Source organism: Thermophilibacter sp. ZX-H3 (assembly GCF_052599055.1).
The window spans coordinates 1,288-58,958 of record NZ_JBQXES010000017.1; the positions used below are offsets into that span (position 1 = coordinate 1,288).

At 59.9% G+C, this 57,671-nt stretch carries 50 protein-coding genes and 1 pseudogene (1 of these 51 running past the window's edge); 12 read left to right on the plus strand and 39 right to left on the minus strand.

The features are described 5' to 3' along the window. Nucleotides 1-90: 90 nt before the first annotated feature. Nucleotides 91-3,177 carry a glycoside hydrolase family 3 N-terminal domain-containing protein gene (locus ACULPM_RS08015; protein ID WP_445331896.1) on the minus strand — a complete coding sequence of 1,029 codons (3,087 nt, stop codon included), beginning with the start codon at nt 3,175-3,177 and terminating at the stop codon, nt 91-93. A 136-nt stretch (nt 3,178-3,313) separates the two neighbouring features. On the opposite strand from ACULPM_RS08015, the gene ACULPM_RS08020 reads away from it, so the two are divergent. Together ACULPM_RS08020 and ACULPM_RS08025 are read left to right on the plus strand one after the other, a co-directional pair. Then, nucleotides 3,314-4,024 (plus strand): LytR/AlgR family response regulator transcription factor, encoded by a 711-nt coding sequence (locus ACULPM_RS08020; protein ID WP_167930520.1) that lies wholly within the window; start codon nt 3,314-3,316, stop codon nt 4,022-4,024. Then, on the plus strand, nt 4,024-5,367 hold the full coding sequence (locus ACULPM_RS08025; RefSeq protein WP_445331895.1) for a GHKL domain-containing protein: 1,344 nt from the start codon (nt 4,024-4,026) through the stop codon (nt 5,365-5,367). The genes ACULPM_RS08020 and ACULPM_RS08025 overlap by 1 nt, the downstream gene beginning before the upstream one ends. 115 nt (nt 5,368-5,482) lie before the next feature. Here ACULPM_RS08025 and ACULPM_RS08030 read toward each other — a convergent pair whose 3' ends face one another. From ACULPM_RS08030 to ACULPM_RS08040, 3 genes are all read right to left on the minus strand, one after another. After that, nucleotides 5,483-7,126 carry a PH domain-containing protein gene (locus ACULPM_RS08030; protein WP_445331894.1) on the minus strand — a complete coding sequence of 548 codons (1,644 nt, stop codon included), beginning with the start codon at nt 7,124-7,126 and terminating at the stop codon, nt 5,483-5,485. Then, complete coding sequence (locus tag ACULPM_RS08035) at nt 7,123-7,602, minus strand: PH domain-containing protein (RefSeq protein ID WP_445331893.1); 480 nt, start codon at nt 7,600-7,602, stop codon at nt 7,123-7,125. Before ACULPM_RS08035 ends, ACULPM_RS08030 begins: the two co-directional genes overlap by 4 nt. 187 nt (nt 7,603-7,789) lie before the next feature. After that, on the minus strand, nt 7,790-10,822 hold the full coding sequence (locus ACULPM_RS08040) for a glycoside hydrolase family 3 protein (protein ID WP_445331892.1): 3,033 nt from the start codon (nt 10,820-10,822) through the stop codon (nt 7,790-7,792). 191 nt (nt 10,823-11,013) lie between these two features. Between ACULPM_RS08040 and ACULPM_RS08045 the strand changes: the two genes are divergently transcribed. From ACULPM_RS08045 to ACULPM_RS08055, 3 genes are all read left to right on the plus strand, one after another. After that, nucleotides 11,014-12,870, plus strand: a complete 1,857-nt coding sequence (locus ACULPM_RS08045) for a magnesium transporter (protein ID WP_445331891.1) — start codon at nt 11,014-11,016, stop codon at nt 12,868-12,870. Beyond that, the gene (locus tag ACULPM_RS08050) at nt 12,867-14,114 is read left to right on the plus strand and encodes an Nramp family divalent metal transporter (RefSeq protein WP_445331890.1); all 1,248 of its coding nucleotides are present in this window, start codon (nt 12,867-12,869) and stop codon (nt 14,112-14,114) included. Before ACULPM_RS08045 ends, ACULPM_RS08050 begins: the two co-directional genes overlap by 4 nt. Nucleotides 14,115-14,462: 348 nt before the next feature. Further along, a complete protein-coding gene (locus ACULPM_RS08055) occupies nt 14,463-16,487 on the plus strand; it encodes an FUSC family protein (protein WP_445331889.1) in 2,025 nt (674 codons plus the stop codon). A gap of 147 nt (nt 16,488-16,634) precedes the next feature. Here ACULPM_RS08055 and ACULPM_RS08060 read toward each other — a convergent pair whose 3' ends face one another. The 7 genes from ACULPM_RS08060 to ACULPM_RS08090 form a co-directional block, all read right to left on the minus strand. Then, nucleotides 16,635-17,318 carry an aldo/keto reductase gene (locus ACULPM_RS08060; RefSeq protein ID WP_445332059.1) on the minus strand — a complete coding sequence of 228 codons (684 nt, stop codon included), beginning with the start codon at nt 17,316-17,318 and terminating at the stop codon, nt 16,635-16,637. A gap of 2 nt (nt 17,319-17,320) precedes the next feature. After that, nucleotides 17,321-18,178 carry a protein phosphatase 2C domain-containing protein gene (locus ACULPM_RS08065; RefSeq protein ID WP_445332058.1) on the minus strand — a complete coding sequence of 286 codons (858 nt, stop codon included), beginning with the start codon at nt 18,176-18,178 and terminating at the stop codon, nt 17,321-17,323. 29 nt (nt 18,179-18,207) lie between these two features. After that, nucleotides 18,208-18,975 (minus strand): DUF3307 domain-containing protein, encoded by a 768-nt coding sequence (locus ACULPM_RS08070; protein WP_445332057.1) that lies wholly within the window; start codon nt 18,973-18,975, stop codon nt 18,208-18,210. Then, nucleotides 18,976-19,836, minus strand: coding sequence for a SatD family protein (locus ACULPM_RS08075; protein ID WP_445332056.1), 861 nt, complete (start codon nt 19,834-19,836; stop codon nt 18,976-18,978). A gap of 154 nt (nt 19,837-19,990) precedes the next feature. Continuing rightward, entirely contained in the window at nt 19,991-20,854 is an 864-nt protein-coding gene (locus tag ACULPM_RS08080) for a YjjW family glycine radical enzyme activase (protein WP_445332055.1), read from the minus strand. After that, complete coding sequence (locus ACULPM_RS08085) at nt 20,854-22,350, minus strand: YjjI family glycine radical enzyme (RefSeq protein ID WP_445332054.1); 1,497 nt, start codon at nt 22,348-22,350, stop codon at nt 20,854-20,856. The genes ACULPM_RS08080 and ACULPM_RS08085 overlap by 1 nt, the downstream gene beginning before the upstream one ends. Next, the gene (locus tag ACULPM_RS08090; RefSeq protein ID WP_445332053.1) at nt 22,347-23,087 is read right to left on the minus strand and encodes a Crp/Fnr family transcriptional regulator; all 741 of its coding nucleotides are present in this window, start codon (nt 23,085-23,087) and stop codon (nt 22,347-22,349) included. The genes ACULPM_RS08085 and ACULPM_RS08090 overlap by 4 nt, the downstream gene beginning before the upstream one ends. A gap of 173 nt (nt 23,088-23,260) precedes the next feature. Here ACULPM_RS08090 and ACULPM_RS08095 point away from each other — a divergent pair, with 173 nt between their 5' ends. After that, nucleotides 23,261-24,430, plus strand: a complete 1,170-nt coding sequence (locus ACULPM_RS08095; protein ID WP_445332052.1) for a phosphopentomutase — start codon at nt 23,261-23,263, stop codon at nt 24,428-24,430. Nucleotides 24,431-24,523: 93 nt separating this feature from the next. Here ACULPM_RS08095 and ACULPM_RS08100 read toward each other — a convergent pair whose 3' ends face one another. From ACULPM_RS08100 to ACULPM_RS08125, 6 genes are all read right to left on the minus strand, one after another. Next, the gene (locus ACULPM_RS08100) at nt 24,524-25,303 is read right to left on the minus strand and encodes a nucleoside phosphorylase (protein ID WP_445332051.1); all 780 of its coding nucleotides are present in this window, start codon (nt 25,301-25,303) and stop codon (nt 24,524-24,526) included. An 11-nt stretch (nt 25,304-25,314) separates the two neighbouring features. Beyond that, nucleotides 25,315-26,139 (minus strand): energy-coupling factor ABC transporter ATP-binding protein, encoded by an 825-nt coding sequence (locus ACULPM_RS08105; RefSeq protein ID WP_445332050.1) that lies wholly within the window; start codon nt 26,137-26,139, stop codon nt 25,315-25,317. A gap of 2 nt (nt 26,140-26,141) precedes the next feature. After that, a complete protein-coding gene (locus ACULPM_RS08110) occupies nt 26,142-27,005 on the minus strand; it encodes an energy-coupling factor ABC transporter ATP-binding protein (RefSeq protein ID WP_445332049.1) in 864 nt (287 codons plus the stop codon). Beyond that, nucleotides 26,993-27,745 carry an energy-coupling factor transporter transmembrane component T gene (locus ACULPM_RS08115; protein ID WP_445332048.1) on the minus strand — a complete coding sequence of 251 codons (753 nt, stop codon included), beginning with the start codon at nt 27,743-27,745 and terminating at the stop codon, nt 26,993-26,995. The genes ACULPM_RS08110 and ACULPM_RS08115 overlap by 13 nt, the downstream gene beginning before the upstream one ends. 114 nt (nt 27,746-27,859) lie before the next feature. Further along, complete coding sequence (locus tag ACULPM_RS08120; RefSeq protein ID WP_445332047.1) at nt 27,860-28,480, minus strand: ECF transporter S component; 621 nt, start codon at nt 28,478-28,480, stop codon at nt 27,860-27,862. A gap of 111 nt (nt 28,481-28,591) precedes the next feature. Next, nucleotides 28,592-29,605 carry a LacI family DNA-binding transcriptional regulator gene (locus tag ACULPM_RS08125; protein WP_445332046.1) on the minus strand — a complete coding sequence of 338 codons (1,014 nt, stop codon included), beginning with the start codon at nt 29,603-29,605 and terminating at the stop codon, nt 28,592-28,594. Between the two features lie 202 nt (nt 29,606-29,807). Here ACULPM_RS08125 and ACULPM_RS08130 point away from each other — a divergent pair, with 202 nt between their 5' ends. Further along, a complete protein-coding gene (locus ACULPM_RS08130; RefSeq protein ID WP_445332332.1) occupies nt 29,808-30,473 on the plus strand; it encodes a YczE/YyaS/YitT family protein in 666 nt (221 codons plus the stop codon). A gap of 282 nt (nt 30,474-30,755) precedes the next feature. Here ACULPM_RS08130 and ACULPM_RS08135 read toward each other — a convergent pair. The 3 genes and pseudogenes from ACULPM_RS08135 to ACULPM_RS08145 form a co-directional block, all read right to left on the minus strand. Then, nucleotides 30,756-31,262: pseudogene (locus tag ACULPM_RS08135) on the minus strand (plasmid pRiA4b ORF-3 family protein); the annotation flags it as partial. Between the two features lie 30 nt (nt 31,263-31,292). Continuing rightward, nucleotides 31,293-31,568, minus strand: coding sequence for a DUF6429 family protein (locus tag ACULPM_RS08140; RefSeq protein WP_445332044.1), 276 nt, complete (start codon nt 31,566-31,568; stop codon nt 31,293-31,295). A 115-nt stretch (nt 31,569-31,683) separates the two neighbouring features. Beyond that, a complete protein-coding gene (locus tag ACULPM_RS08145; RefSeq protein WP_445332043.1) occupies nt 31,684-31,923 on the minus strand; it encodes a hypothetical protein in 240 nt (79 codons plus the stop codon). On the opposite strand from ACULPM_RS08145, the gene ACULPM_RS08150 reads away from it, so the two are divergent. Beyond that, a complete protein-coding gene (locus tag ACULPM_RS08150; RefSeq protein WP_445332334.1) occupies nt 31,825-33,069 on the plus strand; it encodes an ATP-binding protein in 1,245 nt (414 codons plus the stop codon). The two genes, ACULPM_RS08145 and ACULPM_RS08150, sit on opposite strands and share 99 nt — an antisense overlap. 18 nt (nt 33,070-33,087) lie before the next feature. On the opposite strand, the gene ACULPM_RS08155 is transcribed toward ACULPM_RS08150, so the two are convergent. After that, a complete protein-coding gene (locus ACULPM_RS08155; RefSeq protein ID WP_167931236.1) occupies nt 33,088-34,248 on the minus strand; it encodes an IS256 family transposase in 1,161 nt (386 codons plus the stop codon). A gap of 236 nt (nt 34,249-34,484) precedes the next feature. Here ACULPM_RS08155 and ACULPM_RS08160 point away from each other — a divergent pair, with 236 nt between their 5' ends. The 4 genes from ACULPM_RS08160 (at nt 34,485) to ACULPM_RS08175 (ending at nt 36,656) form a co-directional block, all read left to right on the plus strand. Further along, on the plus strand, nt 34,485-34,751 hold the full coding sequence (locus tag ACULPM_RS08160) for a hypothetical protein (protein ID WP_445332042.1): 267 nt from the start codon (nt 34,485-34,487) through the stop codon (nt 34,749-34,751). Between the two features lie 429 nt (nt 34,752-35,180). Then, nucleotides 35,181-35,939 carry a type IV toxin-antitoxin system AbiEi family antitoxin domain-containing protein gene (locus ACULPM_RS08165; protein ID WP_445332041.1) on the plus strand — a complete coding sequence of 253 codons (759 nt, stop codon included), beginning with the start codon at nt 35,181-35,183 and terminating at the stop codon, nt 35,937-35,939. Next, the gene (locus tag ACULPM_RS08170) at nt 35,927-36,136 is read left to right on the plus strand and encodes a nucleotidyl transferase AbiEii/AbiGii toxin family protein (protein WP_445332040.1); all 210 of its coding nucleotides are present in this window, start codon (nt 35,927-35,929) and stop codon (nt 36,134-36,136) included. The genes ACULPM_RS08165 and ACULPM_RS08170 overlap by 13 nt, the downstream gene beginning before the upstream one ends. Nucleotides 36,137-36,281: 145 nt before the next feature. Beyond that, the gene (locus tag ACULPM_RS08175) at nt 36,282-36,656 is read left to right on the plus strand and encodes a nucleotidyl transferase AbiEii/AbiGii toxin family protein (protein WP_445332039.1); all 375 of its coding nucleotides are present in this window, start codon (nt 36,282-36,284) and stop codon (nt 36,654-36,656) included. On the opposite strand, the gene ACULPM_RS08180 is transcribed toward ACULPM_RS08175, so the two are convergent. The 18 genes from ACULPM_RS08180 to ACULPM_RS08265 form a co-directional block, all read right to left on the minus strand. After that, nucleotides 36,634-37,767, minus strand: a complete 1,134-nt coding sequence (locus ACULPM_RS08180; RefSeq protein ID WP_445332038.1) for an AbiH family protein — start codon at nt 37,765-37,767, stop codon at nt 36,634-36,636. The genes ACULPM_RS08175 and ACULPM_RS08180 overlap by 23 nt on opposite strands. Nucleotides 37,768-37,827: 60 nt before the next feature. After that, a complete protein-coding gene (locus ACULPM_RS08185; RefSeq protein WP_445332037.1) occupies nt 37,828-38,466 on the minus strand; it encodes an RloB family protein in 639 nt (212 codons plus the stop codon). Then, on the minus strand, nt 38,456-39,748 hold the full coding sequence (locus ACULPM_RS08190; protein WP_445332036.1) for an AAA family ATPase: 1,293 nt from the start codon (nt 39,746-39,748) through the stop codon (nt 38,456-38,458). Before ACULPM_RS08190 ends, ACULPM_RS08185 begins: the two co-directional genes overlap by 11 nt. A gap of 429 nt (nt 39,749-40,177) precedes the next feature. Then, nucleotides 40,178-41,194 (minus strand): toll/interleukin-1 receptor domain-containing protein, encoded by a 1,017-nt coding sequence (locus ACULPM_RS08195; RefSeq protein ID WP_445332035.1) that lies wholly within the window; start codon nt 41,192-41,194, stop codon nt 40,178-40,180. Between the two features lie 67 nt (nt 41,195-41,261). Then, the gene (locus ACULPM_RS08200) at nt 41,262-41,999 is read right to left on the minus strand and encodes a hypothetical protein (protein ID WP_445332034.1); all 738 of its coding nucleotides are present in this window, start codon (nt 41,997-41,999) and stop codon (nt 41,262-41,264) included. Nucleotides 42,000-42,547: 548 nt separating this feature from the next. Beyond that, entirely contained in the window at nt 42,548-43,480 is a 933-nt protein-coding gene (locus ACULPM_RS08205) for a hypothetical protein (protein ID WP_445332033.1), read from the minus strand. A 133-nt stretch (nt 43,481-43,613) separates the two neighbouring features. Then, complete coding sequence (gene rfbA / locus ACULPM_RS08210) at nt 43,614-44,516, minus strand: glucose-1-phosphate thymidylyltransferase RfbA (protein WP_445332032.1); 903 nt, start codon at nt 44,514-44,516, stop codon at nt 43,614-43,616. Nucleotides 44,517-44,518: 2 nt separating this feature from the next. Continuing rightward, nucleotides 44,519-45,778 carry a nucleotide sugar dehydrogenase gene (locus tag ACULPM_RS08215; RefSeq protein WP_445332031.1) on the minus strand — a complete coding sequence of 420 codons (1,260 nt, stop codon included), beginning with the start codon at nt 45,776-45,778 and terminating at the stop codon, nt 44,519-44,521. Nucleotides 45,779-45,843: 65 nt separating this feature from the next. After that, the gene (locus ACULPM_RS08220; protein ID WP_445332030.1) at nt 45,844-46,863 is read right to left on the minus strand and encodes an NAD-dependent epimerase/dehydratase family protein; all 1,020 of its coding nucleotides are present in this window, start codon (nt 46,861-46,863) and stop codon (nt 45,844-45,846) included. Nucleotides 46,864-47,231: 368 nt separating this feature from the next. Further along, nucleotides 47,232-48,032, minus strand: a complete 801-nt coding sequence (locus tag ACULPM_RS08225) for an NAD-dependent epimerase/dehydratase family protein (RefSeq protein WP_445332029.1) — start codon at nt 48,030-48,032, stop codon at nt 47,232-47,234. Nucleotides 48,033-48,313: 281 nt separating this feature from the next. After that, on the minus strand, nt 48,314-49,834 hold the full coding sequence (locus ACULPM_RS08230; RefSeq protein WP_445332028.1) for a lipopolysaccharide biosynthesis protein: 1,521 nt from the start codon (nt 49,832-49,834) through the stop codon (nt 48,314-48,316). Next, nucleotides 49,743-50,690: a hypothetical protein gene (locus ACULPM_RS08235; RefSeq protein ID WP_445332027.1), complete on the minus strand. Its 948-nt coding sequence runs from the start codon at nt 50,688-50,690 to the stop codon at nt 49,743-49,745. Before ACULPM_RS08235 ends, ACULPM_RS08230 begins: the two co-directional genes overlap by 92 nt. Continuing rightward, nucleotides 50,675-52,000 carry a hypothetical protein gene (locus ACULPM_RS08240; RefSeq protein ID WP_445332026.1) on the minus strand — a complete coding sequence of 442 codons (1,326 nt, stop codon included), beginning with the start codon at nt 51,998-52,000 and terminating at the stop codon, nt 50,675-50,677. Before ACULPM_RS08240 ends, ACULPM_RS08235 begins: the two co-directional genes overlap by 16 nt. A gap of 55 nt (nt 52,001-52,055) precedes the next feature. Continuing rightward, on the minus strand, nt 52,056-53,156 hold the full coding sequence (locus ACULPM_RS08245; protein ID WP_445332025.1) for a glycosyltransferase: 1,101 nt from the start codon (nt 53,154-53,156) through the stop codon (nt 52,056-52,058). A gap of 80 nt (nt 53,157-53,236) precedes the next feature. After that, nucleotides 53,237-54,292, minus strand: a complete 1,056-nt coding sequence (locus tag ACULPM_RS08250) for a Coenzyme F420 hydrogenase/dehydrogenase, beta subunit C-terminal domain (RefSeq protein WP_445332024.1) — start codon at nt 54,290-54,292, stop codon at nt 53,237-53,239. 35 nt (nt 54,293-54,327) lie between these two features. Then, nucleotides 54,328-55,440, minus strand: a complete 1,113-nt coding sequence (locus ACULPM_RS08255; protein WP_445332023.1) for a polysaccharide pyruvyl transferase family protein — start codon at nt 55,438-55,440, stop codon at nt 54,328-54,330. 1 nt (nt 55,441) lies between these two features. Further along, complete coding sequence (locus ACULPM_RS08260) at nt 55,442-56,587, minus strand: radical SAM protein (RefSeq protein ID WP_445332022.1); 1,146 nt, start codon at nt 56,585-56,587, stop codon at nt 55,442-55,444. A 3-nt stretch (nt 56,588-56,590) separates the two neighbouring features. Beyond that, a protein-coding gene (locus ACULPM_RS08265; protein WP_445332021.1) for a glycosyltransferase family 4 protein crosses the window boundary here: on the minus strand, nt 56,591-57,671 show its 3' portion. Its footprint extends 194 nt past the window's final position; only the last 1,081 of its 1,275 coding nucleotides appear in the window; the start codon falls outside the window, past its right edge — the gene reads right to left on this strand; the stop codon is at nt 56,591-56,593.

The following is a 57,671-nucleotide window of genomic DNA, read 5'->3' on the forward strand; positions in this document are numbered from 1 at the left end:
CCCTCGACCCCTTTACCATGGTGGCACGGTGGCACGGAGCCGTCCCGCGGATCGCGGGCCGGCGCCTGAGAGGGGGACTGTAGCCGCGCGCTACTGCTCGGCGCGCTCGGCCTTGCGCTTGACGTGGTTGCGCCAGGCGGTGAAGCCGATGAGGCCGAGGCCCACGACGCTCACGACGTTGATGCCGAGCATGATCTTCTCGACCGTCTGCATGCCGGGCTTGTAGACGCTGCCGGGCATGGCGCCGTCCATGGCGTTGGAGTTGGCCACGGTGTAGAGCAGGTGATGGATCGCCTCTCGACCGTAGTGGTACTGGGCCGCATTGTCCTTGTCGTAGGTCCACCAGCTGGTCTGGTCCTGATAGGTGAGCTTGGAGTCTCCGCCCGCCTCGATCATCTGGTAGGCATCCATGAACACACCGGTGTTGGCGTTGTCCGTGATGACGAAGCCGTCAAAGCCCCACTCGTCGCGCACGAGCTCGGTGAGCAGCGCGTAGGAGCCGCCGGTCCAGGTGGCGCCGATGCGGTTGAAGGCGGTCATGACGCCCTGGCAGGCGCGAACCCGCTTCGTGGCGTTGGAGTAGGTTCCGTCGCCGTTGTCCTCGAGGTAGTTGAGGTCGACGTCGCCCACCTTCATGCACGTCTCGAAGGGCTCGAGGTAGATCTCGCGGATGGACTGCTCGTTGGCCCAGGTGGCGATGGAGTACTGGCCCTCGCGGTCGCCGCGGTGGTTCTCCTGGTCGTTGAGCGCAAAGTGCTTGATCATGGCGTAGACGCCCTTGGAGGCGGCGCCCTTGACCTCGAGCGAGCCGATCACGCCGGAGAGGAACCCGTCCTCGGAGTAGTACTCGCCGTTGCGGCCGGTGAAGGGCGTGCGGTGGATGTTCATAGAGGGGGCGTACCAGCCGTTGGTCGTGCCCATCGCGGCGTCGTTGCCGATCATCTCGCCGTAGTCGAGGTAGATGTCCTGGTTCCAGGTCTGCGTCACGGTGACGGGCGTGCAGAAGGAGAGGCCGTTGCCACCGTAGATGAGACCGGAGGCGGTGTCGGCGTCAATCGCGAAGGGCTTGCCCACGCTCTCCAGCGCCTCGGTGCCGTAGCCGCCGCGAGCGATGGTGAGGTCGTAGTCCTCGGGCGTTAGCTGGTCGAGCAGGTCATCCCACATGGGGTCGTCGTAGTCCTTGCCACGCAGGTCAATCAGCGTGAGCCCGTTGTCCGCACCGTAGACCGGCTCGTCGGTGATGCTCGCCGGGTCGATGGGGCTGCCCGACTCGGTGGAGTCGAGCTGCGCGACCAGCTCGTCGGAGGCCTCCTTCACGTAGAGGAGCGAGGCCGGCTGGCCGTCGAGCTCGCCGTTGATCTCGTTGCCCCAGGTGGAGACGGTACCCTCGAGCGGGGTGCCGTCGTGCGCGGGCCAGGTGCCCGTCCAGTCGGAGCGCGTGAGGTACGTGGCGTCGCCGGCGGCCTCCTCGAAGAGGTTCTCGATCTTCTCGCCCGTGTAGGAGTCGGCAGCGTAGGTCGTGGCGTCCACGCCCGCGTTGTCGGGCACGTAGGTGGCCGTCATCGCGACGTTGCCCTCGGCGTCCATGCCGTCGGCCGTGGTGTAGCCCTTGGCGGCGAGCACGTTGTTTACCGCGTCGTGCGCGTTCTTGCCGGCGGTCACGTAATAGGTACCCGCGTCGAGGATGTAAGTGCCGGCGCCGTTGGCGTCATAGGCCTTGAGCTGCTCCTCGCTGAAGGTGATCTCCACGGTCTGGCTCTCGCCCGGCTCGAGGAGCTTGGTCTTGCCCAGGCCCACCAGCTCCACGGAGGCCTTCTCCACGCCGTTGGCTTGGTCGTAGTCCGTGTACGGGGACTGGGCGTAGAGCTCCACGACGTCCTTGCCCGCCACGTCACCGGTGTTGGTCACGGTTACGCGCGCGGTGCACTCGTCGCCAGACCACGCGGTCGAGAAGTCCGACCACTCGAAGGTGGTGTAGGAGAGGCCAAAGCCAAACGGGTGCGTGACCTCGTCCGCGTAGGAGAAGCCCCCGGCGTTGCCGGTGCCCATGACCACGTCCTCGTAGCGCGTCTCGTAGTACTTGTAGCCCACGTAGATGCCCTCGGCGTACGTGACGTAGTTGTACTTGGTGAGCTCGCCGCTCTCGTCAACGTACTGGTAGTCGCCGAAGTTCTGCGCGGCCGGGCTCTTGAGCGGCTCGCCGGAGAAGGTGTCCGCCGTGCGGGCGGACGGGTTGATGTCACCCGCCATGATGCCCGCGAGCGAGTCGAGGCCGTAGGTGCCCGTGCTCGGCACGAAGAGGACCGACTTGATGTTGGGCATGTCCTCCAGGAAGTCCAGGTCAAGCGCCGAGGCCGTGTTGACGATGAGCACGGTGTTGTCGAAGTTGTCGTTCAGGTACTGCAGGATCTCCAGCTCCGTGCTATCCGGCTCCAGGTAGGTGCGCGCCTGGTCCTCGGGGTTATCCGCGTGGTTGTACATGGAGCGCGGCATGTCGCGGCCCTCGCCGGCCACGCGGCGCAGCACAAAGACGGGCGTGGTGCCCTCGGCGCTGGCCAGCACGCCGGAATCCTCCATCACGGAGAGCGGGCACTCGTTGATGGAGAAGTCCTCGTCGTCGCCAAAGTTGATGGAGCCTGCGCCCATCGTGTACGCGGCACCGGCGCCCGTGGTGTAGAAGTCGAGCAGCTCCTCGTTCACCGTGAGGCCGTGGGCCGCAAAGGTGTTGAGGAAGGTGGAGTTGTCCACCTTGCCGCCGCCCGTGTACTGGCTGATCATGCTCTGGCTGCTCGTGAGGTTCTTGACCGACTCGCTGAAGAAGCTGAGCGTGGTGCCCTCCGGCAGCGGCAGGCTCTCGCCCTCGTTCTGGAGGAGCACGTAGCCCTCCGCGGCAATCTGCTTGTCCAGCTCCTCCGCGGCCGCCTTGAGCTCGTCGACGCTGGCGTAGTCGGCCTTGTTGTAGTCGAGGTCCAGCCCATCGGCATTGACGCCCGAGTTGTCCCAGGACTGCTGGTAGCCGAGCATCGAGTCGACCATGCGGCTGAATCCGCTGTAGAGCCCCGGCAACACGAAGTTGTTCACGGCCAGCAGCGCCACGAGCACGATGGCCACGATCACCTTGACGATCGACTTCACCACCCTTCCCACCTTGCGAGCGGTGCTAATCTGTTTTGCCACGTCCTTCTCCCTTCCTCCCGCGGGCAGCCGGCATGCCGCCCGCATCCTATCCTGACGCTCAGCTTACGTTCAGCCCCGCCCCGTGTGCGAGGTGTGACAGAATCGGTCGCAGGGCGTGACACTTTCGGGAGGACACATGTACAGGATGCTCATCGTCGAGGACACTCCGGCGGAGGCCGACCTCCTGCACGGCCACCTGCAGAGGTACGCCAGCGAGAAGAACCTGTCCTTCTCGATCGAGACCCTGTCGTCGGCCCTCGAGTTCATCAACTCCCGGCACGTGGCCGACCTAGTCTTCATGGACATCGACATGCCCGGCATCAACGGCATGGAGGCCGCGGAGATCCTGCGCAGCTACGACACCGAGACCCCGCTCGTCTTTGTGACCAACCTCGCGCAGTACGCCGTGCGCGGATACTCCGTCGACGCGGTTGACTTCGTGGTCAAGCCTGTCGAGTACGGGGACTTTGCCATGCGCATGGACCGCGCGATGCGCGCGGTGGCGAGAAACGCCGCGCGCACCCTGGCACTGCCCACCGCGGACGGCATGCGCGTGATCGCGCAGAGGGATGTCACCTACGTCGACCTCGTCAAGCACGATGTGCGCTATCACCTTGTCGACGGCACCGAGCTCCGCGAGCGCGGAAGCCTCCGCGCAGCAGAGCAGCGGCTCGACCCGCAGTCCTTCCTGCGCATCTCCTCGGGCTGCCTCGTCAACATGGCGCGCGTGGAGCGCATCGGCCGCGAGTCCGTGACCGTGACGGGCGGGGCCGAGCTCTTCTACAGCCGCTCGCAGCGCAGGCGCGCCCTCGAGACGCTTGCCAACTACGTGGGGAGGAGCTTCTGATGGCCACGGCCGTCGCATACGCGCTCTCGTTTCTCGTGACCTTCGGCAGCGCCGTCGCAGGCGTGGGGATGTTTGCGTGGCAGCTCGAGCGGCGTGCGGGGTTTGCCCGGCGCGTGGCCGCGATTGCGGTCGTTGGCGCGGCGGTCTGCACGGTTCTTCTCGCCATGCCGGCGCCTGCGGCCCCGCCAGACCCGTCCGACGCCCTTCCCTATCCGGTACAGCTCCTGATGTTCTCTGCCCTGCTGGCCATCATGGTGGGCGTCACGCTCTGGCTCTTTGACGCCTCGGTCTGGACGGCGCTCTTCTGCTGCACCGCGGGGTACGCCGTCCAGAACTTTGCCTCGGGGCTCACCGAGCTCGTCTGGGTGGCCGCCGGCGTGCCGGAGTCCGGGGACCCCACCCTGCGCGGGCACCTCGTGCGGTTTGCCCTCAACGTCATCTGCATCCTTGCGGTCTACGTGCCGTTCTACCGCGTCTTTGCGCGCCACATCAGCCGCGAGGGACTCGAGGAGGTGTCCGACCGGGCGCTCATCGTCATCATGGTGGTGGTCATGCTCGGTGTCATCGGGTTCGACCTCATCATCAAGGACATGGCGGACCGGGGGCTGCCCCTCATGTACGAGGCGGCGCTGCGCGGATTTCACGGGCTCACCTGTGGGCTCACGTACGCGCTCGAATACGAGCTTCTCGTGAGCCGCCGCCTCCAGGTGGAGCGCGCGACGACCGAGCGCGTGCTCGCCGAGCGGGAGCGCCAGTACGAGCGCAGCCGAGAGAACATCGAGGCCATCAACGTGAAGTGCCACGACATCCGTCACCAGATCCGCAGCCTTGCCGACGGCGGGACCGTGGTTGACCGGGGCGCGCTCGACGACATCGCGCGCGAGGTGGACGTCTACGACTCCACGGTTCGCACTGGCAACGAGGCGCTCGACACCATCCTCACCGAGAAGAGCCTCGCGTGCCGGCGGGCGGGCATCACCCTCTCCTGCATCGCCGACGGCCCCGCGCTCGACTTCATGTCCGCGGCCGACATCTACGCGCTCTTCGGCAACGCGCTCGACAACGCGATTGCGGGGGCGCGCGCAATCCCCGACCCCGAGCGGCGCAGCATCTCGCTCGTGGTGCGCCAGGTGGCGGGCGTGGTGTCCATCCACGTGGAGAACCCCTTTGCTGGCGAGATCACGCTGCGAGACGGGCTGCCCGTGACCACGCAGCGCCCCGAGGAGGGCCACGGCTATGGCGTGCGGTCGATGCGCCTCACCGCGGAGCGCTACGGCGGCACGCTCACCGTCCTCGCCGAGGGCGGCCGCTTCCACGTGAACGCGATCTTCCCCGCAGCCTGACGGAGGTGGGGCCTGACAAAGGTGTCAGGTTATGCGCGGCGGCGCGTGCCACTGGCGTCAGGTTTATTTGGCACGCGGTCCGAGCGTGCCAAATAAACCTGACGCCAGTGGCACGCTACCCGCGCGGGCGATACCAGGCCAGGAGCTCGTCGGCTGCCTCTTCGGGGAGGTCGCGCAGCTCGAGGCCGTCGGCGTCTCCTGCCGCCGTGCGCGCGGAGAGCGTGGCCACGCCCGCCCGGCGTTGGAACGGGCTGGCACGCATCTCCATGCGCTGCAGGCGGGTGCGCGGCGCGATCACGGTGAGCCGCGTGAGCCCACCGGTAACGAGCACCAACTCGCGGGCGGTATGGCCATAGCGAGCGGCGCCCCAAGCGCGCAGTGCGTCCACGACGAGCCCCACGAGCAGCACTACGCTCAGCACGGCCGCGGCAATGAGCAGCGGCTCCAGCAGCCATCCCGCGCTCTCAAGCAGGCCGGAAAGGCCGAAAAGCCACTGAGCGCCAAGGAAGATCGCGGTCGCAAACGGCCACCAGATCACCGCGCGCACCACGGCGCGCCGACGCGCGACGGGCCCCAGCTTCCCCAGCTCAACATGGCCCAGAACGCCCGAGCAGTCCGGCAACACCTCGGCGAGAAACGCGTCGACCTCGCCCAAGCGGATAAACGGATGCAGCAGCACGCTGCCCGAGGGCTCGCCGTCCTTCTCGCCCGGCGCGGCAACCACTTGCGCCGTGACCTCGGCGTACCCGATGAGCTGTCGAAGGATGCCCTGCCGCACCGCAACGTACTGCACGCGCCCCGCGGCGAGCGCGCGCGACGACCGGGAGAGCAGGCCGTGCTCCACGACCACGCGGTCGGCATAGCGCTCCACACGATAGCCCGCATAGCGCACGAGGTTGACCACAAATGAGACCGCCGCGCCCAAGAGGAGCGTAATAGCGAGAAACGCCAGGACCACGGGCACGATCATCGGGGAGAGCCCGACCATGAGCTCGTCTCCTCTGCCCACGACGTCAAGCAGCCCCCACTCGATCAGCTGGTTGGCCCCGTTGACGAGAAGGACCACGAGCGCGATGGCCTGGCTGCCGGCGCTCATCTGGGAGGCCGCGGCGAGGGCGAGCTCACGGCCCTCGAGCGAGAAGATTGCGAGCGGGTGCTCCGCAGTGGGCGCCACGTCCTTCTCGTCCTTCTCGACCTGGCCGGCAGCAGCGCGCTTGCGACGGAAGAGCTCCGCGCGCAGCGCCTCCGCCTCGCCCGCTCGCAGGCCGGAGATCTTGGAGGCGTCGCCCTCCGAGGCCGCGGCGCCCGTGTCCAGGTCGAGCGCGACCAAGCCAAGGAGGCGCTCCATCAGGGCGGAGTTCATCGAGACCGTGTGGATGTGCTCGTAGGGAACCGTGAGGCTTCGCCTGCTGAACGGACCCCAGCCGAGGCCCCAGCACAGGCGGACGCCCTCGGCCGTGAGCTCCCAGGTCCGCGCACGCCAGACGGCAAAGCTCAGAAGCAGGCAGACCGTGAAGATGCCAACGGCGGCGAGGGCCAGCTTGGCCAGCGCGAGGATGTCCCCGGCAAAGAAGTCCCGCGCCAGGCCAAACGCCACGAGGACGACCGGGCCAGACGCCATCTTGAGCGCCTCGGCGAGCACGGAGAGAGGGTTGGCGCGGTGCGTGCCGCGCAACGCCTCTGGGGTTGTGTCGGCGCCCTCGAAGAGCGAGCGACTGGGGACGGCCAGCCGCTCGAGGTCCTTCTCGCCGGCGCTCACACGTCCTCCTTTGCGAGGCGCGCGAGCTCGGCGACGCGGTCGCGCAGCTCGTTGGCGTCGTCCTCCGCGAGACCGGGAATCTCGAAGCTCTCGCCCGCCGTGGAGATGGTCACAGTTGCCAGGCCGTGCGCACGCAGGATGGGGCCTTGCTTGGTCTGCACGTGCTGGACGCGCACGAGCGGCACGAGCACGCGCTTCTTGGTGAAGACGCCGTGGTAGAGGTCCACATCGGTGGGCGTGACGTCATAGCGCCAGGTGGCGTACTCGACGCGCGGCGAGACGAGAAGATCGACGACGCAGATGGCCTCGATGACACCCGCGACGAGGTAGACCCAGAAGACGTCGCCGCCCAAATGGCGCACGATGAGCCAGGCCGCGACGGCCAGCGCGGCAACCACCACGATGCCGATGATGTCGGAGACGTACCACACCCGCAGCATGCGCGGGTCGAGCCGGTGCGAGGGCAAATCTGACATGCCAGTCCTTTCCATGGAAGACGCCACATCATTCTCTCATGACCGCCGTGCCACTGGCGTCAGGTTTATTTGGCACAGGGACCGTGCAAAGGGGACAGGCACTTTCGCACGGTTCGCCCGTGCGAAAGTGCCTGTCCCCTTTGCACGGTCCCTGTGCCAAATAAACCTGACGCCAGTGGCACGCCCATCAGGACCGCAACCGGCGGCGAGCGAGAACGCGGTGCACCCACGCGATCACGCCCACGCCCGCCACGGCGTCGGCGATCGCAAGGGCGGTCCCCACGTAGTTGAAGCCCTGCGTCTTGATCGGCCGCTCGATGCCCGGCTCGCCCACGCTCGCCGCGGCCTCGTTGTAGGCGAGGTTGGTGGCGCGCGCGTTGAGCCACGCATAGAGCACGTTCTTGGCGGCGCGCCTCAGGTTGGTGAGGTAGCTCACGGCGCGTGGCTCCTCGGGAGTGCCCTCCGCGGCCAGGAGCTCGTCCTGCGTGAACCCGTACGTGAAGGCCCCGTTGCGGAAGACGCCGTCCATGTAGAGGTCCCCGCCGGCACGCAGCATCTCGTCCGCGTTCATGTATGTCTGATGGTCGGCGTAGTCCGTGATGACGGCGCCCTCGAAGCCCCACTCGCCGCGCAGCACGCTCGTGAGCAGCGCGCGGCTGCCGCCCGCCCACGTGGCGCCGATGCGGTTGTACGAGGTCATGAGGCCCGTCGTCCCGCGCTCGACGGCGCGCTGGAACGGCGCGAGATAGATCTCGCGCAGCGTCTGCTCCGTGAGCCACGTGTAGAGAGAGTCCCGGTAGGAGTCCTGGTTGTTGACGGCAAAGTGCTTGAGGAAGGCGTAGGTGCCCGCATCGCGCGCGCCGGCGACCACCTCGGCGGCCATGGTGCCGCACAGCAGCGGGTCCTCGGCATAGTACTCGTAGTTGCGGCCGCCCACGGGCGTGCGGTGGACGTTGGCGCACGGCGCGTACCAGCCGTCCACGCCGATCATCGCGCACTCAAGGCCCACCTGCGCACCGTACTCGCGCGCGAGGTCGACGTTCCACGTCTGCGCGAGCACCGTCGGGCCGGGATAGCCCACGCCATAGCTCAGCTGGTTGAACGACCCTACCTGCGCGGGGCCGTCCACCTCCTTGGTGCGCGGCTTGCCGATCCCGTCGATGTCCCCCGTGGCCAGATAGCCGTGGAGAACGAGCCGCTCCATGTCCGCCAACGAGACGTAGTCGAGCAGGAGCTCCCAGCGCGGGTCGTCGTAGTCAAGGCCCAGCTCCCTGCCCATCTGCGTGAGCTCGCCGTCCTCGGTGAGCTGCCAGTAGTCGCCCGCGGACGAGACGAGTGGCTGGTTGAGCGGCGTGGCGAGCTCGCTCTCGTAGCGGCGCGCATCGGCCTCGACGCGGTCCTCGCCGTAGAGGTTGAGGGCCATGACGTTGTCCGTCATGGCGCGGGCCGCACTCCCCTGGCGCGGGAACGTCCCCGCGAAGTCCGCGCGCGTGAGGTACGTGATGCCGGCGGCGGAGTCCGAGCCGTCGATGGAGACGCCGTCCTCCGCGGACTCGCCGGTGAAGCGATTGGTCACGGTGGCGCCCGTCTGGAGGTCCTTCTCGCAGAGCACGTCAGAGGGCAGGTAATAGGTCGTCCGCGCGTAGTCGCAGTCCGCGAGCTCGTGCGCGTTTCGCTTGAGCTCGACGACATACTCGCCGCGCTCGAGCTCGTAGCCCGCAAAGTCGTTGCCGTTGGCGTCATAGCAGTCGTAGGAAGCAACGTCGTCGAGCGCGAAGGAGAGCGTCACGTCCTGGCTCTCCCCCGGCTGCAGAAGGCGCGTCTTGGCAAAGGCTACGAGCACCGTCGAGGCCTTCTCGATGCCGCCGGGCTCGTAGGGCGGCGTGCAGTAGAGCTGCACCACGTCGCGGCCGGCCACCTCCCCGGTGTTGGTGACGCGCACGGTGATGGAGACGTTCGTCTCGCGGTCCACGCGCATGCCCTGGCCGGGCGCGCGCGCCGTGACCTGCCACGAGAAGGACGTGTAGCTGAGGCCGTAGCCAAACGGGTACTGGACCACGGCATCGTAGCCCGTGCCATGCTCGTTCTCCACGTCGTCCCAGAAGCCCTCGGCGTCGGCCGTCTCGTACCAGCGGTATCCCACGTAGATGCCCTCGGCGTAGTCCACGAAGCGCACCCCGTCGTAGGTCTCGGCCACGCCGACGTTGGCGTTGAGCGTGCCGTCTGCCGGGTAGAGGCCCGCGCCGTTGGTGTAGAGCCCCTCGCCCATGGCGCCCGAGTTGGCCCAGCTCGCAGCCGTCTCGAAGGCGTAGGCGTAGGTGTCCGCCGTGCGGCCAGAGGGGTTGACGTCGCCCCAGAGCGCGCCGACGACGGCCCGGGCGCCCACCTCGCCGGTGGTGCCCACGATGAGCGCGGCGTCTATCCCCGGTATGGTCTCGAGCTCGCCGAGCTCCATCGTGTTGGTGGAGTTGACCAGCACCACCACGCGCTCGTAGGTCGCGCCCACGTAGCGCAGCAGGTCCTCCTCCTCGCGCGAGAGCTCGAGGTAGCCTCGCGTGACGTCGACGTCCACCTCGCCGTCGCGGCCGCTCACCTTGTGCTGCGCGCTCGGGCAGTCGATGGACTCGCCGGAGACGCGCCCGATGACCACGATCGCCGTGTCCGAGTACGCCTCCGCCGCGGCGAGAAGGTCCTCGGAGTAGCACGTCCTGTCGCGGACGCTCGGCTCGTAGAGGCGGCAGAACTCGGTGTCGTGGCTGTTGAGGGCGCCCGCGGAGCGGTAGGCGCGCTCGCCGTGAAAGCCGCGGTACATGTCCGTGAGCTGCGTGTTGTACGCGATGCCCCGCTCCTCGAGCGCGGCGAGAAGCCCCATCGTCTCGCCGGTCACCTGGCCGGAGCCAGACCCGCTCGCCACCCACTGCGTAGACGCCCAGCCAAAGACGTTGACCTGCGTCACGTCGGAGGGGAGGGGCAGCGCCTCATCCTCGTTGCGCAGCAGGACGATGCCCTCGGCCTCCACGCGCTCCGCGAGTTCGCGCCCCTTCTCCATCGTGGCGTCGCGCTCCTCGGGCTCGACGTTCACCACGTCGGTGCCCAGGAAGGAGTCGACCGTGTCGCCGAGAAGCGCCATGGCCACGTTGGCCGCCACGAGCGCGCCCACCGCCACCACGGCACCCGCGCACGCGACCACCCTCACGACCCTGCGACCCCTCTTGCCCACGCACCCTCCTCAGATCGACGCCGCCTCGCGGTTCCCGTCCTATTCTAACGACCCGCCGCGACACGGCATGGGCTACAATGTCGGTTGGAAAATCCCCGAAGAGAAGGGTCCGCATGAAACCTCGACCTCACAGTCGATGACCTGCGGCGCGCTCCCGTGGCGCGTCGAGTGACGCAAGCGAAGGAGCGCAGATGATCTACCTGTCCCAGCTACTGGGCAACCCCGTTCTGGATGCCGATGGCGAGAAGATCGGCACGGTTTCCGATCTCGGCATCGCCACCGGCGAGGTCTTCCCCCGAGTCACGAGCCTGGCCTTCATGGGCCCCGGGCGCACGCCGATCATGATCTCCTGGCGCAAGTACGTCGAGCGCTATGACGAGAACGAGGTCAACCTCAAGGTCATAGCCACCGACCTGCGCTTCTCGTATCTCCAGCCGGACGAGGTCCTTCTCGCCCGCGACATCCTGAACAAGCAGATCGTGGACACGCACGGCATGCGCGTCGTCCGCGTGAACGACCTCAAGCTCTCGGACACGAGCTCCACCCAGCTGCGCCTGCTCGGCGCCGAGGTGGGAGCGCGCGGCCTGCTGCGCAGCCTCCACCCCGCGCTCGAGAGCGTGGCGCTCAGGCTGGCGCGGACCTTCGGCCATCCCATGCCCGAGAAGATCATCGCGTGGAACTACATGGACCTCGTGGAGCGCGACCTCTCCAACGTCAAGCTCTCCGTGAGCCACAAGACGCTCGACGACATGCACCCCGCCGACATCGCCGACATCATCGAGCGGCTGGACCCGCGCCTGCGCGGCCAGGTCTTCGCGCAGCTCGACGACGAGCAGCGCGCCGACGCCATGGCGGAGTTCGACGACGACGCCATGGCCGCCGAGCTCATGGGCTCTCTCAACGAGACCGACGCCTCGCGCATGCTGGCCGAGATGGACCCGGACGACGCTGCCGAGCTCGTCTCCGAGCTCGACTACGACAAGGCGGAGAAACTCCTGCGCCTCATGGGCGTGCAGGAGCAGCGCGCCATCCGCCAGCTGCTGGGATACCGCGAGAACACGGCCGGCCGCATCATGACCTCCGAGGTCGCCACGGTGCCCGACGACGCCACCGTGGCCGACGCCGTGGAGATGCTGCGCGGGCTGGACGAGGACTTCGAGTCCGTGCGCTACGTCTACCTCACCGACGAGGACGGCAAGCTCGCCGGCGTGGTGACGCTTCCCGGCCTCATCGTGGCCGACCCCGAGACGCGGCTCTCCGAGCTTGCGACCGAGGACCTCATCACGGCGAGCCCCGAGGACGACCAGGAGGACGTGGCCGAGGACATCGCCAAGTACAACCTGCTGGCCATGCCCGTCGTAAACGACGAGGGGCGCCTCTTGGGCATCGTCACCGTCGATGACGCGCTCGACGTCCTGGAGGAGGAGCACGCCGAGGACCTGCGCGTCGCCGGCGGCTCCGCAGACGGCGAGGACTCCGGGCACGCGAGCACGCTCATCTGGCTCGTGCGCCGCAACGTGTGGGTGGTCCTGTGGGCCGTCGGCGTGGTGGCGCTCGCCCTCGTCGCGGGGACGCGGCTCGGCCTCGGCGAGACGCTCGCCGCCACCATCCCGCTTGCGGTCGCGCTCGTGCTCGCGGATGACTCCGTGAGCTACGTCACCAACTTCTTCCTCGAGAACGACCCCGACGACGAGGACGCGCCCTCCGCGCTCGGCTTCGCCTTCAAGGGGCTCGGCCTCGGCGTCGCGCTCGGCGCGCTCGTGGCGCTCATCGTCCTCGGGCTCGAGAGCGTCATCGCCTCCCCCGCCGTCCCCTCCTCGATCGAGCGGCTCGGCCCCGCGCTCTCTGCGGGAGGCGTGGCAGCGGCCGTCTCCACGTTCGTCTCGTTTGCGACCACGCCCATCTACCTGGCCGTCCTTCGCCGGCGCGACGAGACCAACAAGGAGACCTCCGGCTTCACGCTCTCCCTCGTCTCAATGCTGGTGGCCGTGGTGGTGTTCCTTGCTGCCGTGCTGGCGCTCGCCGGACCCCTGGGGCTGGTGGGATGATGAAGGACGACGCGCCCTCTTCGTCGCTCGAGCCGCGACGCATCCTCGCGGCGATGGGCCCCGGCATGGTGGCCGCCCTTGCCGGCGCGGACGCGGGCGGCGTGGCCACCTACTCCAACGCCGGCGCGCTCTTCGGCTTCGACCAGCTCTGGACCGTGCCGGTGATGTGCTTCCTGCTGATCGTGGCCCAGGAGACTGCCGCGCGCATGGGCTGCGTCACGGGCAAGGGGTTCGCCTCGCTCATCCGCGAGCAGTTCGGCGTGCGCCTCTCCGTCGTGGCCATGCTCGCGCTGCTCATCTCAAACACCACCGTCACGCTCTCCGAGTTCGCCGGCATCGCCTCGGCACTCGCCCTCTTCGGCGTGCCCCCGATCGTGTCCGTGCCGGTGGCGGCGCTCGCCATTTGGCTGCTCACGATGAGCGGCTCATACCGACGCATCGAGAAGGTCCTTCTCGCCATCGCATGCGTCTTCGTGACCTACGTCATCGCCGGCGTGATGGTAGGGCCCGACTGGGGCGACGCCCTGATCCACACCGTGATCCCGCACGTCACGGCCTCGCCGCAGTACCTCTCGCTGCTGGTCGCGAACGTCGGCACCACCATCGCTCCCTGGATGCTCTTCCTCGCCCAGAGCAACGTGGTCGAGAAGAACGCACGGGCGGCCGACCTCCCCTACCAGCGCATCGACACCGTGACGGGGGCCGTGGTGGCAAGTGCCATCTCGTGGTTCATCATCCTCACGACGGGGGCTGTGCTGAACCCGGCCGGGGTCGTCGTGAACGGCGCGGAGGACGCGGCGTCGGCGCTCGCACCGCTCGTCGGCAGCTACGCGGAGGCGCTCTTCGGCGCGGGGCTCGCCGGGGCCTCGCTCCTCGCGGCCTGCGTCCTGCCCGGCATCACCTCAAGCGCCATCTGCGAGGCCTTCGGCTGGGAGCGCGGCGCGGACCGCAGCTGGTCGGAGGCGCCCGCCTACCGGGGAATCATCACGGCGGTCATCGGCATCTCCGCCGTCGTGGTGGTGCTGCCCAACGTCAACCTCTTCGGCATCATGATGGTGGCGCAGGTCATCAACGGAGTCCTGCTGCCCGTCCTCCTCGTCTTCATGGTGCTCATCGCGAGCGACCGCCACGTGATGGGGCACTTTGCGAACGGTCGCATCTGGAACGCGCTCACGTGGTTCACCATCGTCGCCGTGGCCATCCTCACCGTCGTGATGTTCGTGATGCAGGCCATGGGGATGTGACGCGAGGCGCACCGCCCATCCTCTCCTGCAATCAGGGGGATAGTGCGAAAGATCCGGCCGTCCAGCTGCAATCGGGGGGATAGTGTGAAGCACTTTTCGTGCTCCAGGCGTCCTTTGCCCCGTATCAGTCTGACGCCAACTGGGGTTTTGTCGGGCCTCCACCCGGGGGCCCTCCGAAAACCCTTCACACTATCCCCCTGATTGCAGGCCGCCGTCCGATTTTTACACACTATCCCCCTGATTGCAGGCGCCCATGCCGTCGGGCATGCCCTCCGCCCCCGCTGGGCGCCTTGCGCGACCCGGCGTCGTCTTTGCGGTATGGTCGAAGGGAGCTGAGGGGGCGAGGGGATGCATTCAGAGAGCGTGCGCGCATGGGCCGAGGACTGGCGGGGCCGCTTTGCCGACACGCTGCCCACCATCCTCTTCTTCATCGCGCTCTTCTGGATCGTGCACCTTGCCTTTGGGTCCAACTACCTCCTCGCGGTCTCCCCGTACACCTCGCTCTTCCAGGCGCGGCTGCGAAAGTACAACCCACCGGGCCAGTACGCCCGATTCGTGCTGGTGAGCGCGCTCGCGCTCGTTGCGGCGCGCGTTGCCGTCATCGGCGTGGTGCCGTGCGTCATCGTGAACCTCCTCATGCCGTTCCTGCTCGTCTTCATGCGCTCGTCGCAGCTCAACCCACGTCGCTACTTCCCCTACACGATGCTCTTCTGCTTCCTTGAGCTCCGGCCCGAGGCCATCGTGGACACGTTCGCGACGCAGGCCCTCGTGCTCGCCACCTGCTGCGCCACCCTCATCGTCACGCTCGTCGTGGCAGGACGCCTCCAGCACCACGCGCAGCGCGCCCGCACCCGCCTGCACGAACTCGTCGGCCGCCTCGCCGATGACCTGACGCGGGCCTCGAAGGGCGGCGTCGGCCCCAACCTCAGCTCCGAGCTCCTCCAGCTCAGACGCGACTTCGCCCGCATGGCGTATACCGCTCGGGAGGACTCCTCGGCGCCCGTCCGCGTACAGAACCTCCTCGACATGTTTGCGACACTCGCGCAGCGGACCGCCTACCTCGCCGGCAACTTCGACTGGGACGCGAGCCACCAGGAGGAGCACGCGCGCGCCCTCGGCGAGCTCGGCCAGCTCACGCGCGACCTCAACGCCGCGCTCGAGGGCGACGTCTCCGTGCGCTGCCACCGGCTCATCCCCCGCGCCCAGGAGCTGCTCGAGGGAACGAGCATCGCCGAGGACCGCTTCCGCATCTTCTATCAGAGCTACCTCAACCTGGCGCTGCTCATCCTCCGCACCGCGCCCGACCCGCACCAGCGCCCCTGGCGCCTCTCCGCCTCCGACCTCGCCCGCGTGACGAGCTTCCGCAAGCGCCTCAGCCTCGAGTCGTTTGAGATGCGCTTCTCCATCCGCTGCGGAGCCGTCCTCGCCGTGAGCTGCGCCTCGAACCTGCTGTTCCCCGTCGACCACCTCTACTGGTTCGCCCTCCACGCCTTCCTGCTGCTGCAGCCCTTCCCGCACGAGTCGCTCCACCGCATGCGCACCCGCATGGTGGGGACCGTCATCGGGTGCCTCTTCGTGCACGGCCTGGCGCTGCTCGACCTCGGCTGGGTCGAGGTCACCATCCTCGGGATGTTCCTCGTGGGGCCGATGTATGCCACCAAGCCCGGCTCCGTTCCGTCGGCGTTCTTCGCGACCGCCTACGCCGTCTCCATGGCGTCGGTCTCCATCGACGACCGCTACGCCACCACCATGCGCATCGCGAGCCTCCTGCTCGCCATCGCCACCGTCGCGATCGTCAACCACCTCGTGTGCCCCACCTCGGAGCGACGGCTCTTCGTTGCCAACTTCCACCAGATGATCGGCATGGTCGGGCGCTACTGGCGCCTCATCCGCCTCACCCTCACGCACCGCGTGGACACCGTCGTCTCGTCCGAGACCCTGCTTCACTTCCAGATGCTCCACACCCAGGCGGCGGAGTTCGTCGAGTCGCTCGGCGAGGCGGGCGAGAAGGACCGAGAAATCGCCGAGCTGGCGCGCTATCGCGACGCGGCGGAGCGTGCGCTCTTCTGCCTCTGGGAGATCATGTGCGAGCTCGAGCAGCTCGAGCTGCTGGTGCGTCTGCACGAGGTGGGGGATGACGAGCGGCCGCTCTTCGAGCGGATCATCGACCTCGCCGAGGCAAACTGCGACCCGCAGCGCTTTGGCACGGGCGTGGACGCGGCCGAGGAGATGCTCTTCGAGCTTGAGGAGCCGGACCTGCGCTACGTTCTCGAGCAGTACGTCGACCGCGCGGGAGAGCTGCGCCTCGCCATCGACGACGCCCGGGGCGCCCTCGTGCAGCGCCCCACCTACGTCGAGGAAATCCGCCCGTAGCTTCCCGGCGTGCAAAGGGGACGGGCCGTGCCACTGGCGTCAGGTTTATTTGGCACGCGCGGTTTGCGTGCCAAATAAACCTGACGCCAGTGGCACGGCCCGTCCCCTTTGCACGCCTGCCCCCTTTGCACGCCGGGACGCCGACCCTCAGAGCATGCCGCGAGCGAGCATGTCGGCCGGGTCCTGGCGGTTGACGTTCGTCGCCGTGTCGCCAAAGAGGCGGGCATCCGGGCTGTTGAGCGTCGAGATGGCGGCAAGGTCCCCGCCGTGGCCGAGCGGCGCATACGCCTCGACCACGATGCCGCGCTCGCGACAGTAGGCCTCGAGCTCCGGACGCCAGAAGCTCGGGTGGCTCTCCACCTGGTCGATGGCGGGAAGCACCCCGACCTCGTCGGCCAGCCGCGCGATGTGCTCGGGCAGGAAATTAGAGACGCCAATTGCCCTGACCACGCCCTCCTCGAGCAGCCGGGCCATCGCTCGCCACGAGTCAACGTAGGTCCCCAGCGCGGGGGCGGGCCAATGGATGAGGTAGAGGTCGACCACGTCGACGCCCAGGGCGGCGCGCGACGCCTCAAAGGCGCGCAGCGTGGGGTCGTACCCCTGCTCGAAGGTCCGCAGCTTGGTCGTCACAAAGACCTCGCCCGCCAGGCCCGTCGCCGCGAGCGCCGCGCCGACCCCCGCCTCGTTCATGTACGCCGCCGCGGTATCCACGTGGCGGTAGCCCAAGGCCAGCGCCCCCTCCACGGCGGCCTGCGTCTCGTCGGGGCGTATCTGGAGCGTGCCGAAACCGATCTGTGGGATCTCCACGCCACCCGTCAGCATGACCCCCATGGTCACCCCTCCCTTCCAAGCCAGAACACGCTTGCGTCGTCCGATTTCTTGAGGCGAGGATATCGCACGTAGTCCGGATCCGCCTCCTCAAGCTCCCGGAGCTCCGCCGCGAGCCCCTCGACTCGCGCGGCGGACAGCTCCGGCAGCTCGCCTGCGGCATTGGCCAGCCCAAAGGACCCGAACGCCCGCCACATCCCGTCGCTCATGCCGGCAACCGCGACCACCTCGGGACGCGGAAGCGCCGCGCGACGCAGGTGGGCAAGCCCCGCGCCGGAGGGGTCCAGGCACCAGTAGCCGCCCTCGGTGTTCCGCAGCCGTCGGTGGTCCAGGATGACGTCATCCACCAGCGCCCGCTTCTCGGGGCCCGAGAGAGCGCGCCCGAAGGCAGCGGCACGCTCGCGGCTCACGCGGAGCGCCTCGGCATCCAGCCCCTCGAGCACCTCGTCCGTCGAGAAGAACGTCGAGCCATCGCGCATGACGGCAACGAGCGGGGAGTCCCCCAGCCCGTAGAGCTCCACGGCGTCGGCGGACACAACGGCGAGCGCGAGCGTCGCCGAGGGAATGGCGTCGGGGTCGGCCTGCGCAAGCGGGCAGCCCAGCGCCTCCTCAAGCTCCGAGCGCGCCGAGGCGACGGCGGACCGGAGCGCCTCCTCGGCCGAGGCCCCTGCCTCCAGCGCCTCGCACGCGCCGGCGCCCACCGTGTGGGAGAACCACTGCGCATTGCTCCCGAAGCGCCCCGCAAAGAGCGGCGCGCCCGCAAGCCCCGTGGCCCCGTCAATCACGATGCCATAGCTCGACGTCGCCCGGACGAAGTCCTCGTTCACGGCGTTCCCGCGGTCGGTGAAGTGGAAATGGCGCATCGGATACCTCCGCCACGTCAGGGGCCAAGTCAATGTGTGAGCGTCGGAACACCTGTAATAAGAGTTGAAAATAGGACGGATCCGATTAGGGCAATCCCCAAGCTCGCCAGGGTTCCAACAAGATACTGCTCCGCAAAATCACCGCTTTCCTCAATCTTCTTGAATCGCGCAATACTCTTGGCAGTCATCACAAATGCAATCGCAGAGTACTGGCCAAGAAGCGCTAGCGCCACAACAATGGTTCGCTCAACGACGCCGATGATTCGGCCCGAGCGCTGCGCCGCGAGGACAATCTTCTCTTTCGAGCGTGACGCAGCGTCGAATTCTCTCAGCGACCCCAGGAGCTCCCTCACGGTCACCTCACCCGGCTTGCCCGCGAAAAGGACAGATGCGAAAACGGCAAGGAGCGTCGCTAAGCGGGCGTCCGCATCCAGCAATGATCGCCCATCTACGGAGAAAAGCTCGGCAAGAACGCCCATGCCCGCGCACACGGTGATATGAAGTGACTGATCAAGGCAGTATCCCTTCCAGTCTCCGAGGCGGTGTCTGACCTTAGGGCGGACCACCCCGTCAAGCGCGGCGTGGGTGATTCCCGTCGCAACCGCGACAAGCGCAATCCAAGGTAAGCCCACGCCAATGAGGACCCCGGCCGCAAGGGCAGACAGCGCAGCGCACAATACGGCGTGACTCGCAAGCATGACCGCCGAGCTTTCCTTTGCCCTAGCCATGCCGTCGGTCTGCAGGTAGAAATCCCCCAGCAAGTGCGCGAGCAGCATGCTGCCAATCGCTGCGCCCACCTATCTCTCCCCTCCTTGGCACCAACGGACCATGAGGGCGGCCGCGTTGCGTTCCTCCAAAACGCAGCCGGAGCCAATTAGCCTGTCGATGCTGCTCCTCGACATGAACCCCTCTACACTGGCAAGCCGGTAGGATAGTCCCCGGAGACTCTCCGTCGGCCAGGAATCACCACCACGACATCCGACGTCTACGTTCTCGACTGCGCCATCGGGAAAATCCCTCCCGCTTAGAACCCCGGCGCGACGCCACGCATCATAGGCTGTACGGTCTCCCTCTAGAAGCAAATTGAGCAGGTGCGCGCGGGCCTCCTCCAATTCCCATCCCGCCGACCCTGCCGCAAAGACAGGCGATGCGACCAGCGGCCTGCAGAGCTCAACGAGGCGCGCGACCGCCTCTTGCTTCTTACTCCTTCCGCAGCAGATTCCAATGGCATAGCCTGCCAGCACGGTTAGCTCCGAACTCTTGTGGTTTCCCCAAATTACAAGGCGATAGAGCCGGCTTGCTTTGGCCTCCTCGGCGGCGGCGCGAGCGCAGTGGTACGCCGTCCCGTCCTGCGCGGGCGACGGCTCGCCCTCAATGTTGACCTCCCAGCCGCCCACTCCGATGCCGCCACGCATCTTAACGGGAGCCATGAGGATGGACAGCTCACGATAATAAAGAAATGCGGCGGCAGTATTTAAAAAGAGGCCTTGTATCTCATCCCCACCGCTGAACGCGGCGCTCACCGCCATTCCTCCGCCATGCAGCTCGTTGAGAAACCTGATTGATGCCTCCAGCTTTCTCTGTATGGAGAGTCGTTCCTCAATTTCGTAGGCTCTCGAATCCTCAATATCGGCAATCAACGCACTGAATTGCTCCACGCTACCCCTCCTTCGTCTTACCAAGAATAGCGCGGTTTTTTTGCGCGAAGCATGCTTAGTGCAGAAAAACTGCGCCAAACGGACTTGGATAGATAAACAGAGAAAGGGGCCTGACGCACAGCAGGGACAGGACGGAGGACGGACTGAGAACTACCTACGAAACGCCGGCCTTCATCCCAGCTACAACCACGTTCCCGAATCCCGAGGCGACGGCCTCTCCACGAAGGCGGAGCATCTCGTCCGACCCTGGCGTGGGGTGTCCTGACAATGCCCCGCGCACCCCGTTCGGCCTAAAGGGGATAAGCTTCAATCGCACGTCACCGCGCCGCCGACCAAGGACCTCGGCCACACCCCGGATCGCCCGACGGGCATCGGTCCACTCCCCGTCAACGTATACGACTCTGACCTCCTCCAGCTTCCCCAAACCGCTCAGAAGCTCGAGATTCCGCTTGACTGCCTCGTTGCCCGTCCCCGTCAGCCTGCGGAACACCGTAGAACTCCAGCTCTTCACATCGAGCATGACCCCATCCGTAGCGTCGAGAAGGTCAGCATGGTTCCAGAGCCCTACCGTACCGTTAGAATCCACAAGCGTGCCGAGGCCAGCCTCCTTGCAAAGCTCAAAAAGGCGGGTCAAAAACGCTGGGTGAAGCGTGCACTCCCCTCCCGAGGCCGTCACCCCCCGTATGAACGGCACCCACCCCCTTATCCGTTCGAACACCTCTTCCGCGCTCATGACGACCACTTTCGGGGAGGCATGCCGCTCGCAGGCGCGTATGCAAGCGTCGCAACCGAGGCACTGTCCCTCATCCCAAATTACCCGCGATCCGTCTCGCATGAGCGCCCCGACGGGACACGCCTCGATGCACAAGCCGCATCCGTCACAGAGGCGCTGGGTCTCCGGATTGTGGCAGTACTCGCACGCGATGTTGCACCCCTGTAGGAAGACGGCAGCGCGGCTCCCCGGCCCATCCACGAGGCTGAAGGGAATGATTTTGTTCACCGGGGCAACGGCGGCCATCAGAACCGCACCTTCCGCTCTCCCAGATGGTTGTTGGCGTAGTTGTCCACCGCGCCGTGTGCGGTATCGTGCAGGACGGGAGACCCCTTCGCAAACTGCCCCATTTCGCTGCGCTTGGCAAGATATCCCGTGATTCGCACGAGGTCACCGTCAGAGGAATAGAAACTCAGGTACTTATCGCCAATGGAAAAGGCTCCTTTGACAAGATCGAGGATAGCCTCGGGATTCTCTCGTGCCGTCGACTCCACGGGGAAGATGTCGGAAACCCCTGTCGGGAAGAAGCGATGGAAGCGAGCGCTGTGTCGGATATGATCAAAAAGCACCTTGGGCTCGTCCCCCACCCTGATTCGTACCCCCGGGGTCACGCCCTGCTGCTGCGCGAGCCCACCTTGGGCGTGGAGAAGGTAGCGGTCGTGTGCGATCGGCGAGAAGGGCGCAGGATGCTCGCTCACGAGTTCAGAAATCTTTGCCATAATCCTCTCGGCCAAGTCATCCGCCTCGCCGTCTCGTCCGTAGCGGAGGTCTCCCCCGTGCGAGAGGAGCGTGGAGACGCACTCGCTCATTCCGGCGACCCCAAACATTCCGACAAAGCGATCGGGGCTGATGAGGCCTTCGTCGACCAAGAACGAGCTGGAGAAGAAGTTGCTCTTCTCCACAATAAAGGAGACGCGCGCATCCATGTACTCGAGCAGAGCACCAACCGCCTCAGGCAGGAGCTCGTCCATAAAGTGCCCCTCGCTTGAGGCGAGATCGGCGAGTCGGGGGAGGACAATCCGGGAGAGACAGTACCCGCCGCCTCCAAGGGGGAGAACGTTAAAGCAGCTGCAGACCCCATAGCCACCTTCGAACGTCTCGCGGTGAATCGCATCGTTTGCGAAGGCGGGGTTCGAACAGTCCAAGGCCGTCATTAACGCCCGCACGGCAAAGTCATCCGGGGTGACATCAGCGTCATATTTCATTGTAAGGTTGGGAACGGAATTCTTAAGACGAGCCTCCGCGGAGAGAATCAGCCTGCCGGCACGCGTCTCTCGAGGCCCAATGTTCGCGTGACAGTAACCGTTGGCGATTACGCGATCAAGATACGTGAGAAAACCGCAGATCTTGGTGAGAGCCTCCTCGTCTGTAAGGTCATCCAAGAAGGGATCAATCAGCCTATCCAGCTCACCTATAAAGACGGGTCGTCCCGTCACGGATGGTATGTGGGCATAGAGTATCTCCAAATCAACGATAAGGTCATCAAGCGTATCCGGGGGATCCAGCCGAAGGAAGGAGCTCCCGTTCCTGACGAAGCGTTCGAAGTCTGCAAGGACGTAGCGAGGGCGATAGGGGGCCTTCCCCTCGTTCATGTCACAAAGAGCTTCGCGCTCATAGAAGTAGCGAAACTCGTCAGGGACGGAAAACGGACACCCGTCGTTCTCCGCAGCCTGCGCCAATCGCAGGACCTTCTGATCGTAGGTCAGTCGTTCCGATGTGATGATGTCGATATAGCGATTCATGCCAGCAGCATCCTTTCCCTCTCGCCCTGCCCAGACATTCCAAGACGTCGTCTGAGACGCCGTTCCAGCTCCTTGACTCCCCTACGGTCTACGACGATCCTGCGCCCCTCAAGGCGCACGACCCCCTCGTCGGATAGCGCGGCGAGACCCCTGCTTACGGTCTTCACGCTGACCTTGATCCGGTCTGCCAGCTCCTGTCGTGTCTCGCAAATCACCATCCCGTTGGGCGATTCCCTCCCATACATCCAGAGGGCATACTCGAGTCGCTCGCTACCGCTCCAAAAGAGAAGGTCACGTGCCGCGCGAGACTGCTCGACGCTCTGCCTGAGAAGAGTCCTCGCCCGACAGAACAGAGCATCCGGACTGCTCTTTAGCCACGCGAGATACGAGCAAGTCCTCAACACGCGCAGCTCGCAGTCCTCAAGAGCGAGCAGGGTCGCACGATAGCACCGATAACCCGCCATTGCCTCGGTCTCGCCCAGCATGATGCCCGAGCCAAACTCAGCCACCACGAAGCAGCCTCCGGATACCTCTCGCCTGACAGCTCTAATCAGCCCGGACACGAGGTAATACACGTAATCACCGTCCTCACCCTCTCGCACGAGACAGTCGCCACGACGAAGCCTCTTCGCTCGAGAAGCAGCCACCAGCCAGTTCGGCAAATCTTCGTAGGCGATTGCCGATGCGGCGTATGGCTCGAGACCGCTTCCACACGGAGCGCTCAACGCTCCTTTCATGAGACCCTCCTTGGGTTGAGGTTAGGTCCAGGCAGTAAACAACTCCAGGACATTTGTCCTCCTAGCTGCATCTTTTTGTGACAATTGGCAACGATTCCCAACAAATAACGCCTCTTGCGCGCACGGGTTCCTATGATTGGCCCACCAAAATGCTTCGACGATTGGAGGCCACCATGGGCCGAGTGTTTCTCATCGTGCTTGACAGCTGCGGGATAGGCGGCGCGCCCGACGCCTCCTTCTTTCACGACGAGGGGAGCGACACCCTCGCCGCAGCGGCCGCGAGTCCTCTTTTTTCGATGCCCAACATGCGCGAGGCGGGACTCTTCAACATCAATGGCGTCACCTGCGCCACACCATCCGATAGGCCTTCCGGAGCTTTCGCTCGCGTGCAGGAGCGATCGATGGGCAAGGACACGACAACGGGGCACTGGGAGATAGCAGGCGTCGAGTCCCCCGTCCCCATGCCCACCTTTCCCAATGGCTTCCCCCACGACCTCATCGAGGCGTTTGAGCTGGCGACGGGACGCAAGGTCATCTGCAACCGCCCCTATTCCGGCACCGCAGTCATAGCAGACTATGGGCGGGAGCACGTAGAGACCGGTGCGCTCATCGTCTATACGTCCGCGGACAGCGTCTTTCAGGTGGCGGCACACGAGGATGTAGTCCCTATTGACGAACTTTATCACTGCTGCCAGATAGCGCGCGACCTTCTTGTAGGCGACTACGCAGTAGGCAGGGTCATCGCTCGCCCCTTTGACGGGGAATACCCCAACTACTCTAGAACGTCCCGTAGGCATGACTTCTCCCTCAATCCCCCGACCGACACCATGCTCGACTACCTCTCGAGCGCCGGGAGAGACGTGCTCGCAGTGGGCAAAATCAACGACATCTTCGCGGGTCGCGGCGTGACCGACATGGTGCGCACCGCCAGCAATGCAGAGGGCATACAGCGCACCCTTGAGTGGGAACGGCGCAACTTCGAGGGCCTCTGTTTCACCAACCTCGTTGACTTTGACATGCTCTATGGCCATAGAAACGACGTCGACGGATACGCCCGTGCTCTGGCTGAGTTTGATCGCGCCGTCCCCGACCTCCTATCGGGCCTTTGTGAGGACGACCTCTTGATGGTCACCGCCGATCATGGCTGCGATCCTTCGACCCCCTCAACGGACCACTCGCGCGAGTGCGTGCCTTGGGTCATTCTCGGCCCTCACGTGAGGCCCGCGACAAACCTCGGGACCCTTCCCACTTACGGGGACATAGCCGCCACAATCCTCGACTATCTGCAAGTCACCGGAGAGACGTGCGGCACCTCGCGACTCCCGCAAATTCTCTGCGACTAGAATCAACGCCATCAAGGGGCACGCCGCCCCTCTCGTCAGCACGTGGCGAGAGGGGCGGCGTGCCTGAAAACGACTCGAACTCGAGCGCGCTCTCTACGCCCTCTTCGCCTTGGCCCGATCAGCAGCAATCGTCATGCGGATAGCCTCGATAGCGGTACGAATCGCCGGCTCTGTATCCCAGGTACACACGGGACCGGTCTTGAGCTCAGCCTCTCGCTCGAGGTTCCGACACAACAGAAGCACCGTCGCGCAACGGACCCTCAGAGCGGATGCAACGATGTAGAGCGTCGCGGACTCCATCTCTGATCCCAGGGCACCAGCCCGCTTCCAGGCATCCCACTTCTGGAGTAGCTCATAGCTGACGGGCATTCTCTCCGGGTCATGCTGACCATAATACGAATCCTTACACTCGACAACACCGAGATGACTCTTGAAGCCGAGCTTTTCGGATGCATCCCGGAGCGAGCAGACCAGGTCGAAGTTGGGTACTGCGGGATATTCGATGGGAACGTATTCCCGTCCCGTGCCCTCCTTTCTGATGGCTCCGGTCGGGATAATCAGGTCGCCTGGGACAAGTGAGCTGTCAACTCCCCCACAAGTGCCCACGCGAACGAATGTATCCGCGCCGAGCATGTGAAGCTCCTCCATCGCAATGGATGCCGAGGGGCCTCCGATACCCGTAGAGACAACGCTGACCTTCTCGCCGTCGAGGTAGCCGGTGCAGGTGTTGTACTCTCGGTTCGTCTGAACGTGCACGGCGTCATCAAGATATGCGGCGATCTTTTCGACGCGGCCCGGATCGCCAGGAGTGATAACGTACCTCCCGACGTCCCCCCGCTTGCACTTAAGGTGATGCACCAACTCTTCACTCATTGCGTTACTCCCTATCCCTGGAGGCCCGAGCGCCTCGACTCCACGAGCGCCTCGACTGCCTCATCCATGGTCACGACGCGATTGCCAATACCGAGCTTGCGACACAACCTGCTGACATACGGCTGTTTGAGCATTGCCTCGTCCAACGCCCCAAAGTCCCAAAAGACCTCCTGCGGAGTCCCCGCCGTAACCACCTTCCTATTTGCCATTACAATGACCCGCGAGAAGTTCTCGACGACGAACTCCATGTCGTGAGAAATCGTGATGAGCATCTTCCCCCGCTCCTGCAACGTCTTTAGAATCTGCGAGAGCCTGCGGTTTCCCACGAGATCCTGACCAGCCGTTGGCTCGTCAAAGATGATGACCTCCGTGTCCATAGCCAGAATCGCGGCTATGGTGATGAACTTACGCATGGACAGAGGGAGGTTGAACGGGTTTTCTTGCCGCACGTCCTGGAGGCCAGTGAGGACAAGGGCATCCTCAATGAGGGCCCCGATTTCCTCGGGAGTGCGATCCAGCGCCTTCGTGCCAAACGCAACTTCCGCCTCAATCGTTGAATTGAAAATCTGGTCGTCGGGGTTCTGAAACACGTAGCCAACGTGACGGCTTAGCTGTGCCACGGTAAAATCCCCGGTATTCATTCCGTCGACAAGAATCTCTCCACGCGTGGGACGCACGAGACCGTTGAGCATCTTGACGGTGGTCGTCTTGCCGGCGCCGTTCTGACCGATAATCGCCACGTTCTCTCCTCGCTCGATGGAGATGTCCACCCCATCGACCGCAAGGAAGCCGCCGGGATATTCGTGTCCCACGCCCTTCATCTCGATATACGCCATGACTACTGCCCTCCCTTCCGTAGACCCTCGCCGACCGAGCGCGCGGCCTCGGACTCGGTCACAGGAATGCGCGGGATGGCAAACCCCCGCTCACGTAGCCGGTTTCCCAAGATTGAAATCTGAGGAATCTGAACGCCGTGGTTTTCGTAAAGCGAGATGTCGGAAAGCACGTCATGGGTGGGACCGTTCGCGATGAGCCGAGCATCCTCGAGCACGAGAACGCGATCGGCATACTCCGCGATAAGGTCGACCTTGTGCTCAACGAGCACAATTGTCTTGTGTTTTTCCTTCATGGTGCTAATCACCCTGAAGACGCTTTCCGTCCCCGCCGGATCAAGCTGCGACGTAGGTTCGTCGATGACCAGAATGTCGGGTTCAAGCACAAGCGTTGATGCGAGCGCAACGCGCTGCTGCTGTCCCCCCGAGAGCTCAAAGGGATTCTTGAAGGCGATATGCTCGATGTCGGTCATTCTCATAACGTCGACCACACGACCCTCAATCTCGTCAACCGAAACGCCGAAGAGCTCGAGACCGTAGGCAATCTCCTCAAACACCGTCTTCTTCACACCGCTGATCTGGTTGAAGGGGTTCTGGAAGACGTATCCGATGTTAAGCGCAAGCTCACCCTTGTCGAACTCCTGGATTGGCCTGCCCTTAATGCGAATTTCTCCCGAGACCTCACCCTTGTAGAACGACGGCGCAAAGCCACGAATGAGCGCGCAGAGCGTGGTCTTTCCGGAGCCGTTGGCACCAATCACGCCAGTGAATGACCCCCTCTCGAGGGCAAAGCTCACGTGACTGACTGCTGGACTCTTGGTCAGGGGGTACGTATAGGTAACGTCATCGAACTCGATTACAGAATCCACAGCGCAACCCTCCCCGCAATCGCCGCAATCGTGACCACGGCAGCAAAGACGAATGCCTTGCCCTCATTTCCCGAACGCCTCACTTCGATGAAATGGGTTTTGGCACAGTCGACGTCGAACCCCTTGCTCTCGAGAGTAAGCACACGCTCCTCGGTATTCATGATTGAACCAACCACGAGGGGAACAATCATGGGGAAGAAGGCCTTTGCGCGCACAAGCATATTGCCTTGCGTCTCAATGCCACGCGCCTGCTGGGCGTTCATGATCAGCTTCGAGCTGCTGCTAAGAACATCAATCATCTGGAACGTGGCGAGAATGACGAACGCGGACTTGTGACTCATGCCACCTTCCTCGAGCGCATACGTCAGCTCGTTAACCTCGGAGGTCTGAAACAGCCACAGCACCACACCGGCGATATTGAGGATGAGAAAACAGAGAACGATGGCATGTTGCAGTCCGTCGGCATAGATGTTGATGAAACCGAAGCTGAACGCCACGACATCACCGCGCAGCACCAGCACCTGCACGACAAAGATGACGGCAACAAAGGTGAAGATCACCTTGAAGAGCGAGAGGAATCTATCCCCAATCCCGCTCGCCGCGAATAGGGCCGGTATCACCAGGAAGAGCGGTATGATGAGGAGGGCATATCCGTTGAAGGTAATGGTTGACAGGAGCGCCGTCACCACGCAGTACATGAGCGCGATTGCAACCTTGGCTGTGGGGTACAGTGCCGCCAACGGATTTGCCTTCTTTATTGTTAGCTTTTCTCTATACATACGTCCTCGCAATTAAGTTATTGTTCCTTCAGCGATCACCGCTCCCGACCATGCGAGCTCAGTCGGGGCAGGTCGCTAGGCGCTCTTCGTGTCCTCCGCCGGCTTCTTCATGTAGTTCTCGCCGAGGCTGTAGCGGATGAGAGTCCTAGGCGGAAGAACGCGCACGATAAGCAGCGTAACGATAATTGCGATGGCACGGTCAAGGCACGTGAAGAGCAGGTTGGTGCTCACGACGGACACCCAAATCTTCTGACCGGAAGCCATCAGCGCAGCGGCAAAGAGCGAGTCAGCGGAGCTCGTCACACCGCCAAAGAGAAGAACCTGGATTGGCGCGGAGACGATTGTGGATGCAAGCGCCGTGAGGATGATGGAGACAACAATCTTCCAAGGCTTGTTGAACATGTTCGCACGCGCCAGGAAGCCGGCAACCAGGCCAACTGCGATGCTCACAAGCGCAAAGGGAAGACCGCTAGGGTTGGTGATGCTGGTAACCAGCTGAGTTAGAAGTCCCGTAAGGGCACCAACCCAGGGGCCGCACAGCATCGAGGCGAAGAAAGTACCGATCGTATCGAGGTACAGCGGCAGAGAGAGGGCATGGTGAATCTGCGATCCAACAAAGTTGACCGCAACGGCAATCGGCATGGTCAGGAGGGCGTTCATGGTGAAGTCGTTCTTGATCGAATTGGTACCGCTCATGTTTCTTCCTTTCAAAGAGACGTTTTTCGGTAAGCTCGACCGCCAGCCGAGGCCTCCTTTCTGCGATAAGTTGTTCTTCTTAGCAAAGAACGCTGGCGGATCACCAATCTGCTAACTGATGAGACGCGTGCTGCCACGAACCATCAGAGTTGGCTCAATTACTCGACTCGCTATCCTGGGCTTGCCCTCAACCATGTCAATCAGCTCGTCAGCCGCATTCATGCCGATTTGCTCAATAGGCACGTGTACCGTGGTGAGGGGCGTCTCGAGGACATCGGCTACGAAGATGTCATCGCTACCCACCACCGAAATGTCGCCGGGGATAGAAAGTCCATAACGCTTAACCTCTTTATATATTCCGAGGGCAATCATGTCATTAAACGCAAAGATTCCGGTAGCGCCCTGACCGAGCAGGTGTGGGAGTCCCAATTGTCCGCTCTGAATCTTGTAGTTGCCACGGTAGACGAGGTCAGAATTAAAGGGAATCCCAGCCTCCTCGAGCGCCATCCGATACCCTTTGAGTCTCATGTTTGAGCTCACATAGTCAACGGGGCCGGATATGGCACCAATTCTCCTGTGCCCACAGTCCAACAAGTGCTTCGTCGCAAGATAGCCATCGCGAACGTGGTCGCAGGTATCCGCGCGAGACGAGAACCCGTCAATCTCAACATCCATCGTCAGCGCTGGAACGCCCGCATTTCTCGCTAGGTCATATGCGCGGCGGATCTCCCCCACGCTCGGTATGGCGGAATGCGGGAGAACGATTCCCTGAATCTCATGCTCGATGAACTGCCTGAGATGGACTGCGTTGGTATCCCCGTCAAACTGTGAGTAGCCGACCTGGAGCACCTGATATCCTCGCGCCCAGGCCCGAGAGATAATGCCGTTGAGAACCTGCGAGAAGAATATGTTGATTGAGTCGCAGACAACACCGATGGTCCTGATATGGGCATGCGGCGGGGCCACACGCTTGCGATAGCCCAGCCTCTCTGCAGCGGCAAATACTCTAGCGCACGTGGATTCTGGTATTCGCTCTGCCCTCCCTCCCAGAACAAGCGAGACGGTCGCCGGAGAGACCGAAGCCGCAGCGGCAACGTCCTTCATGGTCACCTTCTTGCCCGACACGGTCTCACCTCTTTGTTAATTTTTTTACTAATCATTTAGCACTTTTGTTATGCTTGAAGCATAGCAGCTCATAGAGATGAGCCGTCTCCGCATTCTGGCATTTTTCCGCTCACCGAACTATTGCTGCCGTTTGTCCTGATAATATGCTAGATTCTACGCGCTGCCACACTCCATATCATGGTATTGGACGCTAGTTCCGGTGGTGATTATCCTGATCAAATCTGGTAAAAAAATTAGCATTCTCATTTTGAAAGTCTGCTTAATTTGCATCGGTCTATGCATTAACGGCTTCGGCCTCGCCCTGTTGTACTCAGTCGAGCTGGGCACATCTCCCATGGCAACGTTCTCCGACGGGCTTCACAACATCCTTGGCATCTCGCAAGGAAACGCCAATATCGTTGCCAACGCCGTGTTTCTCGTGGTGCTTCTCTTTATCGGTCGTCGGTATATCTCAGTGGGCACGATCCTCTGCACGTTCACAATCGGCCTCTATGTCGACCTAGCTCAGTGGATCATCGGCCCGCTCAACCTGATTTCCCTGCCCCTGCCTGGCAAAGTCGCCGTCGCCTTCCTGGGCATGGCCATCATGGGCGCAGGACTTGGAATGTACGTTGCCGTTGACTTCGGGCTGGGCCCGCTGGAGGCGCTCGTCGGGGTTATCAACGATCACACAAGCCTCAGCTATCGGGCGTCAAAAATAGTATTTGATGCCGCCCTCGGTGTCCTCGGAGTGGTCTTCGGAGGAAAGATTGGCATCGGCACGGTCATATCTATCGGTTGCACCGGGTTTGTGATGGACTTCAGCCGCACGTGGGCTAAACATGCGCTGGCGCGCATCCCCCTGCCAAAGAACGCCGATGCCCGATAGACGATTCACAGGCCTCCCACGCCCGACCTCACCCACACACAGAGCGGGGCGGCGCGGGAGGCCCCGAACCCTCAGCTGAGTGTCGCCCTTCGAACGAACTCACGCCCCGCGAAGGCCTATTCGTCCAAAGTCCGTCACTCAGCAAGAGACGCAGCAAGCGAGAAGGACGGGCAGGCCGCCGCCTCAGCGGACATGCTGCTCGCCCCGCGCGCGGTCGAGCTCGTTGGCCTTCCACGCGCGCATCCGGCGTTTGACGGTGCCAAGGTCGAACAATTCGTAGAACTAACTCCAACCCCGACCAGCCAGCTCCCCACGCTCAGGATGGCCGGGGTCGCCAATGGCCCGGAGGAAGTGCTCGAACCCACCTACGCTGCCGACGTCTTCGGGCGGCGCATCGCCCGCGCCGGCCGTGCACGCCGGAGCATCTCCGTCATACGGGTCGATGGCCTCCACGAGCCTGATGTCGTGCCCCCAGCCGTCACCATAGTCGTGGAAGTAACGCGCCTTGCGCGTGCGCGGAAAGACGTCGCTCAGGAGCAGCCGCGCGGAGTCGATCCGCCGCGGTCGAGAGTCGACCACGCCCCACTCACCCTCAAACTCCGCAATCTCACACGCGTTCATAATCTCGACGTCCTCGCCTCACGTACGCAGCTCAAAGCGGTAGAGGTGGTAGTCTTGCCAGAGAAACGCGGACTGGATGGCATCGTGCAGATCCGCAAGCGTGACGGACACGGGGAGCACGATCTCTCGCCAGCAGGGGGATCCTGGCCAGGGCTGCAGCTCGACGCGGAACTTGAAGGCTCGCGCGCCGACGGGCCGCTAGGCGAGAAGAACGTCCTCCCAGCCGGCACGAACCCGCGTCTCCTCCAGCCGCGCGACAATCTCCTCCGCCCGCCGGCATGCCTCGTCCGAGAGATAGGCCGACTTGGCCCGATGGCACGTAGAGATGAGGCCCTCCGAGTCCAGGCGGTCGATGACGTCCCAGTCGCAGCTCTTCCACGCTCGGCGAACCGGACCACCCGGCCCCTTCTCCTCCCGAGAGGTAAGGTAGAGCATGGCAAGCGCGAGGTCATGGGGCAGGTCGTCGCGACTCATGGCGACCCCCGTCGGTGGGAACGACTTGATGCCTCAACCCTAGCAGGCCGCAGCCCTCAGCAGCGCATGCCCGTGGCGCGCCAAGTCGCCAGACTCAGAGCGATCTCTGAATATCTCAGAATTCAGAGATATATCTCAGAATTCTGAGATATTCAGAGATAAGCGCAAGAGAAAGGGAGCCGACGAGCCTTATCCCCCCTCTGAGACCCTCTCCGTAGAGTTCAAGAGCGACCGCAAGACCATCTCCGACACGGTAATATCCGAGGAGGTCGTCGCCCTCGCAAACACCGACGGCGGAGACCTCTATGTTGGAGTCGAGGATGATGGCAGCGTCCCAGGAGCCCAGCCCCAGCACCGCAACCCCATCCGCATGACAGCCATGATTGCCAACAAGACAGGCCCGCCCATCTCCGTCCGTTCAGAGATGCTCGATGAAGGGCTTCCCGTCCTCCACGTAGAAGTTCCCCGCTCCCTGAGCATCGTCGCGACGTCATCTGGAAAGATGCTACGTCGACGGCTCAAGGAGGACGGCAAGCCCGCAAGCGTCCCCATGTACCCCTACGAAATTGCGACGAGGCTGTCCGACCTCGGCAGGCTGGACTATTCCGCCCAGCCCATGCCCGACTCGTCTCGTGATGATTTCGACCCCATTGACCGGCAGCGGCTCAGGCGCATAATCAGCTCGTCAAGAAACAGCGATCGGAGCCTGCTCGAGTTGGAAGACGAGGAGCTGGAACAAGCGCTCGGACTCACCACGACGGTTGGGGACAAGCAGGTACCAACGCTCGCGGGCGTTCTCATCCTAGGAAAAGAATCGTCCATAAGGCGCCTTGCCCCCTCTGCAAAATCGGCCTTTCAGGTGCTTCAGGGCACCGACATCAAGGTAAACGACGAGTATGGCGGCGGCCTCCTTAAGACCATCGAAAGGATTTCCGAAGCGATCGAACCCTGGAACCCTGTCACAGAGATTCCCTACGGGCTTTTCACCGATCCCGTCCCCGCCTTTGACCGCAGGGCCTTGCGAGAGGCTCTCGTCAACGCCTTCGGCCACCGCGACTATTCGATCCTCGGCAACGTAAGGGTACTCATAGATGACGCAGGCATCACCATCTCCAATCCTGGCGGATTCGTGGAGGGCGTCACGGTAAAGACCCTCCTGACGGCGGAGCCCCACGGGCGAAACCCCTGCCTCATGGATGCCCTTAAGCGAATCGGCCTTGCCGAGAGGACGGGCCGTGGCGTTGACAGGATCTTTGAGGGCTCGCTTCTTTACGGCCGGCCATTGCCCGACTACTCGGAGTCAACCTCGGCCGTAGTCCGTCTTTTCATTGCCCGAAGTGAGCCCGACCTAGCGTTTGTCAGCCTCCTTGCAGACGAGGGCGAGAAGAGCGGCAAGCCAATGCCCATCCAGTCTCTACTCGTGCTCGACGCGCTCAAGCGCATGAGAAGGGCATCTGTCGGTACCGTCAAGATTCTTGCGCACTTTCAGACAGCCCTATAGGCCCGCCGTCCGGTGCGGCTACCCCTCCAGCAGAGTCACGTCCAGGTAGCGACGAGAGCCCCACTCGCTCTCGGCGACGTACTTGAGCCTCGCGGTCACGAGCATGAGGGCGCTCCTCCCATCCGGGAAGGTGCCCACCACGCGGGTGCGGCGGCGGATCTCGCGGTTGAGGCGCTCGATGGCGTTGTTCGTGCGGATCCTCCGCCAGTGCTCGCGGGGGAACCTGGTGTAGGTCAGCGTCTCGGCGAAGCCCTCCCTGACCACCTTGGCGGCCTCCTTGAGCCTGAGCGACTCCAGCTCCCCGGCGACGGCGAGGGCCTTGGCCTCGGCCGCCTCTCTCGACTCCATCGCGTGGATCGCCTTGAGCATGGCGGCGACCCTCGGCCTCTTGGACCTCGGGACCCTGGCCAGCACGTTTCTGTAGAAGTGCACGGTGCACCGCTGGTAGGCGGCCCCCGGGAACACCTCGGCGATTGAGCCGACCATGCCGGCGGCCTTGTCGCCGGTGAACATCCGCACGCCGCGCAGGCCGCGGGACCTGAGCCACGACAGGAACTCCCGCCAGCACTCCGAGGACTCCGTGAAGCCCTCGGCGGCGCCGATCACCTCGCGGTAGCCGTCGTCGTTGACGCCTATGGCGACCATCACCGCCACGTTCTCGTAGCTGCCGCCCCAGCTCCGCCTGAGGTAGATGCCGTCCACGTAGACGTAGGGGTAGGCGCGCTCGAGCGGGCGGTTGCGCCATCGCTCGACCGCCTTGAACGCCTTCTCGTTGAGGTTGGAGACCGTCGACGCGGACACGCTTGACCCCCAGAGGGCCTCGGAGACGTCCTCGATGCGCCTGGTGGAGACGCCCGCCAGGTACATCTCGATCATGGCCTCCTCGACCGAGGTCTCGCGCCTGCGGTAGCGCTCGATGATAGCGGTGGTGAACCGAACTCCCTTGAGCTTGGGCATCCTGAGCGTGACCTCGCCGGAGGTGGTGGCGAGCTTCCGGTCGTAGTGCCCGGCCCGGTAGGCCTCCCTCTCCGCGGTCCTCTCGTAGCGCTCGGCGCCCACGAGGTCGCCGGCCTCCTCCTCGAGCAGGCCGTTGAGCAGCTCCTCGACGGTCTTCCTCACCAGCTCCCTGAGATCGTCCCTCAGGGTCTCCTCGTTCAAAGATACAATGGGCTCGGGCATGGCCCCTCCTCCAGCATGTTTCTTGTCTAGGCAACTCGAATCATACCGGGGCGGGCCGTGCCCTCCTTCCTATCTGGACGCTATGCTGCTGTCAAAGTGCGCAAGAAATTGTACGTTACCCATCTGTCTCGGACCTCCAGGCGGAGGTGGATGTACAGCCCGCGCGACTCAAGCAGACGGTCGAGCTTCTCACAGAAGCGGGGCTCATCGAAGCGTCCGGAAACGGAAGAAACCGCATGTACCATCTCAGCTCTCACCTCTACAGGTCGGCCGGGAAGGGGCTCGAGTATGTGCGACAGACGGACATCGACCGCCTGCGTTACCCCAAACTCATCATGAAGCTCGCGGAGAGCCAGGGACGGGTCAGCACCGCCGGCGTGAGCGAGCTGCTGCACATCGACAAGAACTCCGCCTATTACGAGATTCGCAAGCTTGTCAATGAGGGGAGGCTCCGGAAGGAGAAGAACGGGCCGGATGCGTACTACACGCCAGTTGGCGTCTGATGTCCCATCAACAGTCTTAGAGCGGGGTCGGCAAGCGACGTCCCCTCCACCGAGTGACGCACTTCGACCAAACGAGGCCCTGTCAAGGGCGCTATCCGTTCAAAAGCTGTCTCCTAACCTCAAGTGCGGTGGCCATCGACGCGACAGGTCACGACATGGATGCCATCACCGGGCCGACCTCGTCCTCGGCGCAAACAGCAGCGCGACTTGAAGCGGAACCAAGCGCCTAGCCTGCTCCTCCCGGCAGGGCCACCAGAGGCAGCGCCAAAGCCTCTGAGCGGCCATGCCGCGGAAACATCCGAGGAAGCCCCACGGCAGCTCCACGGCGCGCATGGCGAGACTCGCAGAGGAGTTGGAAGGCGTCCTCGACTTACAGATTCTCATGGAAAAGGTAGCTATTTACTACCTTTTGTGCTTTAATCCGTAAGTATGAAGTTCTCCGAGTACATAGCCCGCCACCACGCGTTCACCACCGAGGCGCTGCTTGCGGCTGCCGACTCGCGCGACGCAGCGAGGCAACAGCTCAAGGCGGCGGTCGTCGGCGGGTCAGTCGAGCGCGTCCGCAGGGGCCTCTACGTCTCGAACGCCGGCAGGTTCGAGGGTGCCGGCGTCGATCCCTACGAGGTCGCCGCCGCGCTCGACCCCGATGCCATCCTCTCCTACCACAGCGCCCTCGAGGCGCACGGCGTCGCACACAACGTCGGATTCGAGTGCCGGTTCCGCACCGAGGCGGCACGTTCGCCGTTCTCATTCCACGGAATACGCTTCATCCCCCACCCTGGGGGTGACATCCTCTTGACCCAGAGGGTGCGCGGGAGGGCGTTCGGCTCTATCCTCGTGACCACACGGGAGCAGACGCTCTTCGACTGTCTCAAGCACCCCGAGTGGGCGGGGGGCATTGAGGAGGTAGTGCGATCACTCTCTGCGCTGCCCTACCTAGACGCCGATCAGGCGGCCTCACTCGCAATCGCCGACAGCGCGTCCATGGCTGCACGCGTTGGATGGCTACTGGAAGCCAAGTCTGAGGGGTGGCGCATCCCGGCCGACGTGATCGACCGGCTGCGTCAAGCAAGCGCTGGGACGGTCTCAAAATTCGACAAGAGGGCTGCCGCGACCAGAGGATGGTCGAGCAGGTGGAACATGAGGCTTCCGGAGACGGAAGAGGAGGTCGCGTCATGGGCGCGGTGAGCATGGAGGGATTCGCCCCGAGAACGGTCGACAAGGTCGAACGCCTGCTGGACCTGATGGAGGAGATGGGACGCCACCCTGACCTCGCGGGAAAACTCGCGATGCACGGTGGGACGGCGATAAACCTGTTCGTGCTCGACGCTCCGAGGTTGTCGGTCGACATCGACGTCTCTTATGTCGGCGCGGCCGACCGGTAGAAAATGCTTTAAGAGCGGCCTCGCGTCGAACGGGGCATAGAGGGGGTGGCCCGCCACCTCGGCTACGACGTACCTCCCACGCGATCCGAGCACGCGGGCAGGACATTCATGCTTCGCTACCGGGGGGGACTGGGGCCCCGACCATGTGAAGGTCGACTGCGTATTCCTCAGCCGCTCCCCGCTCGCCCCTCCAGCCGCAAGGCCGTGCGCCGTCAGACCGGACGCGCGAATCGTCACTTTCTGCGATGCGGAGCTTGCCGGAGGCAAGACCAAGGCCCTCTTCGACCGGGTGAAGGTGCGCGACCTCTACGACATCTGCAACCTCAAACGCGTCCTCACCAGCACCGACAAGGAGAACGAGCTCCTCGCACACCGGGCGATACTTTACTACGCCTCGCTCTCGGCTCGGTTCCCCCAGCCTCTCACCGGGCGCACCGAGCGGTTCGCCGACAGGGAAGCGGAGCTCGAGAGCCAGCTCATCCCCATGCAAAGTCGAACTAGGCAATCTCCAACCGTTTGATGCTCAGTCGCCCCTCGAGAAGAAGCTTATGCATGAGGTTGTCTCCGTGAGCAGAGTTGTCGAGCGTCTTGCCGTAGGCTGTCAGGAGATGGCTGACCATCTTGTACTGTCGCCCGCGGAGCTCCCCGTCAGGGATATCCTTCCCTGATGAGTCCTTGTACCCAGAGTAATAGAAGATGAGGGCAACGTCGCTTCCGTACAGGTCCACATCATCGAAGATAGCCTGGAAGTACGAGTAGTCCGCCTCCGCCAACGAGTGACCGTAGAACTTGATGCAGTTCGTGGGACACTCGGAGCCCGCCGGGTGAACCAGGCTTCCATGCTCAATTGGCTCAAGGGCAAGGAGCCTGTATGTCTTGGTAAAAGGAAGCGCCAGAGAATCGTCCTTGATATCCTTCCCGTCGATGCCAATAACGATGTCGCCTGACCCGAGAGAACCATGTACATTGTGAACTTCAATATTGGACCAGGGTGAGCTGGGGTCCGCGCAAGGGGGCCACGTATAGTTGAAGTTGATAACGGATGTCGGAGGCGCCTTAAGAGCGCCGCCGCTCGGTGAGCGAGAGCTGCCGCGGGCGAGTATCGTGAGCCCCCTTTCTGCCGCACGCGAATAATCGAGCGCCGAACTCACGACCTGGCCAGATAGGTAGTCAGCAAAGGCCTCTTCAAACCGATGAAGCTCCGAGAGAAGAAACTCGAACGCCTCCTCGTACATTCCGTTATTTCCCGGATAGGTGCCCCTGCTCTTGATAATATGCAGGTGATAATCGACGTTCTTAGCAATATCGTCAACTGCGGCAAGAAGCTCCTCTCTTGGGGCGGAAAGTCCCTCCTCAGGAAAAACCGAGCCAAGTGCCCGGGCGAGCTGGCCATGCCCGTCTTCCCCCACAGCCCACTTTGCCACGATGGCTTCAACGTCACACCAGAGCGGGTCGTCTTCTTCGACACCACTGAGAATGATGTCCCACGCAGTCAGCCCGTCGGGCGACAGAAGGCAGTTCCCGTCCTTGTCGTACCGGGTTGCGAAAAAGTCACTGAAGCTGGACCTGAGCCCGCAGGCAAGATCAAAGCCATTCCCGATAATGATGAGCTGGTGCACATGCTTATCCATGGACTCTCCTCGCGTTCTGCTAGGCAAACTCAGCAGCAAGCAACCCCGCTAGACCACACTTTACCCTCTGTCGCCGGCAATCTCGGCCAGCCGGTCAACCAGTCCGTCCACGTACGTCACCGGCCTGCCCATCCTCTCATTGAAGCCATCGTCGGCGAGCGCCGACCTCCGGGCTCTGGCTGCTTTTGATGGAACCCCGCTCAGATACCTCGTCCATAGATCCTCGTAGGGCAAGCCGGGCTTCTCGTATCCGAGAATCCTGCCATCCCTGCCCAGCTCGCGTTCGGCATCGCTCGGGCTATCAATCAGAACCCCGGGAACGTAGTGAAGCAGAATCCAGTACTCAAATGAAGGGCTTGAGTTGGCGACGGAAATCCCCGCCTTCTCCGCCAAGGCAATTGCCTCCGAATACCCGCGAGGACCCTCGTCCTCGCGGGACTCCGCGTCAAACACCACCCAAGGCTCAACATAAAGCCCCTTGCGCACAAGCTCGCGCCACCTCCGGCGAGCCGCCGCAACGATTCCCCTCGGATCGTTGCAGTGAGGCTTATAGACCTCAACCCAGTTCGCGCGGAAGCGTCGCTTGATGTCAGCAAAGTACCGCCGTTCGGTTTCGCCCTCGCAGGCGATGAGCACGACGGGCTTTTCCCTTCTTCTCTGTCCGCGGGCGCCGCGTGACGCCCTCCCCCTAACGACCATCTGGAAGAATCCCGTCTATGAAGGGGACGGCACCGTACGCGCCGTAAAGATAGCGATTCATCAGGCTCTCGTCCTTTCGCGGCGAGAAGGACGAGAGGGGGTAGAGCTCGGAAGCACCCGATTCGGCATCCTTTTGCACGAACCAAATCTGATCGCGCCGAAGCAAGTCGTTCGACAGGAAGGAGAGGTCGTGCGTGGTAAATACGAGTTGGGCCCCTCTCCTGTTGAGACTGCGGTCGGAGAACAGGCTGACGAGGTTTTTAAGGAGAACCGGATGAAGGCTCCGCTCCGCCTCGTCGACAAACAGCGTCTTCCCGGCATCAATCGCGCCAATCAGGTCGGCGGCAAGATCGAGCATGGTAATCGTACCTAAGGACTCATTCTCCAAGCCGAATCCAACCCCCCTCCTGTCTATAATATGACGGAACTGAAGCGCCACCTTCTTGTCGGGAACGAGAATGCCGCCATCGAGCTTCTGCCCGACAAGAGCCTCAAAAATGGCCTCGAGCTTGTCAACCGCCTCCCTTTGGATAGCGCGGTCGGCCTCTGTCATCTCGTCAACCGCCAGCTGGGCCCCAGCGATGCCGAGATCAGCAGACCCTATGGCCGTAATGACCTTCTCAAAATTATCTTTGCCTATGCGGACAAGCTTCTCCAACAGAGAGCCGTACTCGATGGGGTCATCACGGTTGATAATTGAGAGAGAGTTCGAGAACCAGTCAATGGCGGCCGAACACGGACCGATGCCGTACTTTGCAAGCATTCCAAGAATCAGCCCGTTGTCCGAATAGCCCCTGAGCCGCGTCACGACACCCGGATACTTCGATCCCTGCTTGACCTCATACTCCCCGTTGTCAAGGCGAGTCCTTCTGAAGACGAGGCGCTCCGCCTTCGGCCGAAGGCGGAGCTCCTCCTCGACGACGCCCCTTTCGTCGAGGGCAAAGTCATACTCGTATCTCTCTCCATCGACGATGAACGAGAAGCCAAACCTCGTCGGCCGGACATCACCCACAAAGTTGTTCCTCTTCTGCAGATGCCCGGGATGTATAACGCCTACGATGAGTCCCCGGGCAAAGTCAACGGCACGAAGCAGGTTGGTCTTTCCGGAGGCATTGGTGCCATAGAGCACCGCCACCGAGAGAACCCCTTCGGCATTCGATCCGGGCACGCGTACGGGAATCAGGTTATCCGGATGCTCTTTATAGGCATTTACGGGGAGCATCGAGATGGAGGCTTCTTCCCTGAAGGAGCGGAAGTTCTCGCATCTAAATTCGAGCAACATCTTATAACTCCTCTATAATTGGCCTCATATTGAGAATACTACCCATGTTTTTGTGGTTTGTCCACAAAAACATGGGTAGTATTCTCAATATGGCCGGCGTTATTAAACGTGCCCATCATGTTCGCCATCAGCCCGTCGGCAGGCAGCTCCTCAGGAAATCGGGCATCTCAGCTGAAATACACCGCGAGACGATATTCCCACGTACGAATAGCCTCGGAAAACAGTGGCCTATCCTGCGTGACGAGGCGCCATGCCTTGAAAGAAATGCGGCAGCTTTTGGAGCCGCCGCCCTCTCAGACACACCCTTTCGTCCAAATCATTCGATGCGGCATCGATTGCCCCGCACATAACGGGCGCCATCCGATGCCAGCGGCATCCCGATTTCCGGCGTCCCTCTCTTCACCCCGAGCATACGTGTGCCACCTGACCCTATGCCCCGCCCTCTAGGACGAAGGAACCGTTCTCCCTCACCATCTTCGCCGCTTCCCTCATGCTTGGCACGACGTACTTCCTCACGTTGGGAAGCGGGACGCTCAGCCCCGAGAGCACCAGGGGCATCCGCTCCCCCTCCTTTGCAAAGATCACAATCTCCTTGCCGAGCGCGAGTGCATATCCAACCTCGATGAGAGAGCTCGTGGCCAGCAGCTTTGGATAGAGAAGGACCACGTATTCGGCATGCTTGAGGGCCTCAAAGTTCTCGGGCGGAATACGGGTCGCCTGACCGAGCTCGCTCATGTGCTTAACGTCGACTCCGCCGTAAAAGACCTCGTACCCCAGTCGCTTAAGCTCCTTTGTCAGCTGGGTAATCGACTTCTGAAGACTCTCATATTCCTTTGACTTCCCCACGCTCGTCATCGGGGATGAGATAAAGACGCTTCCTCGCCTCACATAGCACTCCCCCTTGGGGTAGATGCCCCCCTTGAGAAGCGGCAGCCTCTCCTCGGCCCGAGCAAGGGCTCCGCCTGCTCCGCGCTTGACCAGCTCATACGCCCCGGCCGCAAGACAGCGAATCTGCTTCGGAGTTATCCGCTCAACGCCACATCGGATTGTAATCTCCTCCAGCAGCGAGACCATCCCATCTTCATCAAGATTGCGGCAGTGAAGCTGCCTGAGCGGAGACCTTTCCGGCAACTCAACGTTCACAAGAAGGGGCACCACAGCCGGGCGATCATAGCGCATAGCCATAGCGCCCGCCTCAAAGTAAACCCACGGGGCATCGATGTTTTCTGGAGTGAGGCAGATGATGCCGACCGAACTCTCCCGAAGCTCCCTCTTGATACGCTGGTACCATTCAGACCCTGCCGCGATATCCCTGTCCGAGAAGAAAACAGTCACTTCTTCACGAGGAAAAGCCGACTCAATTGCGCCTTTGAGCGCCCTTGCGATAGCCTTGCTCGTCCTCCCCGACCAGCTGACGAAGACACGACCGGGCTTTCGGTAAAACATGCGCAGCACCTCCACGTAATCCAATTACAAGACAACACCCTCGACATAAAAGGAAGGTCGAGAAGAACTACCCCTCGCTCCTGCGCTGCCCATTTCCCGCAAGACCCAAATCATCGAGAGCCTCGTACATTGCGAGCACCATCCGTATCCAGTACTTCAGGTTCTCTCGCATTCGAAAGAAGCACACGACGGCAAGAATCGCGCAGGTGCCTATCATGAGAAGAGTCCATACCATGTCAGCAAGAGGGGCAGATCGCGCAACCTGGCAGCTAAAGGGCACAATCCCTAGGACGGCAAGCATCGCAAAGCATACCGACCACTGCATCGCCAAGCCCTTGAGCGCGCGCATCTTCTCCGCCTTGGCACAGCGCCCGCTCATCTGAATGACATAGCTGCAATAGGCAAAGATGTATTCGCTCTGCTCTCCAGAGAAAGCCCGCTCTCTGAGCGCGATTTTCTTCCTCCGAAGGATTTCCCTTGCCTTGGACTGATATACCCGCAGCTTTGCTTTGTTGTGAACAATGCTGCCGCTATCGGAGAGAAGGGCGTTAACCATCCGGGTCTGGCTGCGGAAGACGTGCCAATCAAACCAGGACCCCATGCCCTGAAGGATGAACCCAGTAACATAGCAGACCAGAAGCATAAAGAGCAGGTACACGACCTCGTTATCCGGCAGTCCAATCCCATGCTCAATATGCGAAATGACGGGAAATCCAAGAATCTGGAGACCAAGAATGAGCAGTCCGCCGCTAAACAACAGATTAAAGAAATCGTACAGAGAGAAACGCTCGAACACTTGTTCCATTCTCACTCCCTATAATGCATTAATATCAAAATAGAAAGATTTTGCGCTTCGCTTATGATTTGCTTGTCCGACACTCGCCTTCCTGATAGCAGTGGATTACTTGAAGAGCGTCGAAGAATGCACGCGCTTCCAGTTGAATACGACCGAGAAGGCCAAAATCAGCTACCGCTCGCCCCGTTCGCTTTCCGACACCGCAGCCGCCGCAACGCAAGATAAGCACAGGGACGCAATGGACATGACTGACTCCCCCGTCTCCTTCGCCTCGATGCCTCGTGCGGAAAGCCACCGCTCAACCGGGCCCAGGAATTCAAGCTCCCCAATAAGACACAGCGCGCTGAAAAAGCACGCCATGACAAGACATGCCGTACACGCATGACGCAACAGTTTCCCCCGCGCCCCCTCAAACGAAACCTCACACACTGTCCTTGCGGCGAAGAGGCAGGTAATCGCAACAAGCAGCAGGGTGATGCCGGATGCGAGCCGAGGCGAGAGTGCCAGTAAGGCGCAGCACACAAGCGACGCCATACAGGTGACAAACGTACCCATCGTCAATTACCCGAACGCCGACGCCTCAAAGCAACGGAGCGAAACGCAATGCAGACAATAACGACGAAGAGAACAAAGCCCATAAAGAGGCCCGCAGAGCCAAGTCGACCCACAAAGCTATCGACGGGAATGATCAGTCTTGCCGTAATCAGCACTGGTTCATCGTTGAGCCCGACCAGATGCTCATAGTTATCGTCAAGTGATGTCCGGTACGACACGACGTAAGGCTCTCTGACCTCTGCGGTCGCAGTTAGACCAACGTCTTCCATCGATATAGCGGCAGCGGAAGGAATTCTGACCCAGAGCCGTTCTCCATCTCCAAAGTTATAGCGCTCATCCCCCCGGTCGTCTACAACATAGGCCCCCATCTTGTCCATTGAATCTCCGAGCTCAACCGAGACAATGGATTCAGCGGGCGCGTCGACCGTTATTGCCGGTGAGGAGAACTCCCCCTCCCCACCGTCGGAGACAGCTCCGTCGGCACACTGGAGGAGCGTCCACCCCCGTCCGCTCTTAACACCCTCTGCCTCACGCGCCTTATTCACGAGAGGAATAATATAGCCATCCATCAGACCATATGGATCGCTGCCATTTTTAAAGTCATCGGCAAGAGAGCCCTCCCCATGCTCGTATATCCATACGGCAGCCTGAGTAACAAATCGGTCAACATCCGCGTTACCATACAGATGAGACTGTGGATAACCGCCGAGCAACAGCCGTCGCATGCCCTCATCATCCGAAACCACCGGATACAGGGGCTGTCCAGCCTCAGCCCAATCCGTATCCAAGTCAAGTGAGTAGAGTACCGAGCCTTCGTCTGTCTCGTACTTCCCCCAAGAGTAGCTATCTCCGATGTAGGACACCATTACCCCCTCTTTGCAGAGAGTGACAGCCTGATCACGCGGCTGTTCCACAGAAACATCTAAAGACGCCATGCTCCCTCCTAGCTCGTTACCTCACATTCGGTCTGGGAAAGACATCTCACACGTATCGGTAGACATGTTCGCGGGCAACAATCTTCGGCCGCTCGCCGTCGGGCTGCGCCGAGGCACCAGGCCCGTCTTTCTCCTACTCCCCGTACGGCCTGTCGGGAGCGATCTTGCCCTCGGCCACGGTCCTCAGGTGGGCGCCGTAGTTGGACTTGCCGTAGCGCTCCGCGCACTCGAGCAGGCGCTCGCGGGAGACCCAGCCGTTCTCGTAGGCGATCTCCTCGGGGACGGAGACCGGCAGGTCCTGGGCGGTCTCCACCGTGCGCACGAACTGGGAGGCCTCGAAGAGCGACTCCATGGTGCCGGTGTCGAGCCAGGCGTAGCCGCGCCCGAGCGTCACCACGTCGAGCGAGCCGTCCTCGAGGTACATCCGGTTGAGGTCCGTGATCTCGTACTCGCCGCGGGCCGAGGGCTCCACGCGCGCCGCGAAGTCGCACACGCGGCCGTCGTAGAAGTAGAGCCCCGTCACGGCGTAGCTGCTCTTGGGGTGCTCGGGCTTCTCCTCGATGGAGATGGCGTTGTAGTTCTCGTCGAACTCCACGACGCCGAAGCGCTCCGGGTCGTCCACGCGGTAGCCGAAGACCGTGGCGCGGCCCGCCTCGGCGTTCCTGGCGGCGCGGCGCAGGTGCCGGGAGAGGCCGTTGCCGTAGAAGATGTTGTCCCCGAGGACGAGCGCGCAGGGGTCGCCGCCCGCGAAGTCGCGCCCGATGACGAAGGCCTGGGCGAGGCCGTTGGGCTCGGGCTGCACGGCGTAGGAGAGCGAGATCCCGAAGTCCGAGCCGTCCCCGAGCAGGCGCTCGAAGTTGGGGAGGTCCTCGGGCGTGGAGATGATCAGGATGTCGCGGATGCCCGCCAGCATGAGCGTGGAGAGCGGGTAGTAGACCATCGGCTTGTCGTAGACGGGCAGGAGCTGCTTCGACGTGACCGTGGTGAGCGGGTAGAGGCGCGTGCCCGAGCCGCCCGCGAGGATGATGCCCTTCATGGCTAATCACGCCTAAACAGATCGCGCGTATAAACCTTCCCCGCCACGTCCGAGAGCTCATCGCTCCAGCGGTTGGCAACGATAAGATCGCAGCGCTCCTTGAACGCCGCAAGATCATGCGTGACCTCAGACCCAAAGAAAGTCGCATCGTCCAGTGTTGGCTCGTAAACCACCACGGGCACACCCTTAGCTTTCACGCGCTTCATGATGCCCTGGACCGAGGAGGCACGGAAGTTATCCGACCCGCTCTTCATGGTGAGGCGATACACGCCCACCATAGGCGCCGCAACCCCCGAGTACACGAGCTCATTCACTCGCGTGAGCACCTCATCCGCCACGTGATCCTTGCGCGTACGGTTGGAGTCCACAATGGCCTCAATGAGGTTCTGTGGGACATCCTTGTAGTTGGCAAGTAGCTGCTTGGTATCCTTGGGTAGACAATACCCGCCATAGCCGAAAGATGGGTTGTTGTAAAACGACCCGATGCGCGGTTCAAGGCACACACCACGGATAACATCAGCAGTAGAGAGCCCACGCACCTCACAGTAGGTATCGAGCTCGTTGAAGTAGGAGACACGCAGCGCCAGATAGGTATTAGCAAAGAGCTTGACTGCCTCCGCCTCCGTGAGGCCAAGCACGAGTTCAGGGATGCCCTTCGAGCCGTCTTCGTTCACGCGCGCGCGCTCAGCGGGATCGGCGCCGTCAGCGAGGAGGGCCGCGAATCGTTCGGCGGCAGCGCGAGCCTCAGCATCGTCCGCGGGCGCGCCCACCACAATTCGACTGGGGTGCAGGTTGTCGTACAGCGCATGCCCCTCACGCAGGAACTCCGGCGAGAAAATGATACGCGTATCGCCACGCTCCGCGCGTAGGCGTTCCGTATAGCCAACGGGAATCGTCGACTTGATAACGATCCACGCATCGGAATTCACCAAACGGACTGCAGCAATCGCAGCCTCAACCGAAGAGGTGTCGAAGTAGTTCCGGGCGGGATCGTAGTTAGTCGGCGTCGCTACAACAACGTACTCAGCTCCGCCATAGGCCTCCCCCGCCTCGCGCGTAGCGATAAGATCAAGCGCTCTTTCCCCTGACTTCGCCTCCGCAAGAAACCGCTCAATCTCCGCATCGCGGATGGGAGACTGAAATCGATTGAGCATCGTAACCTTCTCAGGAACAATGTCCAGCGCGCGAACCTCGTTATGCTGAGCAAGAAGAACGGCAAGGGACAGACCAACGTAACCGGTACCTGCAACCGCGATTTTCATTCCACTCTCCAATTGTCAAAGAACACGATCGGAGCCCAGCCCCGCTTAGAGCCAATCAGGAACGCTCAGAGCCTGCAGTACTCCCGATACCACCTTGCAAACGCACGCAGACCGTCCTCGAGCCTCGTTGTCGGCCTGTAGCCGAAGTCGCGCTGAAGCTCAGAGCAGTCGGCGTAGGTCTCGACCACGTCGCCCGGCTGCATGGGAACGAGCTCCTTATGGGCGTCGAAGTCATAGTCCTCAGGAAGAACGCCCTCCTCCACGAGCACATGCTGAAGTGTGTCAACGAACTCAAGCAGCTGCACCGGCTCTGAATTGCCGATGTTGTAGATCTTGTACCTCGCGCCCGTGCCGCAGTCCTCGGGGGCACGGTCCATGACGCGCACGATACCCTCGACAATATCATCAACGTACGTAAAATCACGTCGGCAGTCACCCATGTTGTAGATCTGGATGGTTCCCCCCGCGCGAAGAGTATTGGCGAACTTGAAGTACGCCATGTCGGGTCGCCCCATGGGACCGTAGACCGTGAAAAAGCGAAGGCCCGTGCAGGGAATGTTATAGAGCTTTGAGTACGCGTGGGCCATGAGCTCGTTGGCCTTCTTGGTGGCGGCATAAAGCGACACAGGATGGTCTACCTGATCCGCCTCCGAGAAAGGCACCTTTTCGTTGCCACCGTACACCGAGGAAGAAGAAGCGAAGACAAGATGCCTCACCGGATGGTGACGGCATGCTTCGAGAATGTTGTAGAATCCAATAAGGTTGGAGTCGACATACGCCCTCGGATTGTCAATCGAGTAACGCACGCCCGCCTGAGCAGCGAGGTTTACGACAACGTCGAAATCATTCTCAGCGAAGAGGCGCTCCACGAGAACGGCATCGGTGAGATCGCCGCGAACGAAAGTGAAGCGCCCTTCTGAATCGACGTCATACAGCATCCGGAGTCGCCCCTCTTTGATGCCGGGATCGTAATAGTCGTTCATGTTATCGAGTCCGGCAACCTCCCAACAGCCATCCTCTATGAGTCGCTTGCACAGGAATGAGCCGATGAAGCCGACCGCGCCAGTGACCAACAATTTACCCATTCTGCCCTCCGTCACTTTTCTTCCGAGACGAATTAATTTAATATATTTTAAGTTTATTTAATGAACGGCAAAGCGACTAACAGGACATTAGCCGCCTCACTGACATTCAAAACAATGGAAAAGTCGGAAACTCATCCAATAGTTTGCAATGAGAGCATGCCCAGCATGACGCAAACAACATAAACTGCTTTTCCTTAATACATAGTCAAGATAATACGAATCGACCTTCACAACGATTTTGGGTAGGAGCACGGCATCCGCCAACACGAAAACGAGGCCCGCCAAGTCAATCGGACAGCGAAATACAAATTATATAAACTGTTTAATAGGTTGAGTTTTTATATTTAGCAATTCGGGATACAAGACCATTATCGCCGAGCGCCCCAAACGGCAGGAGAGTCATACGGCCTGTCTGGAAATGCGCCATACTCCAGCTCGATGTCGAACCCGTTCTCCTCGATGAACCGCTCCACACGGTCAGCAAGCTTTTCTGGGCGCCCGGAGGATATATTATAGACTCCCGCTCCAGTACCACCTGTCACGATATTTGCGACCTGGTCGCAAAAGTCAGGGTAGTCCAAGAAGTCGTACTGGTTTTGCCCCATAGTAAATGGGAACGTTCGCCTTCCCTCTGCGGCCGCCTGACAAATCTTCGAGAATATCGAGGATCCATACGGGGTGTTATCAACGATATAGTATCCGCGTAGCCACTGCAGCTCGGTACCTGAACCCCCGCATAGAAGCTCAGCTGCCTGTCTAAGCGCGTTCTTTGCTATTCCGTACATACTCTCCGGGTTGCACGGAGTGCCTGCGCGAATCCCGCCCTCGAAGTATCCGACCTCGTGCATACTGCCCATGATGGCGAGACGCTTAAGAGGCGATGCTGCGAGTTTTCCGACGAGCTTGATGTGGAACGGCAGGTCTTCAATATGGGCGTCTGAGTTATGCTTGAACCCTTCACGCCACGCCAGATGAACTACGCAGTCGGGTTCTCCCATCTCAGCGTAAGGATCAATCATCTCGAAGACGCTGGCATTAACACATGACGTGGCCTCCTTGACACGATCGGTTGTTTTATCGACCGCAATCACATCGTACCCACGAGACATCAGCTCCCGCACGACTCCCATGCCGAGAAACCCGTTCGCTCCTGTAACCGCAATTCTCATTTTAGTCTTCCAATCTGGATAAAGGGCGATTTTGCCCACAGTTCTCGCATCCCAGAGCCGCTATGATATGAAAACTGTTTTATGTTAGTAGTACGCTAGGGTCGCCTACGCACCCTTAAGCGTCTGTATATTTCAAAGTGCAGTAAGTATTGACTAACGTATTATCTGGTCCGTAAGTTTATGCATTAACTATTTATTCTATTCTTGATAGTAGCCATTTACCGGGCTAGTTTACACTGAAGCCAAGAAGCACGTCCGACCTGTCGACTAGCCTTATTCTGTCACACCTCCCTCATTCTCTTCGAGCGAAGGAAGAGGCAGGCCGCCGCCACAACCAGCAGTATGCAGGCTGCGTAACGGATAAAATCCATACTGTAAAGAGGAATTCCAAGCATAGTGGCTACCATCGATATGACAGCCAATAATGCCAGCTTCCCATCTTCGTATACCGCCAATTTTCTGCCCGCCTCTTTACATGCCCTATTAGCCCATGCATATTGGGATGCAGCCAGCACGACATAGCTAATCAAGGTCGAGTAAGCTGCCGCGCCATAGCCAAAGATCGGAATTGCCAACATATTAAGGAGTACGTTCACCACGGCTGCCCCCACGGCAGCAAACATGATGTACTTAGTCTTTTTATAATAAACAAGTATGTTGGAATACATGTTAGACATCGATGTGAGAAACACCCCAGCAGCGATAGGCGGCATGATTGACACTGCGGATAGATACTCCTCAGTTGCCAGAACTCTGATGATTTCTGGCGCCATCCAAGAAATCAGAACCGAGACCAAAGAGAACGTCCCAAATAACGCTGTCGACGTTTCGCGAACCCCACTGTGTCCTTCATCATCAATGTGTTGAAAGAGATAGGGGATATAAGATGAGTTTATCGAGGACCAAAAGAACAGAGATATGCTGCTAGCCGTGTAGAGAACGCCATAAATACCCGTCTCTGCCTCACCCACCATATTCGCTATCATAACGCGATCGGAGACGTTAAGAATCTGATTCGCAATCGAATACCCTATCAAGGGAAGGCTGAGGCTAAGGGAGAAGCGCCAGAAGCGCCGATTGTAGAACGTCCTGCCACGGGCCATGAGAACGCACCACATGAAGCCTGCGAAGCCATAGATGACACAGTAGTTCGCCACAAGTCGGGCTTCCGCAAGATTAACCTGCGCCTGCTGCGAGCTAACAAACAGGACAGCACCGACCGACAGCGCCGTCGCCAAAACCGCCGATAGGACGGAAAGGACGAACGAGAGCCGGTACCTGTACTCGAATCGCTGGCGCAATGTCCAAAAGTCCCATGCGGGGCTTACAAGCAGGCCGACAAACATCAGGGCGAGTAGGGTCGGCGACAGACCCGTGAGGCCAACAAAGAAACCGGTGAATGCCAGAAAAGCCGACCCTATTATGAAGGCCATAATAGTAGTCAAGGCCAGCACCGACGACTCGTAGGCATCCCTTTTTTCAGCGAACTCCTTCATCGCAAGGGAATAGCCTCCCGACGTGAGCGCAAGCGTCGAAACGATGCTAATCATTGAATACCAAGAGGTATACAAATTCACCACACCAATGTCCGCTGGGGTCATGATCCTGGTGAAGATTGGCATGGAGACAATAGCAAGGCCTCGCGAGATTACAGATGCGAGTGTGTAGGCAGTCGCAGACCTAGCCTCCTTACTCAAAATCCCAAGCACTTTAGCCCTCCCCCATTCCGGACGATTCGTTGCCAGGACAGAAACGTTCGACCCACCGCTCGATCGAGTAGTAATCGCGGATCTCCTGCCCATACCGAACGAACGGACGATCTATGAAGTTCCTAATTTCGTCGGAAGTAGTCGAGCGCGTCAAGATAAGGACGTTTCCATATTGGAAGAATGCCGAATCTTCGACATGACTGTTAGTGGTGATTAACTTCCTCTCGAGGAAAATCGACTCCATGACTCTCATGGAGTAGCCCACCTGTCCAACCTGAGCTACATCGAGCACTGCCCTGCTTTGACCAAGCTTTTTTATGTTTTCCTCGTATGAGATGTAACCATTGACGAGTTTCGCCCCCGGCACATCAACCTTCTCGCTCGCATTGGCAACGACAGTGAAATCAGTTGACAGCCCAGCCTCGTCGAAAAGGGCCTTCGCCTTTTCTACTGCGTCAATCCTGTCCTTAGCTTTCCCCAGAAAATAGACATCAGATATAAACTTGTCCTGAGAGGCACATATGGAAGGATCATACATTATCGTGTTGAATCTGAAATTATTTCTGGAACAGAATTGTTCATCGTAGGAGAAGAGTGAGAAGCCCGTTTTTTTCGCATCAACAATAAGCTTCGCGATACCCTCTTTTGAAAGATTTACGTTCCATGAATACAGATACAGCTCCCGGGTATCTGTCCGACGCGAAATGTCTTCAAGCAATGTCGGGGCATACAAGGCGGCATAGTCAAAAACAATGATTTTAGAATAGTCTTCGATGCGGCCGACCCATTTGCCGTAAAGCAAAGTACATAAGCCTGGCATTAGCCTAAGGATGCGGAGAGCCCACATCAAGCTGCACCGGAAAACGGACGCGAATACAACCTCTCCGGACTTGAACCTTGAGAAATAATACATAGTGTCATCAGGCACAAGGACTAGCGTCTTCCCCAATTGGAGCCCCCTTTCGGCGCGGCCTCGACCCTGCGAAGAGGCCAGCCTTGGCCTATTGCAAGATACATCGGAATCATAAGCAGGCTTGTGTATAAGAAGTGAGTCTGTGCAAGCGTCGTGTTAACAAACAAAAAAACGAAAAGAACGGCTGTTGGCGCCGAACAACCCTTAATGACGGGATAGACAATTAGGAAGAGAGCGGCTATCCACGGAATTATGCCGTATACCGCGCCAAACTGCACCAAGCTAGCAGCGACCAGCCCGCCGCCTCCAAAACCCGAAGCAAGCTGAAACAGGCGATCGTAGCCAACTCCAAGCGGGTTTGATAATATCGTAGATATGCAGAGTTCAATCATTTCAGCACGGTAGATTCCCGTTCCTGAGGAAAGATCAAATCCAGTATTACCGAATATTTTCGAGATAACCTGCTGATGAAGAATGCTTTTATCTGCATTGAGATAATAATCCGCCAGCAACGAAATCATAAGAACAAGGATTATTCCTATTATGTAATACTTTGCATTTCCTAACTCTTTTTTCTGTCTAAAAAAGAGGACATAAACGACAAGGATCGCGGCCATGCCAATATAGCCCGTGGTCGATTGGCAGCTTACTAAAGCAACGACTATGGTGAAAAGAGATAATTTATATCCAAGCTCTCCTCTAAATCGAAGCCTGTCTCTCCAGAACAACAATACAAACAATGCCGAGTTCAAAACAACTTGGTACTTCCCCGGTTCAGTGTACAGGCCGCAGTTCCTAGTCGAGTGTATATCAAGCCATGAATAAAACAATTGTCCAGAGCCGTACTCGTAGGTCTGCCATGGATAAGTTCCGATGGTGTCTACAAGAAAAGATGGGCCCAATAATGTAGTAACCAGCGAAGGAAAGGCACATAATATCGCCCAGAGAACTATACTAATTAGGGCAAACACAACGACAGAGCGAATCCAACGATCAAGAAAACGCTCGTAATTACAGCATATAGCCATCTGAGTAATTGCTACACAGCCGGCGAGTTGTAACCATGAATCTATCCCCGCGCCTCCGCTCAACGCTCGTGTTAATAATGTAGATATTAGTAAAACACCACAGAAAATAATCCCGTAAGACTCCCTCACTTTCTTAACCAGCAGTAGCGCAACAGAGAAAATCGCTACAAGCAGATAATATATTTCAGATCCTCCAGTGATATAGACAAATGTACTGCCCGGAATTAAAAGCATTATGTATATTAGAAAATATTGAATAATGCCGTCGATTCGTATTCCGAGGAGCTTTGTATAATTGTATTTGAGGTATTGATTCATCTGGAACTCCAATATATGGGCCAATCTCAAATCGACCCGACGACATCAAAGCTCATCAAATCACACACTCGTTATTCGAAGTAATCTCCAGAAGATATTGAGCCCAGTTTCTTCCGACTTTTTCAAAGGAAAGCATTTCCTTGATTCGCTGAGCATTAGTCGAAAGTCTGCAAGCCATGTCAGGATCATCAAGCACGGCACAGATTGCATTCGAAAGTCCTAAGACGTCGTTTCTATCAACTAAAAGCCCGTTAACTCCATCAACAATAAGCTCTTCGGCCCCACCGCCCTGACATCTTGTGCATACAACAGGGACCCCCATCGCCAGTGCCTCCATTAGGGAATTGGACATTCCCTCCCAGTCTGACGTCATCACAAATAATGTTGAAGATGCAATTCTTTCCATTGCATCTTCTTGGAACCCTTTGAAGTGGACAAATTTCCTGATACCCAGCTCAGCACTCAGAGTTTTAAGTGCACTCTCCAGTTCTCCAGACCCATAAATCTCTAATTCATATTCAGGATATTGATCATGTACATTCTTGAATGCCTTTAGCATCATTGGATAGTTTTTTTGTTGAGTCAGTCTACCTGACGCTGTAATTACGTTTCTTCTATTTTCACGGCAACGCTCCGGTAAATTCGATGAAAGCGGGTTGGGAATTACCACCCCCCTTTTTTGCAGTGACGCCGGAAATAGTTTTGCCTGCCTGCTCGTCTGAAAAACAATGCCATCCGCCAAGACAGAGTAAGCTACTCTCGTAATTACATTCTTGAGAAGCATGTGAATAGATTTACATGCTGGGAAATTCCTTATTGAGACCACTGTTTTGACGTCTAAGCCAATTCCAGCAATTAATGAATATATATTCTGAAATGGCAAGAAAGAGATTACAACCGAGTACTTCTCACACCTAAGAGCGTTTCTTATTGATCTAATTTGAGCAAACGGGGTGGTTCTCGAACCAAATCCTTCGTAGAGAACCTTAACGTCATCAGGCAATTCGTATGCTATCTCACTTGACTTGGTAAGTAAAAACGTGAAACTCGCATTGTTCTGAGTAAGATATTTTGATAGTGCAACAGCAACTCGCTCGGCTCCGCCACCGGATAGTGACGGCATTACCATCAGAACATTCATTTCTTTAATCTGCATATTTCTACATTCTATCTAAGGCTATTATTTTGTAGCAGTACAATTATCTGTCTGATACAGATTATTTAACTCTTTATATGCTATATTAAATTCAATCTAATCAATAACCGCTTTAAATTCTGCTTGCCGCAAGACAGAAATAGGCACCGCCGCGTAGCGGTATCAAACGTTTTTTTGCGTAACAAACTTAGGAACTTCAACCGTTGAGATGGTTTTGCTGAGGGACGCATAAGCTGAGAGTTATTCTTTACAGCCGCCTCAATATCAACGCTGTGAAGCTCTATCCCAGACGAGCTTAAAAGGCCCTTGCCTTTCTTAGTCTGCACAAGTAACAAGGATACCCCAAGGGGAATCTCTTGCTTCAAATCTGTACCCCAAGAATCACCGATTGTTATGTCAGCAACTCGCTTACCCTGGGCATATTTGCATGAATAGCAGTTTTCCGTATAGTCAAGTCCATTCAAAAAAGCGATTGAGTAGCAATCTGTAACGTTGGGAACATCCACACTATTTCCGTCATAATACACTGCAAAGTTCGTCTTCTTGCGAAAACCGATATTCAATGCTCTTCGCATATCAAATCCATGTTCAGCAAGAAATCCTTTAAGAATCTTTGGTGAGGGGGTTCCATGACAAATCAAATCGATAGTAAAGAGTTTTTCGTCATCACTGCAGTAGTTTCGCATGGATGAAACCTGACAAGGTAAGCCGATAAAGAGTACGCAACGGCCTGTCCGCAGAAGAGAACGAACCGTTCGATATGCGCCTGTCGGATCGCTTTTAACATACTTGGATCCCTTAAATCTTTCAAGATCATTCCCAGATTCAGCAATCTCAAAGCCAAATCGACCGTCTCTAAATGCGCAGGAACAGACAACTCCGCCGTGATTTACAAAAGCTTTGGATATTGCGGCTGCAACTCCACCAGAAGACGAAGTGACTCGCTCTTCAGAATCTACGGCCCAACCCTGCTTCCATTCAAGCGGCTCCCTCAGGCTGGCAGGATGATTTTGCTGGCACAGTTGATCACACAGTCCGCAATTGATGCACTTGTCGGCATCGATTACAGCGTTATAGGCCCGTATGTCATCTTGTATTTGAATCGCACCATGAGCGCAGATGTCTATGCAGGCCATGCAGCCGGCACACATATCTTTCGCGCAAACAGTTCTCAAAGCTGGCCCCCCTCTATCATGGAGCGCATTACACTAAGCGAGCGCTTCCGTTCAAGAGAAAGCACCTTGTTCACAGGTCCAAAATCAATAGTCTTTTCGACAAGCGACAGGTCATCTCCCTTAGGAATCCTGCTCTCAAGTCCGGTAAGTCGCAAAATGCTAGCGTTTCTTAACTCTGTACCGTTATCTGGAAGAAATTCAACAAAGGATGTATTTAAGTTTATGGCGAAAGCAGTACCATGAAAAGAATCCGTAATGAGCAGTTGAGTGCCATCTATCAAATTGATGAACTCCCGAATATCCGGGAGAAGCTTAAGCCTGCCCTCACGACAAATCTGATGCAGGCAAACCGATACCCTAATTAGTGGGAGACCAAGTCTGTTGGCCGCTTTTTTGGCATATCGACCAACCCTCGAGTCATTATGAATTTGATAAACAAGCACATAAGGAGGGCGTCGAGCAGCTTTACCAGCAAAGCTTCTCCAATCATCGCCCGTAAGAAGCAGTGTGGGATCAAGAACCTGCTTCGCATGGATGCCCCATGAACTAAGTTGCTGAACCGCAGAGTCTTCCCTTACGGCAATTTCGCTGTAATGCGAAAGAAGGCGTTGAAACATTGCCTCAGCTGCACCCGACGGAACTCTCTTTCCAAAACTCGCAGCATATGAAACCTTGGGAGCATCGTCTGGTGCAAACGAAAGCAGATACGACGGGTCATATTCGTCAGATGAAGTTGGTCCCCAAACCTGGTCGCTGCCTGTCATGTATACGTCAGCAGTGGGTGGGTTTGAACTGAGCTCTTCAGCAGACCGGTAACTCTTGGATAACTTTAAAAACTTTTTTCTTTCGCTAGCAAACTTTATCCAACCAGCAATACTTTCAGGCTGGCGAAGGGCAAGATATAGCGCACGCTTTGGAAGTGAGCTGTTCCAAGATGGTTTATGCTTGAGGAGAGCAGCCTCGAGATGTGTGGGTGACTCATCTGCCCTGATATAGTCAACAATCTCGCACTCGTGCCCGAGAGACTCTACCGCCCTTTGTGTACCGAGAGCCTGTAGAAGCGATCCGTAGTTTGTAATCGCGTGACGCGTAATAACGGAGACCTTCACTCTAGTTCTCCCTCAATGCCTCATTGGTCTCGTACACGTGAGCGTCAGCGCGACTCGCCTCAGAGAGACCATCGTTAACCGTAGCCTCCATATCGCAAGTCGAAAGAGCGTCGAGCTCTTCCTTGGAAACGCGACCATCCTCGTAGTCACGAACGACCTTGAGCTCATGCATGTCGTACTTCTTACCCGGCTTGAGCTTGTGCCTAAGAACCCAGGCGGCCGGCTTCCAGATGTACTTGTGCATGGCGGGCGAGACGGAGCCGATCATCCAGCAGTTGCGGTCGCAATGGCGCACCTTCGCGCGAACCCTCTCGGCCTCAGGGCTGTTCCAAAGCTCGTCCCAGCTCTGCTCGTTGAGGTTACCCATGACCTCCTTGTCTTTGGTGCCGTTGCAGGGCATAACATCGCCGTACGGATCAATGAAGAACGTGTCGAACGCCATGTCGCATGGGAGCAGGCGCTTTTGTCCGTAGATGTAGTTGATAAGTCCATGGTTGAAGTATGCTCGGAACCACTTCTTGGGGCTCTTAGACTTGAGGAGCTCATTCACAAGTTCTTCGAAGTTCTTGGCAACCATTGGGCGATCGTGGATGATGTTGTGCGCCTCGACAAAATAGAAGCTGTTGTGGAGGGACGCAGTCGCAAACTCCATTCCAAGCTCGTCGGACAGCTTGTAGAGCGGGACGAGATCCTTGGCGTTCTTGTCCTGAACAGTCATACCGAAACCAACGTCCGGATGCTTCATCTCAACGAGCTTCTTGAGCGTCTGGTATCCGCGTTGGAATCCGTTTGGAAGCCCGCGAATCTCGTTGTTGGTCTCCTCAAGTCCCTCGATAGAGACGCGAATTCCCACCTCGGGGAACTCCTCACAGAGGTCGAGGATTCGATCGGTGAAGTACCCGTTGGTAGAGATGACGATACGGTCACTCTTCTTGTAGAGCTCGCGCACGATGTCCTTGAGGTCTGTACGAATGAACGGCTCGCCACCCGTGATGTTGGTGAAGTACATGCGCGGGAGCTTCTTGATCGTCTCGAGCGAGAGCTCCTCTTCTGGACGGGACGGTGCCTTGAAGCGGCTGCACATGTTGCATCGCGCGTTGCAGCGGTAGGTGACGATCACAGTGCCGTTGAGCTTCTTGTCTGCCATATATCAGTTGCCTTTCTTTGCAGATATCAGTTCCTCATAAAGTGAGGTAAGGTCTCGCACGTATTTCTCCTGGGAGCATGTGTCCTGCACAAAGGCGCGACCGGAAGTTGCCATACGCCGGTAATCTGCCGGCGGCATTGTCACAGCACGCACGAGGGCTTTTGCGAGCGATCGAGCATCTCCCGCTTCGCAAATTAGTCCGGTGTCACCGTCCTTGACAAGCTCTGGGACACCGCCAAGGTGACTCCCAACAACCGGTACGCCAGCCGCAAGCGACTCCACAACGGAGTAGGGCATGTTCTCGTACCAGATAGACGGAAACACCGTCCATGCGGCAGCCCTGATTAAGCTCTCGAGATCGTCGCCCATGCGGAAACCGAGGAAATCGACTCTGTCGGCAATCCCCGCTTCCATCGCCCGCCGCTTGAGATCGCTCTCAGACGGTCCAGTTCCAACGATTCTCAGCCGCCACTCCTCAGGAAGCACCTTAGCAGCATCAGAAAATGCCTCGATTAGAACGTCGATGCCCTTCTCCTGTGAAAGGCGCCCGAAATAAAGGAAGTATGGACCCTTTTCGCTCGGCTTCAAGGAAAGGGACTCCGCTCTTCGTTGAGGAAGGAAGTTCCTCATGACAACAACGTCCTCGGCAGGAAACCCGCCCCGCACGAGCTGCGAACGCATGAACTCAGAAGGCGCGATGTAGCGTTCAATCTTTTGATAGCTGCCGTGGAGTCTCAAGAAACGCGCCTCCGCGGCAGCAAGGAGGCTTTTTGCCGCAGAGCTCTTCACGCATTTTCTCTGAACACAGTGTCGAAACTTTCCGTCAAGGCAGGCTTCGCACACGTTTCCAGAGCCATCCAGGAACGTGCAGTTGGGACATACGGGAATGAAATCATGCGCGGTATAAACGACCGGGACCGAGTTCCTCTTGAGATAGGGGGCGTCGAGAATTGAGAGGGTGATCTGCCGGTGGACGAGATTCAGATGAACCACGTCAGGTCTATAGTCATTCAGGAGTGCACCAAACTTACGCTTCGCCTCAGGCGAGTAGACGAGTGTTGCGGCTTCTCTCGCTTGCTTAAAA

Excerpts from the sequence above, each read along its gene's own strand:
- ACULPM_RS08020 (WP_167930520.1), top strand. The coding sequence starts at position 3,314 with ATGTACAGGATGCTCATCGTCGAGGACACTCCGGCGGAGGCCGACCTC.
- ACULPM_RS08025 (WP_445331895.1), top strand. The coding sequence starts at position 4,024 with ATGGCCACGGCCGTCGCATACGCGCTCTCGTTTCTCGTGACCTTCGGC.
- ACULPM_RS08035 (WP_445331893.1), bottom strand. The coding sequence starts at position 7,602 with ATGTCAGATTTGCCCTCGCACCGGCTCGACCCGCGCATGCTGCGGGTG.
- ACULPM_RS08045 (WP_445331891.1), top strand. The coding sequence starts at position 11,014 with ATGATCTACCTGTCCCAGCTACTGGGCAACCCCGTTCTGGATGCCGAT.
- ACULPM_RS08050 (WP_445331890.1), top strand. The coding sequence starts at position 12,867 with ATGATGAAGGACGACGCGCCCTCTTCGTCGCTCGAGCCGCGACGCATC.
- ACULPM_RS08055 (WP_445331889.1), top strand. The coding sequence starts at position 14,463 with ATGCATTCAGAGAGCGTGCGCGCATGGGCCGAGGACTGGCGGGGCCGC.
- ACULPM_RS08060 (WP_445332059.1), bottom strand. The coding sequence starts at position 17,318 with ATGGGGGTCATGCTGACGGGTGGCGTGGAGATCCCACAGATCGGTTTC.
- ACULPM_RS08065 (WP_445332058.1), bottom strand. The coding sequence starts at position 18,178 with ATGCGCCATTTCCACTTCACCGACCGCGGGAACGCCGTGAACGAGGAC.
- ACULPM_RS08080 (WP_445332055.1), bottom strand. The coding sequence starts at position 20,854 with ATGGCCGCCGTTGCCCCGGTGAACAAAATCATTCCCTTCAGCCTCGTG.
- ACULPM_RS08085 (WP_445332054.1), bottom strand. The coding sequence starts at position 22,350 with ATGAATCGCTATATCGACATCATCACATCGGAACGACTGACCTACGAT.
- ACULPM_RS08090 (WP_445332053.1), bottom strand. The coding sequence starts at position 23,087 with ATGAAAGGAGCGTTGAGCGCTCCGTGTGGAAGCGGTCTCGAGCCATAC.
- ACULPM_RS08095 (WP_445332052.1), top strand. The coding sequence starts at position 23,261 with ATGGGCCGAGTGTTTCTCATCGTGCTTGACAGCTGCGGGATAGGCGGC.
- ACULPM_RS08100 (WP_445332051.1), bottom strand. The coding sequence starts at position 25,303 with ATGAGTGAAGAGTTGGTGCATCACCTTAAGTGCAAGCGGGGGGACGTC.
- ACULPM_RS08105 (WP_445332050.1), bottom strand. The coding sequence starts at position 26,139 with ATGGCGTATATCGAGATGAAGGGCGTGGGACACGAATATCCCGGCGGC.
- ACULPM_RS08120 (WP_445332047.1), bottom strand. The coding sequence starts at position 28,480 with ATGAGCGGTACCAATTCGATCAAGAACGACTTCACCATGAACGCCCTC.
- ACULPM_RS08140 (WP_445332044.1), bottom strand. The coding sequence starts at position 31,568 with ATGAGTCGCGACGACCTGCCCCATGACCTCGCGCTTGCCATGCTCTAC.
- ACULPM_RS08155 (WP_167931236.1), bottom strand. The coding sequence starts at position 34,248 with ATGCCCGAGCCCATTGTATCTTTGAACGAGGAGACCCTGAGGGACGAT.
- ACULPM_RS08160 (WP_445332042.1), top strand. The coding sequence starts at position 34,485 with ATGTACCATCTCAGCTCTCACCTCTACAGGTCGGCCGGGAAGGGGCTC.
- ACULPM_RS08165 (WP_445332041.1), top strand. The coding sequence starts at position 35,181 with ATGAAGTTCTCCGAGTACATAGCCCGCCACCACGCGTTCACCACCGAG.
- ACULPM_RS08170 (WP_445332040.1), top strand. The coding sequence starts at position 35,927 with ATGGGCGCGGTGAGCATGGAGGGATTCGCCCCGAGAACGGTCGACAAG.
- ACULPM_RS08180 (WP_445332038.1), bottom strand. The coding sequence starts at position 37,767 with ATGGATAAGCATGTGCACCAGCTCATCATTATCGGGAATGGCTTTGAT.
- ACULPM_RS08185 (WP_445332037.1), bottom strand. The coding sequence starts at position 38,466 with ATGGTCGTTAGGGGGAGGGCGTCACGCGGCGCCCGCGGACAGAGAAGA.
- ACULPM_RS08190 (WP_445332036.1), bottom strand. The coding sequence starts at position 39,748 with ATGTTGCTCGAATTTAGATGCGAGAACTTCCGCTCCTTCAGGGAAGAA.
- ACULPM_RS08195 (WP_445332035.1), bottom strand. The coding sequence starts at position 41,194 with ATGTTTTACCGAAAGCCCGGTCGTGTCTTCGTCAGCTGGTCGGGGAGG.
- ACULPM_RS08200 (WP_445332034.1), bottom strand. The coding sequence starts at position 41,999 with ATGGAACAAGTGTTCGAGCGTTTCTCTCTGTACGATTTCTTTAATCTG.
- ACULPM_RS08205 (WP_445332033.1), bottom strand. The coding sequence starts at position 43,480 with ATGGCGTCTTTAGATGTTTCTGTGGAACAGCCGCGTGATCAGGCTGTC.
- rfbA (WP_445332032.1), bottom strand. The coding sequence starts at position 44,516 with ATGAAGGGCATCATCCTCGCGGGCGGCTCGGGCACGCGCCTCTACCCG.
- ACULPM_RS08215 (WP_445332031.1), bottom strand. The coding sequence starts at position 45,778 with ATGAAAATCGCGGTTGCAGGTACCGGTTACGTTGGTCTGTCCCTTGCC.
- ACULPM_RS08220 (WP_445332030.1), bottom strand. The coding sequence starts at position 46,863 with ATGGGTAAATTGTTGGTCACTGGCGCGGTCGGCTTCATCGGCTCATTC.
- ACULPM_RS08225 (WP_445332029.1), bottom strand. The coding sequence starts at position 48,032 with ATGAGAATTGCGGTTACAGGAGCGAACGGGTTTCTCGGCATGGGAGTC.
- ACULPM_RS08230 (WP_445332028.1), bottom strand. The coding sequence starts at position 49,834 with ATGGGCAGGAGATCCGCGATTACTACTCGATCGAGCGGTGGGTCGAAC.
- ACULPM_RS08240 (WP_445332026.1), bottom strand. The coding sequence starts at position 52,000 with ATGAATCAATACCTCAAATACAATTATACAAAGCTCCTCGGAATACGA.
- ACULPM_RS08245 (WP_445332025.1), bottom strand. The coding sequence starts at position 53,156 with ATGCAGATTAAAGAAATGAATGTTCTGATGGTAATGCCGTCACTATCC.
- ACULPM_RS08250 (WP_445332024.1), bottom strand. The coding sequence starts at position 54,292 with ATGGCCTGCATAGACATCTGCGCTCATGGTGCGATTCAAATACAAGAT.
- ACULPM_RS08260 (WP_445332022.1), bottom strand. The coding sequence starts at position 56,587 with ATGGCAGACAAGAAGCTCAACGGCACTGTGATCGTCACCTACCGCTGC.